Raw genomic sequence first — 56440 nt, forward strand, 5'->3', positions numbered from 1 at the left:
CGAAGCCCGAGGCGTAGGAACCGACGAGGATGCCCTCGTCCTTCTCGAAGTGCGTGCAGGTGTCGACGCACACGCGGTCGCCCAGACCGTTGTGCTCGATCGACCGCACGGTCAGCGTGCTCAGCTCCAGCGGCTTGGTGGAACCGCGCAGCAGGTCGGCGAACGCGAAGACGTCGTTGGCGTCCTTGGGCGCCAGCATGACGCCGTCCGAGCCCTTCTCCAGGACGTCGAGAATGATGCCGGCCTCTTCGAGGTCGTTCGCCTGGCAGATCAGCTGGCCCGGCGTCTTGTCGGCCGCCGCGATCACGATCTCCAGCGGGATCTTGGTGGGGTCGCGGAACTGCACGACGGTGGTCGGCAGCTCGATGGCGGCGGCGCACGCCAGCTTCAGCGTCGGGTCGTCGATCACCTCGACGAACGCGGCGGACGACGAGACGTCGCCGTTCGCGTCCAGGCGCAGCCGGTCGAGGTCGTCGGACTGGGCGAGCCTGGTCAGGACGACGTCCTGCGCACCGCTGTCCACAGTGGAGCCCGCTACGGGCAGCAGGACACGCTTGACCGTGGGCGGCAGCGCGGCCAGGGCGGTGGCGTTGTCATCGACGACGCCCTCGATCTTCGCGTGCAGCGCCGCCTCGACGATGGCGTCCCGCACCTGGGGTGCGACGCCGCGGAGGTCGATCCATCCGAACTTCACCTGGTACCTGCCAATACTTGTGCCGAAAGGGAAATGGAACTCGCCGGAGCGAGCATCTTGTGTCCACTGTGGATGATCGAGGCGAGCTGCCGGACCGTCTGGTAGGGGTCGGGGTCGTTGAAGACGCGCCGGCCGACCGCGAGTCCCGCACAGCCGGCGGCCATGACGTCCTCGGCGTATGCGGTGATGTCACCGCTGCCCGCGGGACCTCCCGCGACGAGGACGGGGACCGGGCTGCTCGCGACCACGTCGGCGAGCGCGTCGACCGGGGTGGACCAGGTCGTCTTGACCAGGTCGGCGCCGAGGTCGGCGGCGATGTTCACGACATGCGCGATCAACGCCGGGTCGTGCGGGTCGCTGATCCGCGGGCCGCGTGGGTAGGCCATGGCCATCAACGGCATGCCCCATCGGTCGCAGGCCCCGGCGACGGCGCCGAGGTCGGCGAGCTGGGCGGCCTCGGTGTCCGAGCCGACGTTGACCTGCACGCTGACCGCGTCCGCGCCGAGACGCAACGCGTCTTCCACCGCGCCGACCATGACCTTGGCGTTCGCATCCCGCGCCAGACCCGTGCTGGCGTTGAGGTGCACGACCAGCGCCGTGTTCCGCAGCACCGACGGGTCGAGGTTGCGGGCCCGGCCCTTGTGCACGACGACCGCGTCCGCGCCGCCCTCGGCGACCTCGCGGACGAGCTCATGGAACCTGTGCTCCGCCGCGATCGGACCGTCCGCGACGGAGTGGTCGAGAGGAACGACCAGGAATCGGCCGTCCGACCGCCTGCTGAGTCTGGTCAAGCGCAGCGCTTTGCCGGAGGACGAACTCGACATCGCTGAACTCCTTTCGTGGAGGTTGCCATCACGATCGGCGTTTCCAGCGCGTTGTCCAAGACCCGTTCCACCTGGTCGAGACGAGTGACCGGAATGGGTTGCGGGGCCTACACCTTCGTCTAGGACCGTCGGGTCTTGGGGACGCACCTGCGGGCTTGCCAGCATCTGGTCATTCCATTTCCGGGTTTGAGGAGCAGATGCATGCCTGAGAACACGACGTGCGTTGTGGGCGCGGGACCTGCAGGTTTACTGCTCGCGCTGCTGCTCGGCAGGCGCGGGCACCGCGTTGTCGTGCTGGAGCGCAACACCCGGCTGGACGGCCCGTCGCCGGGCGCGCAGTCCCCGGTCATCCAGCCCGCGACATTGCAGATGCTGGCGAAGCTGGACCTGCTCGACGCGGTGCGCGCCGAATCGGGCGAAATCCGTTCCGGCGACGTGCACCAGAACGGCAACCGGGTCGGCGGATATGCCTACACCGACATTCCCGGCTCGCCGCTGCCCTATTCACTGACCATTTCCGTGCGGGCTTTGCGGCGTGAGCTCGTGCGCGCCGTCTCGGAACTGCCGTCGGTCGAGATCGTGCTCGGCGCGACCGTCACGGGCCTCACCGACGACGGCGATCGCTACGCGTTGACCTACGACGTTCCCGACGGCGCACGGACGTTGCGGCCGGACTTCATCGTCGGCAGCGACGGCAAGTTCTCCACGTTGCGCGGTCTCGCGGAGATCCCGACCGAGGTCTTCACCTACGACAAGGGTTATCTCGACTTCCTGATCACCGCGCCGTCCGACTGGGGCCCGCGCCTCGGTATGCACTTCGCCGACGGCAACTACGTCCTGGCCTCCCCCGCGCCCGGCGGCGAGCTGCGCATCGCGTGGATCACCACCGAGCAGCGCGTCGACGAGGTGCTCGCCGGCTCGCCGGACGACCTGGCGAAGGTCATCGGCACGATCGCCCCGGCGTTGGCGGACACCCTGGCCGAACAGCTGAACGGCAAACAGTGGGACGAGGTCGGCCACCGCCACGTGCAGCACCACATGGTCCGCCCGGACTGCTGGCTGCGGCGCAACCTCGTGCTGCTGGGCGACTCCGCGCACGGCCTGCACGCGTTCGGCGGCCAGGGCCTCAACACCGGCCTGCAGGACGCGGCGCTGCTGGCCGTCGGCATCTCGCACGCCTTCCGGGACGGCACCGTCGCACGTCTCGAAGAGCTGATCGGGCTGCGCAAGCCGTTCATGGACGCTTTCCAGGACGTGCAACGGGAAACGCTGACCGGTCAGCGCCGCGACTCGCCACCGGACCTGCCCACCCTCGCACTCGGTCAGGCCGAGCTGCGCGACGTGTGGAGCTCGATTCCGGAGGGCATCGCATGAAGCTCGACCACTACCTGGACCGCATCGGCCACACCGGCCCAGTCGAGCCGACGCTGGAGTGCTTACGCGCCTTGGCTTCCGCGCACCTGCGCGCGGTGCCGTACGAGATGCTCGACTCGGTCGAAGCCACCCGGCCGAAGCTGGACCTGCCCGACGTGTACGACCGGCTCGTCGGCGAACGGCGGGGCGGCAACTGCATGGAGGCAGCACCGCTCCTCGCGCACTTCCTGCGCGAGATCGGTTTCTCCGTCGAACTGGTGTCCGCGCAGATCTGGCGGATCAACGGCGAGTGGGCGCCCGCGTGGGACCACTTGCTGCTGATCGTGTCGATCGGCGGCGAGCGCTGGCTGGTGGACGTGAGCTTCCTGGCCGTCACGGTATTCGAGCCGATGCGGATCGGAGCCGGCGTCGCCGAGCACCGCGGCTGGCGGTTCAAGCTGGTCGAGGAGGACGGCTTCACCACGTTGTGGCGGGCAGGCGCGGACGGCAAGTGGAACCGCGTGTACCGCTACGAGGACAGGCCGGTCGAGGACCTGGGCTTCACCTGGATCGTCGACTACCACCTGAGCACCGAGGCGTCCCCGCTGACCGGCAACGTGTTGTGCTCGCGCACCACGCCGACCGGCAAGGTGATCATCATGCGGGACAACGTGTTCCGCGCCACCGAGGGCACCCAGGAGATCGACTTCCTGTCCACGCGCGAAGAAGCGCGAAGTGCCTTCGCCGAGGTCTTCCACGGCCACGAGCACCTGGTCGAGCGCGCCGTGACGACCTGGGAACGCACGCGCCGCAACAACTCCAACCCGCTGCCGAGGATTGGCTGAGATGAAACAAGTCGGCATCCGTGCCGTCGGCACGTACCTGCCCGAACGCGTGGTGACGAACCTGGAGCTCGAAGAGCTGCTGACGACCCGCGACGACTGGATCCGCGACAACATCGGCGTTGAGACCCGCCGCGTCGCGGCCGACGACGAGTGGACGTCGGACCTGGGCGCCAAGGCGCTGCGAGACGCATGTGAACAGGCCGGCGTCCGGACGGACGAGATCGACCTCGTGATCGTCGGCACCTACACGCCGGACAACATGGCGCCGCCCGTCGCGATGCTCGTCATCGAGAAGGCCGGGGTGACCGGCGCCACCGGGTTCGACGTCAACGCGGGTGCCTGCCCCAGCAGCGTGTTCGCGCTCGATGTCGGCGCGAAGTACGTGGCGTCGGGTCACTACAAGCGGGTGGCCGTCGTGCTCGCGGACGTGAACACCAAGACCCTGGACTGGAAGGACGTCGGGCCCGCCGTGATCTTCGGCGACGGCGCGGCGTGCTACCTCCTCGAAGAGGCTACAACGGGAGGCATCGGCCCCGTTCTGCTGCGCAGCGATCCCACGCGGTACCAATCGGTGTGGGTCAAGCGCGAGGAGCGCAGGTTCCGTGACGGCCGGCCGCGGCGCAGCGTTTTCGGTGACAACTTCGCCTCCCTCAAGGGCAACGACGTTCGCGAGTTCGCGGTTGGCGAGGTGCCCGGGTTCATCAAGGAACTGCTGGGAGACAAGGACATCGCCGACGTCGACCTGTTCGCCTTGCACCAGGCCAACCTCTACATCGTCCGCGGGATCATGGACGGACTCGGCGTGGCGCACGACCGCACGGTGACCAACGTCCAGAAGTACGGCAACACTTCGGGCGCGAGCGTGCCGCTGGTGCTCCGGGAAGCCGTGGAGACCGGAAAACTCAAGCGGGGCGACACGGTCGTACTCGCCGCGTTCGGCTCCGGTCTCAGCATGGGCGCCGCGCTCGTCACGTGGTGCGGGCCGGAGGACTTCGCATGAGGGGCGTGCACGCCGCGATCACCGGGCTGGGCTCGTACCTGCCCTCGATCGAGGTCACCAACGCGATGCTGTGCGAGAAGATCGACAGCTCCGACGAGTGGATCCGCAGCCGCACCGGCATCCGCACACGCTACTGGGCGACACCGGAGGAAACGGTGGAGCACATGGCGATCGAGGCGGCGAAGGACGCGATCAAGCACGCCGGGATCACCGCGTCCGAGGTCGGCTGCGTCGTCGTCTCGACGGTGTCGCACCTGCGGCAGTTCCCGTCGCTGGCCAGCGGTGTGGCGCACGGTGTCGGCGCGGACGACGCGGGCGCGTTCGACATCTCCGCCGGCTGCGCCGGATTCTGCTACGGGCTTCAGCTCGCCAGCGGCATGATCGCGGCACAGGACGCACAGCACGTGCTGGTCATCGCCGTCGAACGGCTCTCCGAGCTCGTCGACCAGGAGGATCGCAACACCAGCTTCCTGTTCGGCGACGGCGCGAGCGCGGCGGTCGTCAGCGCGTCCGACGAACCCGGCATCGGGCCGGTGGTCTGGGGTTCTGACGGGTCCCAGAAGGACACCATCCGGCAGAGCGTCTCATGGGCCGATCTTCAAACCGACCGCGACGCGTGGCCCGTGATCACCATGGACGGTCGCGAGGTCTTCCGTTGGGCCGCCTACGAAATGGGCCCGGCGGCCAAGAAAACGCTCGAACGGGCCGGTGTCACCGCGCAGGACCTCGACGCGTTCATCCCGCATCAGGCCAACCTGCGCATCACCGACGAACTGGTGAAGGGCCTCGACCTGCCGGAGCGGGTCGTCGTCGCACGCACGATCACCGAGCACGGCAACACCTCCGCCGTCTCGGTGCCACTGGCGATGCACCAGCTGCTCGCCACCGGCGAGGCCCCGGCGGGCGGTCTCGCGCTGCTGCTGTCGTTCGGCACCGGCCTCGTCTGGGCCGGACAGGTCGTCCGGCTTCCCCCGGCGCCACCGAAGGCGCCCACCAAAGCTGAAGGAGCAATCGCATGACCACGCTGGAAACGTTGCGCGACATCATCGAAGAGGTCGCCGAGGTCCCCGCCGGCGGCATCACGCCGGAGAGCCACTTCGTCGACGACCTGCAGCTCGACTCGCTGGCAGTCGTGTCGCTGTTCGTGCTCGTCAAGCGCCGCATCGGGGTCGACGTGCCGGACGAGATCGCCGATCAGCTGACGACCGTCGGGCAGGCCGTCGCCTACCTGGAGCAGGGCGTCGTCCCGGTCTGAGCCGGAGACCGACACCGGAGGAAACCATGCACCTTCTGCTCGAGCGCGGCCAGCACCCCCTGCGGGGAGAGGTGCTGGTCCCGCCTTCCAAGTACCACGCGCACCGCGCGTTGATCCTCGCCTCGCTCGCCGAGGGTACGAGCCGGATCACCGGGCTGAGCAACGCCCGGCACGTCGGCTACACGCTGCGGATGCTGCGCGACCTCGGCACCGAGATCGACGTGGACGCCGACGGCTACACCGTGCGCGGCGGCACCTACCGTCCCGCGCAGGAGTCCGTCACCGCGGGAAGTTCCGGCACCACGCTGTACTTCATGCTCGGCCTCGCGGCGCTGGCCGACCGCCCGGTGACCGTCACCGGTCAGAAGTACTTCCAGCGCAGGCCGGTCGGCCCGTTGCTGGACGCGCTGCGGGACCTCGGCGTCACGCTGGAGTCCGCGGACGGCTGCCCGCCGGTGCACGTTCAGCCCGGCAGGCCCAAGCGCGGACACGTCCGCATCGCGGGCACGTTGTCCCAGTGGATCTCCGGCCTCGTACTGCTGGCACCGTTCGCCACCGGCCGCACGGTGATCGAGGTCGAGGGCGAGCTCAACGAGCGCCCGTACGTCGAGCTGACCGTGTCGATGATGCGGCAGTTCGGCCTGCGCGTGAACGTCTCCGATGACTGGCGCCGGTTCGAGATCGAGCCGAACCAGCAGGCGGTCGCCACCGACCTCACGCTGCCGCCGGACCTGGGTTCGGCCGCGTTCGGCATCGTCGCGTCGGCGATCCAGCCGGCGGACGTGCTGCTGCGCGGGATCAGCCGGCTCGACGGCGACGCGACCGATCACCCCGAGGTGGCGTTCCTGCGCGTCGTCCGCGAGATGGGCGTACCGATGACGCTGGAGGGCGACGGCGTGCGCATCAAGCACGACGGGATCCGGCTGCGCCCTACCACGATCGACTGCCGCGAGATCCCGGACATGCTGCCAGTACTGTCCACGTTGGCCTGTTTCGCCGACGGCGAGACGATCTTCGAGAACGTCGAGCACGTGCGGCTCAAGGAGTCCGACCGTGTCGCCGCGATGACGCAGCTCAACAAGATGGGCGGCGACCTGCGCATGACGGGCGACCGCCTCGTCGTCCGCGGTGTCCACGGACTCACCGGCGCCACGCTGTCGTCGTTCAACGACCACCGCGTGCTGATGTCCCTGGCACTGGCGGGCTCGGTCGCCGAGGGCGAGACGCGGTTGAGCTACCCGAACGCCTACCGCATCTCCTACCCCGACTTTCTCAAGGACATGACGCGCATCGGCGTCGACATCTCGGTTCAGCCCGGCAGCCACAAGGTTCCGTCGCTGTCCGGTCTCACCCTGCCGGAGATGCTGCGCCGCTGGTCCGGCGAACATCCGGACGAGGTCGCGCTGGTCGAGGGCAGCACCGCGCTGACGTGGCGCGAGCTGGACGAGCGGGTCGACCGCGCGGCGGCTGCGTTGCTGAAGCTGGGGGTCCGGCCCGGTGAGCCGGTTGCCTACCAGCTGCCGAACTGGTCCGAGTTCGTGGAGATCACGCTGGCGACCCTGCGCATCGGCGCGGTGTGCTGCCCGCTGATGCCGATCTTCCGCGAGCGCGAGGTCGCGTTCATGCTCATGCGGTCCGGCGCGCGCGTGCTGTTCGTCGCCGACCGGTACCGCAACCGCAACCACGCGGCCGAGACCGCGGAATGGCTGGCCGAGGACCCGCAGCGGCTCGACGTGGTGGTCGTCGGCGGTGGCACGCTGCCCGCCGAGGACGGGTGGCACCTGTGGAGCGAGCTGCTCGAAAAGTCCGTTGTCGACCGTGCTGCGTTCCCTTCCGCCGACCCGAAGTCGACCGCGCAGCTGCTCTTCACCTCCGGCACCACCGGCGAGCCGAAGGGCGTGCGGCACCGCCACGACACGTTGAACCGTGCCGTGCGGGCGCAGGCGAAGCGGCTGGGGCTCACCGAGAACGACACCGTGTTCATCCCGTCGCCACTGGCCCACCAGACCGGCTTCCTTTACGGGATGTGGCTCGCGATCAACCTCGGCACCACCCAGGTGCTGCAGGCCGTGTGGGATGCCCCGGAGGCGCTGCGGGCCATGCGGGACAACAACGTCACGTTCGTGCAGGCCGCGACCCCGTTCCTGGCCGACCTCGCGCAGGCCGTCGAGGACGGCGAGCAGGCCCCGGAGGCGCTGCGGATCTTCGTCGCCACCGGCGCCGCCGTCCCGAGGACGCTGGCGTTGCGCGCCAAGGATGTCCTGGGCACCGCGGTGTGCGGCGCGTTCGGCACGACCGAGACGTGCCTGGGCTCGTTGTCCGCGCCGGACGACACACCGGGCACCGACGGCCGCGCGATGGACGGCGTTCGTCTGCGCGTCACGGACGACAACGGTGCTGTGCTGCCCGCGGGTGTGGAAGGCAACTTCGAGCTGTGGTCGCCGATGTGCTTCGAGGGCTACCACGATCGCCCCGACCTCACTGCCGAGGCGTACACCGCCGACGGCTGGTACCGCACCGGCGACCTCGCGGTGATCGACGCCGACGGGTTCGTCCGGATCACCGGGCGCGTGCGCGACGTGATCAACCGGGGTGGCGAGAAGGTACCGGTCGCGGAGATCGAGGAGTTGCTCTACCAGCACCCGTCGGTGATCGACGTGGCGCTGGTCGCGATGCCGGACGAGCGGCTCGGTGAGCGAGCGTGCGCGTTCGTCGTGCTCGCGCCGGACACCGACCTGGACCTGGAGGGCGTGCGCAAGCACCTCGACCAGCACGCGGTGTCGAAGTACTACTGGCCGGAACGGCTCGAGATCGTGCCCCGGCTGCCGCGCAACCCCAGCGGCAAGATCCAGAAGTTCATCCTCCGGGACCAGGCGAAGTCCTTGCGCCCGCAGCAGTTCGAGGAGCACAACGCGTGACCGTCACCGACCTTTCCCCCATCGCAGTGTCCACTTCGAAAGCAGGGGGCGTGGACCCGTCCGACTTCGCCCGGCTGCGGGCGGAGATCACCGCGTTCGTCGACGGTCCCGCCGAGCGCTGGGCCGAGCGGATCGAGCAGACCGGTGTCGTCCCCGAGGAGCTGTGGGCCGAGCTGCGTTCGCTCGGCTACCTCTCGCTGGCCGCACCGCGCGAGTACGGCGGCGCCGGCCTGTCGTTCCCGCAGTGGATGGAACTGATGGAGATCTTCTCCCGCTCGCACGGCTCGCTGCGGATGATCGTGCACGTCGTCAACGGCACGTGGCGCGCGATGGACGCGTTCGCCGATGACGAGCAGCGCCGCAGGTTCGTGCTGCCGTCGATCGCGGGCGAGATCAAGACCGCGTTCACGCTGACCGAGCCGGACGCCGGTTCTGGTGCGGACATCCGGTCCACCGTGGTCCGCGAGGGCGACACGTACTACCTGAGCGGCCGCAAGCACCTCATCACGTTCGGCGTGCGGTGCGACTACTGGCTGCTCGCCGCGCGCGTCGAGGGCACCACAGGGCATGAGGGCACGGTCGCGCTAATGGTGCCGCGCAACGCTCCGGGCGTCACGGTCGTCGACACGTCCGACACCATGGGCGTCACCGGCACCGACCACGCGCACCTCACGTTCGACCGCACGCCGGTCCCGGTCGCGAACCGGCTGGGCCGGGAGGGCGACGGCCTCGCCGTGGCACTGGGCGGTTTCCTCACGCCATCCCGGATCTCGGTCGCGATGAGCTGCGTCGGTCTCGCCCGGCGGGCGCAGGAGCTGGCGTTCTCCTATGCGCGGCAACGGGAAACCTTCGGCAAGCCGCTCACCTCGCGGCAGGCCATCCAGTTCATGCTCGCCGAGAACGAGGCGGACATCGAGGCCGTGAAGCAGCTCGTCATGCACGCCGCACGCAGCTGGGAGGGCGGCGACCCCACCGCGTCGAAGCTCTCGTCGATGGCCAAGATGACGGCCGTGGACATGCTCGGCCGGGTCACGGACAAGGCGCTGCAGATCCACGGCGGGCTCGGTTACTGGAAGACCAGCGCGATCGAGCGCGTGTACCGCGACGCGCGGGCGCAGCGATTCGAGGAGGGCACCAACGAGATCCAGAAGGCCGTCGTATTCCGCGAGATGATGGAGGCCAACCGATGAGCAAGGTCGCACTGATCACCGGCGCTTCGCGGGGCATCGGCCGCGAGCTGGCGCTGCGCCTGGCCAGCACCGGCGCGAGCGTCGTGGTCAACTACAAGAAGAACGCCGATCTGGCCGAGAAGACCGTGGCGCAGATCGAGGAGCTCGGTGGCAGCGGCATCGCGGTTCAGGCGGACGTGGAGACCGAATCGGGCATCTCCTCGTTGTTCGACGCCGTGCACTCCACCTACGGGCGCCTGGACTTCTTCGTGTCCAACGCGGCGGCGAGCGCGTTCAAGAACATCATGGACCTCAAGCCGCACCACATCGACCGCTCCTACGCGATGAACCTCAAGCCGTTCATCCTCGGCGCGCAGGAGGCGGTACGACTGATGGACGACGGCGGCCGCATCGTCGCGTTGTCCAGCTACGGCAGCATCCGCGCGTACCCGACGTACGCGACACTCGGCGCGATGAAGGCAGCGATCGAGGCGTGGGTGCGGTACATGGCCGTGGAGTTCGCTCCGTACGGCATCAACGTCAACGCCGTCAACGGCGGCCTGATCGACTCGGACTCGCTGCACTACTTCTACGGCGTGCCCGGGATGCCCGACATGCAGGGCGTGCTGGACCGGATTCCCGCACGACGTCCGGGCACGGTCGAGGAGGTCGCGTCGACGATCGAGTTCCTGCTCTCCCCCGGCGCCGGATACATCACCGGTCAGTCGATCGTCGTGGACGGCGGCCTGAGCGTCGTCGCGCCGCCGTTCTTCGGCGACACCCAGCCCCCGCTCTCCCTCCCGCAGCGCCCGGTCAGGACCTGATCCCGTGCTGCACAACGTGTTCCGTGCCGGTGCGGTCGGGAAGCTGCGCCTGCCCAACCGCATCGTCATGGGCGCGATGCACCTCAACCTGGAGCGGGTCGACGACGGTTCCGCCATGGCCGCGTTCTACGCCGAACGCGCCCGCGGCGGGGCCGGCCTGATCATCACCGGTGGATGTGCGGTCAACACCGAGGGTTCCGGCGGTCCGGGATACATCGACCTCTCGGACTCCGCATCGCATCCGGCGCTGGCCCGCTGGGCCGCGGCCGTGCACGGTGCGGGCGGCCGCATCGCCCTGCAGTTGTTCCACGCCGGGCGGTACACCGACAACGGTGTCGCCCCCTCGGCGGTGCCGAGCAAGCTGTACTCGTTCGGTCGCGAGTTGACCGGCGACGAGGTGCTGGAAACCATCGCCGACTTCGCCCGTGGCGCTGAGCTGGCGCGGGAGCTGGGTTTCGACGCGGTCGAGGTGATGGGGTCCGAGGGGTACCTGATCAACCAGTTCCTGTCGCCGCTGACCAACCTGCGTGAAGACGAGTGGGGGGATCGGAGCCGTGTCCCATTGGAGATCGTGCGCGCGATCCGCGCCGCGGTCGGCGATTTCCCCTTGCTGTTCCGGATGTCCGGCGACGACCTCATGCCCGGCTCGTCCACCCCGGCCGACACCCTGGCGTTCGCGTCGGCGTTGTCGCGGGCCGGTGTGGACGCGCTGAACATCGGCGTCGGCTGGCACGAGTCGCGCGTACCGACCGTGCAGTCCCTTGTGCCACAAGGAATGTGGGTACGGTATGCCGCGGCCGTACGTTCCGTGGTCGACATCCCGGTCATCGCCTCGAACCGCATCAACACGATGGCGCTGGCCGAGTCGGTCCTCGCCTCGGGATCCGCCGACTTCGTGTCGATGTCGCGCCCCTTCCTCGCCGACCCGGCGATCGTCCGCAAGTCGCTCACCGGCGTACCGGTCAACACCTGCATCGGATGCAACGAGGCGTGCATCGACCGGTCGCTCGGCACGTCACCGGTGTCGTGCCTGGTGAACCCGCGCGCCGGCCGGGAGCTGGAGTTCCCGGCACGGACCTCCGCTCGGATCCGCCGGTTCGCCGTGGTGGGCGGTGGTCCGAGCGGCCTGGAGGCGGCCCGTGCGCTGGCCTCGCTGGGCCATGACGTCACGTTGTTCGAGGCCTCGCCGGCTTTGGGCGGTCAGTTCCGGTACGCGGCCATGGTGCCGGGCAAGTCGGACTTCGGCGCCACCATCAGGTACTTCACCGACGAGCTGGCCCGGCTCGGCGTGCGCGTGCATCTCAGCAGCCGCGTCACTACGCTGTCCGGATTCGACGGCGCCGTGATCGCGACCGGAGTGGTGCCACGCGAGTTGTCGCTGCCCGGCGCCGATCTGCCTCATGTCGTGGACTACCAGCAGGCGTTCACGCAGCCGCTCGGTCCGCGCGTCGCGATCATCGGTGGCGGTGGCATCGGGGTCGACGTGGCGCATTTCCTGGTTCACGCGCCGTCCTCGTTGCACCCGCAGGACCGGTTCCTGGCGGAGAACGGGCTGCTGGACGCTCCCCTGCCCGCGCCCGCCAGGCAGGTCACCGTGCTGCGACGGTCCGGCCGCATCGGGGACGGGATGGGCCGCACCACCCGATGGGCCGCCGTCGCGTCGCTGCGCAACGCGGGTGTCGAGCTGCTGACCGGTGTGTCCTACGAAGCGATCACCCCTGCGGGCGTGGTGTTGTCCGACGGCCGCGTGATCGAGGCGGATTCCGTTGTGGTGGCAGCGGGTCAGGAGTCCCGGCCGGCCTTTCCGGTCGACGTCCCGCACCGGGTGATCGGCGGCGCCGCGGACGCGCGTGGCCTGAACGCGGTGCGCGCGATCGAACAGGGCCTGCGCGCGGCCCACGACCTCATCGCCGCAACAGCTGCCACACCACGTCCGCCGTCACATCGACCGACGGCCGCTGCTCCTCAACCAGCCACCGGCTGATCAACCCCACGATCGCCCCCGCGAGATAGTGCGCCCGCAGCTCCCGATGCGGCACGTCGGCGAGCTGCGCGGCGACCTCGTCCGCCAGCACCTCCCGCAACCGGCACACGAACAGTGCGCTGCCGGTCGGCCCGAGCATCCGGCGGTAGAGCCCGTCGTTCTCCGAGACGTGCCGCAACAGGTTCGCCAGCTCCGGCGGCACGGTGTCGCCCGGCTGCGTCAGCGGACATTCCGCGGCCGCGCGCGCGAGCTCGACGACCCGCGTCTCCAACGCGTCCAGCAGCAACTCGTCGCGGCCCTTGTAGTGCTGGTACACGGTCGCGCGGTTGATCGACGCGCGCTCGGCGATGTCCGCGATGGTCACCGTGGTGACGTCGCGTTCGGCGGCGAGCTCCAGTGCGGCGGTGTGCAGGGCCGCCACGGTGCGGCGGACGCGGGGATCCATGAACGCCATACTAAACAACACTTGTCGTTTAGACAACATATGTCGTATAAATGTGTCATGCGTATCGAGGTGTGGGCCGACCTGACCTGTCCGTGGTGCTTCCTGGGCAAGCGGCGGCTCGGCGAGGCCGTCGAAGGCCTGGACGTCGAGGTTCTCTGGCGGCCGTACCTCGTCGACCCAACCGCCCCGGTGGCGGGCGAGCCGCGAGACGAGGAGAAGGCCGCCCGGTTCATGGCGCTGCACAGCGAGGACGACCTCGCCGCCTACCTCGAGGAGATGGGCGGCACCTGGCAGCCGCGCTGGCGCGCGAACACGTTCGACGGTCACCGCCTGGTCGCGGTCGCGCTGGAGCAGGACGGGCCGCGTCTGCAGGCTCGCGTGCACGAGGCGTTGATGGCCGCGCACTTCGTCCGCGGCGAGAACCTCGGTGACCACGAGGTGCTCATCCGTGCCGCGGAGGAGGCGGGGCTCGTCGGCGCCAGGGCGGCGCTCGAGTCGGGCGCGGGTGCGGACGTCGTGCGGGCGGATACCGTCGGGGCGACGTTGCGCGGGGTCAAGGCGGCGCCGACGTTCGTTATCGGCGACCAGGCGCTGGCCGGCGCGCAGGAACCGGAGGTGCTGCGGGAGTTCATCCTCAGCTCGCGGGCGCCGGAGTCGCAGGCCCCGGTGTGCGAGATCGTCGACCACACCGACCCGGTGCAGGCGTTCCGCCGCGCGCAGCGGCTGCTCGATGCGCGCAACCCGTTGGACGCGCTGAAGGCACTCGGGCCGCTGCTGGCCGAGCACGGCGACGACACGTCCGTGTTGCTGCTCGCCGCACGGGCGTACTTTTCCTCGGCGCAGCTGCGCCGCACCGAGGAGACGCTGCGCAAGGTGATCGAGCTGGACCCGTCGGACCACTACGCCGTCTTCATGCTCGGCCGGACCCTGCAGCGCCAGGGCCGCACCGGCGACGCCGCGACCCAGTTCCGCCTCGCCACGGCCATGTCCCCGGACTACGCCCTGACGTAACCGTTGTGGCCACTTTGACGGATCCGCGGTCCGTCAAAGTGGCCACAACGGCACTTCAGACCAGGACTGGGGTGCGGAGCAGGGCCGCAACCTCAAAGGCCAGGTCCAGGGACTGGGCCCGGTTCAGGCGCGGGTCGCACGCCGACTGGTAGCGAAGACTCAGGTCCGTGACGCCCGCGCCGAGGCACTCGGTGACGTCGTCCCCGGTCAGCTCCAGGTGCAGGCCGCCCGCGTGGGTGCCCAGCGCGCGGTGCACCTCGAAGAACCCGCGAACCTCGTCCAGCACCTCGTCGTACGAGCGGGTCTTGTACCCGTCGGGCGAGGTGAAGGTGTTGCCGTGCATGGGATCGCACACCCACACCGCCTCGGGAACCGCCGACACTAGCGCGGGCAGCACGTCTCGTACCTTCCTCGCACCCATGCGGCTGATGAACGTCAACCGCCCCGCCGTCCGCGCCGGGTCCAGCCGGTCGGCCAGCGCCACCACATCCGAAGGCCGCGCCGTGGGCCCGAGCTTCACCGCGATCGGGTTGCGGATCGACGAGAAGTACCCGACGTGCCCGCCGCCGAGGTCACGAGTGCGTTCCCCGATCCACAGCAGGTGCGCGCTGGTCGCGTACCCACCGCGCGTCAGCGCGTCCTCATAGTCCAGTAGCAGCCCCTCGTGGCTGGTGAAGAACCCCGAGCCGCGCATAATGTCCAAAGTGGACGAGGCGGTGTGGTACGCCATCCGCAGCCGGCGCGGGTCGGGCAGGCGGTCCTCAAGGGACACCCCGTTGACCGCGTCACCACGGTAGACCGGGACCTCGACACCGCCGATCCGCTCCACGGACGACGACCGCGGCTTGGCGTATTGCCCGGCCAGCCGCGCCACTCGCACGACCGGCGATGCACCCGCGTACTCGAGCAGCGTTGCCATCTGGTCGAGCGTGCGCAGCGTGCCGCCGACCGCGGAGGCCTCGGCGAACGTCTCGGCGCACGGGCCGCCCTGCAGCAGGAACGCCTCGCCCCGCGCGACGGCACCCATCCGTTCGAACAACGCGTCGCAGTCGGCGGGCGACACCAGGGGATCCGCGCGGGAGAGCCAGGAGAGCACGGACCGCAGCTCGAGCGGGTCCGGCCAGGCGGGCTGTTGCGCCCGCGGCAGGTCGCGCCAGGTGGTCAGGCGCCTGCCGAGGTGGGAACGATCATCCTTCACGTACACGGTTCCGCCGTGTCCCTTCCTGTGTGTCGATCAAGGCCTCACCGCGGGCCACGGTGGTGCCGTCGGGCAACGCCGCGGTGAGCACGACCTTGGTGTCGTCCACGACGCGTCCACGACAGGTCAGCGCGGCGCCGACCGGCACGGGCGCGACGAATGAGACCCGGAACGATCGGATGGCCTCCTGGGAGAACGACTTCGTCAGCAGGCGGCCGAGCTGGGCCATGGAGAACATCCCGTGCACGATCACGTCGTCCATCCCCGCCGCGCGCGCTGCGGCGGGGTCCACGTGGATGGGGTTGGGGTCGCCGGACGCGGAGGCGAACTCCTGCAACGTCTCCCGGCTGATCGGCCCGACGGTGAGCTCAGCCACGGTCGCCTCCCATGAACGCGATGACCTGACGCAGCGACGCCACCGACTCCCCCGTGGAATCGGCAACGCCGGTCTCCTGCACTACGAACGCATTGCCGCGGCGCCGGTAGAAATCGGTGATCTCAGGGGTGAACGTGAGCCGGTCTCCGACCACGACAGGACGCCGATAGGTGAATCCCTGTTCGACGTGCCGAGTCGCCGAGAGCTCCGCGCCACGCGAGGCGAAGAACTCCAGCACGGAACCGTGCTCCAGCTCCAGTCCGAAGAGGAACGTCGGCGTGACCAGCAGGTCCGGGTGCCCGGCGGCCCGCGCGGCGGCTGGATCGAGGTACACGGGATCGTCTTCGCCGATCACGCGCGCGAATTCACGGGCCCGCGCGGGATCGATTTCTACAGTGAACTCGGAAAGGCGCACACCAATGGTCGACTCATCAACCACCAGATCACCCCAGACATTTCTGGTGAATGGACATGACCATTCGAAACTGTGCCGCCCGCACCCTCGCGAGGTCAACGACGCCTGACCTGGCGCTTGGTCCTGCCCACCCGGACCGCCTGGGGTAGCCGTTGGTACCCGTAGGCCAGCTCACAGCGAACGATCTCTCCGCCGCAGGTCAACGGCTTGACAAAACCGCGCGGTCGGTTTTTACTCGTCTCGTTCGGCTGAGCCGGACTGCTGGGGGCAGCATCTGGGGGGTCAGAGCGCGGCTTTCTGGAAAGAACCCTTCGGCTGATCATCCGCCGTCAACGGAAGGACTTTGGGAATGTTGCGCGACGTGAGCTACGCCGGTGTGAGCGTTGCCGTGGTGCTGAAGAGCGCGGTGACGCGGTTCGGCATCGAAGGAATGCTCCGTACGATGCCAAACGTCCACGAGATCGCGTCGTTCACGTCGCTGCACGAGGTGCCGGCCGGCGAACGCTACGACGTGATGGCCGTGCTCGCCAGAGACCTCGCCGACCGAACAGAGCGCGTCGCCGAGCTGCGCGGGCAGGGCACGACGTTATTGGCGCTGGTGGACAGTTCGAACGACGAGGACGTCGCGAAAGCCGCCGGTGTGTGCGCGGACGGCTACATCGACCACCAGGACCTGAACGTGGAGACCCTGACCGAGGTCATCGGCCAGGCGCGCGGCGGCAAGGTGCCGGTCTCCACCGAGATGGCGCGCAGGCTGCTGGCCCGCGCGACCACGACACCGCAGGAGGCGCCGCGCAAGCCGGTCGCCGCGCTGACACCGCGCGAGGGCGAGGTGCTGCAGTTGCTCGTCGAGGGCCTCAGCAACAAGCAGATCGCGCGACGGCTGCGGATCTCCGAGCACGGCGTCAAGCGGCTCGTCGGTAACGTGCTGGCCAAGCTCAACTGCCCGAACCGCACCTCGGCCGTCGTGCTGGCCATCCAGGAGCGCCTGTGCGAGGTGCCTGACTCCGGACTGCCCTATGCCGCAGCCCAGTAAGACCCCGAGCAAGCCCGAGCCCAAGCAGTACCGCTCGATCCAGACGAGGCGCCGCATCCTCGCCGCGGCTGCGGTGATCTTCGACCGGCACGGCTACGAGGCCGCGACCATGGCGCAGATCTTGCAGCAGGCGAAGATGACCAAGGGTGCGCTGTACTTCCACTTCACCTCGAAGGAAGAACTCTCGCGAGCCATCGTCGCCGAGCAGTTCAACTGGATGGCGGAGGGCGACCTGACGAGCGGCTCGCCGATGCAGTCGCTGATCGACCTCACGCACATGTTCGCGACCGCACTGCGCGAGGACACGCTGGTGCGTGCGGGAATCCGGCTCGTGGTCGAGCAGTCGTTCGTCCGCGGTGACGCCAGGCCCTACCTCGGCTGGATCGAGACCGCGCGGGGACTGCTGGAGGCGGCGAACACCGAGGGATGGCTGCGAGCAGGCGTGGACGTGCCCGGCGTCGCGGAGATGCTGGTCGGATCGTTCACCGGTATCCAGCTGACCTCACAGGTGCTCACCGGGCGCAAGGACCTCCACCAGCGACTGGTGGCGTTCTGGAACGCGATGCTGCCCGGACTGGTGATCGAGAATCGCCTTTCCGATCTTTCGCCTGCCGGGTCCCGAACCGCTTGAACGGTGACCTTCCTCGCTTCACCCACGAAGATACTGGCCAGTATGTAAACTACTAACCAGACATGTTCCAAGTCCGCCTGGGGGAACGAAAGTGACCGCACTGCTGCCATTAGCAACTCGTGAGCTGACAACCGATACACCGTGGCAGGACGATTTCCAGCAAACGGTTCCGCGCAGGCTTGTGCACCGGGCCGCGGTGGCCGAAGTACTACCCACCCACTGGCACCGCCTTAGCGAGGATACGTTCGCCGTCGGCGCCATGTGGCCACGCCAGCACAGCTTCTATGAACCCATTGCGGGACACCATGATCCGATGATCCTGGCGGAGACCATACGTCAGGCCGGCCTACTGGTCGCTCACGTCGGCTACGACATCAAACTGGACGCGCCGTTCATCATGTGGGAGCTGGCGCACAATGTCGATCTCACGGGCCTGATCATCGAGGACGCACCGGCAAAAATCACCGTGGAAGTCATCGGACGAGACGTTTCCCGTCGCGGATCCTCGATCGTCGACATCACGTTCGACATGCGAATCTTCCGCGGTTTTGAACAGATCGGAACCGGGCTCGGCAAGCTTTCCAGCGTATCTAAGGGTGTTTATGCCCGACTGCGCAAAGGCCAGGTAAACACCACTCAACATTGCGCCGTGCCAGGCGTCGAACCGATCGAGCCCGCCGTTGTCGGCAGGTATCGCCCGAACGATGTCGTGCTCGGCGCGACCGGCGAACCGGACACCTGGCGACTGCGGGTTCCCAGCGACCATCCGGTGCTGTTCGACCACGCTGTGGACCACGTACCCGGCATGCTCCTGCTCGAGGCGGCACGCCAGGCGGTCCAGCAGCTCAACGGCCCTGGCCGCGTCGTCCCACTCGCGATGTCGTCGGAGTTCCACCGGTTCGCGGAACTCAACGAGCCCACGACCATTCGCGCCGAACGGCTCGGCCAGGCCGTCACCCGCGTCGTCGCCGAGCAGGCGGGCAAGCCTGTCGCCACGACGTTGGTCACCGCCAAGACGATCTGATCGTGGTCAACGTTATCGTCACCGGCGCGTCCGGTTTCGTCGGCAGCGCTGTGGCGCGCCGTCTCGAGGGAGCACGCGTGCTGGCCAACCGCAGGCCGGTCCTCGACAAGGGAGTCGAGGTCTGGCCGGGCGACCTCACCGACCCGGCGTCGCTGCACGGACTGTGCGACGGCCGCGACACCCTGCTGCACCTGGCATCGCAGATCGGTGGCGACTTCGAGACCTGCCACGAGGTCAACACGATCGGCACCGCCAACCTCCTCGCCGAAGCCGACCGCGCGGGCATCGGCCGGGTGATCTACCTGAGCACCGCGGCCGTCTACCGCGACGGCGTACACCGCGGTGCCGACGTCGGCGACCTCGAGCTCGACCCCAGCTCCCCCACGAGCCGCACGCGTCTGGCCGCCGAACGACTCGTTCTCGCCGCGGGCGGTGTAGTGCTGCGCCCGCACCTGATCTACGGACCAGGCGACCGCTGGGTCGTCCCCGGACTTCTCGGCCTGCTCGAACACCTCGGGACTTGGGTGAACGACGGCGCGGCTCAATCGTCCGTCATCCACGTCCACGATTTGGCGCGCGCGATCGCGGCCCTGGCCCGGCTTTCCGACTTGCCTCGCGGCGAGGTGCTACACGCCAACCACCCGTCGCCGGTCACCATCCGGCAACTCGTGGAAGCCTTCGCGAGTGATCTGCCCGAGCGTTCCATGACGCTGGCCGAGGCGCTGGACCTACTTGGACCAGCGTGGGCGCGGCGCCTGTCGTTGATCGGCAACGACCACTGGTACCTCAGCTCACGCCTCTGGCAGATCACCGGCGAGGCGCCGGCCCACGCCTTGGACTAACCCTGCGAGACCTCAACTCAGACGTGCTGGCGCTGGCGCGCACAGCCGTTGTCACAGTCACAAGTGGCACCGGTCAGACCAGCAACGATGCGGCCTGTGGTCGCGGGGTGGTCGCACCCGGCCCATGCTCCGATCCTTCGCTGCTCACCAGGAGCAGACGAGCAAGGAGACCGGCGGAGTCGTCATGAAGAACCCGAACCGCGGTCGCGTCTATCGCAGGTGTGCCTGCCGCGGTGCCGACGGCCGTCAACTCGGAGCCCGCTGCCCGAAGCTGACCAACCGCAAGCATGGCACCTGGACCTACGCAGTCGATCTGCCGTCGCTCGACGGCAAGCGACGGACGCGACGCCGCAGTGGTTTCGCGACCAAGGCAGACGCACAAGCCGCTCTCAGCAAAGTGCTGGAGTACGAACGGACCGGCATCGTCATCGACGACCGGCAAACGGTCGCCGACTACCTCGCGAGTTGGTTGCGTACCAAGGCATTAACGCTCAAGCCGACCACGATGGCCAACTACCACGCGTATGTCCACAAAGATCTGATCCCGCACATCGGGTTGATCAGACTCGAAGATCTGTCCCACCAGCACGTCGTGCTCTACGTCCGCAATCAACTGGAGGCTGGCCGCGGACGCACCACTCTGCGCCGCGCCTCGCAACCCTGTCCAGCGCACTCGGCGACGCTGGCGAGTCGGCTCTGCGAGTCATATACGGAACAGTGACGACAGGCGACGTCGCGGCCCACGTGCTCGACTCAATGATTCTTCGCGCATGGCTTCCGCGATTTTGTCGATTGATTCCAGCGCCTCTGGCCGACCGTTGCTGGCGGCGTATTCGACAGCTTCCAACCGAACCTCAGGCTCGAAGCGGGTGTCAATGCTCAACGCGTGGGCGAGAACCGCCGCACCCTGAAATTCTTCCTTCAGCACACTGAGCAGCTCAAGTGCTTCACCGGGCTCCGCTGCCTCCAGATAGGCGGTGGCTCCGGTGAGACCCGCCTCGTGGACGAGGGCTTCACCGAGTTCATGACGGTCATCCTGCGATAGCTCGTCGCTGTGCAGCAGACGCACGGCGCGCTCGATGGCGCGCGGACGGTGAAGCCGGATCATTCTCAACGTCGCGATCTGCCTTGATTCTGGTTCCACTGCCTTGTCATCTGCAATAAGGTCGTACGCGTGTACGACTTCTGTGTCATCGCGAGAGAGGAGGGCGTCTGCGGCTTTAAGTCGTTCTGCCGCAGGTGCGCTGGGGTCCAGCGCTACCAATTTGAGAACAGCTGCTTCCGGCTCGATATTTCGTTCTTGGTGTGATTCTCCAGGCTCGACGCTTTCGTCCTGCTCAACCAGTTCGCCGATTCTGTAGCCGCTGATTTCACCGGGTTCGTCGAGCTTGACGTCTACCAGTGTTCGCGCTGCGAATGGGTCACCTTTAAGGGAACGTAGGTGGGCAACGCCGTAGGGATCATGAGCCCAGCTGAGCACAGCGGCGACCGACCGGCGCAACACGGCGGGGGCGCCTTCATCGATCACCAGCGCGCGCGAGGCGACCAGCGCCTCCACGCTTTCAAACTCCCAGGCGATGAGGCGGGCTACCTGGCGTTGTTTCGGCGGATCTACGGAGAGGCGATCGAGCACCGAGAGCAAGTCTTCCGCCGACCGGGCGGCACACAGTCGGCGAATGGCGGACGTCAGCGTTGCCGGTGTGAGCGAGGGCGACGTGACGAACTCGAAGATAAAGTTGTCCGCTCTCGCGTGCCCGTCCTTCGCGATCCTCAGTGCGACTTCCATTCGGGAATTGATTTCGATGCCGCCTTCGAACAGTAGGTCGAGCAGTCTTGTCACAGCGACGTCGGGCAGTTCTTCGATCTCTGCCACGAGGGTACTGATCGCCAGCTCACGGTCCGATGCGCCGGAGGGGTCTGCGGCCATGTTCAACAGCTGTTTCCATCCGCTCGACTCGCCGGCCTTGATGAGTTCGCGGCAGGAAAATGTGCGGTATATGGTCGATCTCCGGTCGCCTTGACGGACCAGCTCCATCAGGACCGTGACATATCGCGGATCGCGGCGATGACGCAGTTCTGTTGCGATGTTCATCTTCAACCAGACCGGCATAGCTGGATCGAGGCTGAGCTCGAAGTAGAAGTCTGCCGTGCCGGTCAGGCCTGATATCTGTGCGGCCCTTACGGCGAGATACCGCTGCAACGGGGGCAGTTCTTGATCGCGCACGATGGAGGTGAGCGCCTCTACCGCCAACGTCGAACCAGAGGTCTGCAGAATTTCCGCGCACGCGATGCGATCGTTGATCGACTCGCGTTTACGGAGTGCCACGTGGTGTGCCGACTCCTGCGCCGCGGCGTGGTCTAGCTGGTCCTGCAGCTGGATCATGATCGCTTTTCTGGGCGAAGTCGGCGAGGGTGCCTTATTCCGAGTGTCCACCAGTAGCTTGGCGAGTGCCGAGGCGGCGTGCTCCCGATGTCCAGCGGCGAGCTGGACGATGGATTCGAATCGTGCACTCGGACCGGCCCGGCGATCGTGCGCCAGCACCAACAGCGCTTCGAACCCTCCGGGGCAATGGTTCCGATGCAGGGCTTTGGCCGCGTCCAGGCGGGCTCCGCGGTTGCCGGTCCGAGCGCAGTCGTGGACGAGTGCGAGGCCACTGGTGTCGTCGGCGTCCAGCAGCATGATCGCGATATCGGTGCGGTCCTCGGTAGACAGACGCAGGTCGGCGAGAAGCCTGCGTGCGGCGTCGATACCGGCTTTGTCGTCACTGGCCAGCGGGGCCCGGCCGGCGAATGTCGTCTTCGCCCGTGCCAGGAGTTCGCCGAACAGGTCTCCCTCAGCCACCAGGCGCTGCAACACCCACTTCCGTGTCCACGGATCGCGGATCGACCGACTGACGACGATACGTCTGAGCAGTGCGATCGCCTCCGCTCGAGCATGTGCGAGCAGCGCGTCAGCCAGCAACGCGCGTTGCCACGCGCCCTGGGCGTCATCAGTGCAGAACGCCTGCAGTCGCCTGAGCACGTCCGGGCCGTGCAGCAAGGCGACGAGGATGTCCAGGCAATCGAGCAGATAGTCCTCGTCCTCCGCGTAAACGCGCAGGATCGCCTTTACGACGCGGTGGAAGATGCCGGGCTCGACCGACGCACCGTCGGCGAGGAGCCTGCCGGCCGCGATGACGTCGAGAGTGTCGTCGCTCTCAAGCAGTTGCCCCGCGATCTGGTTCGCAAGCTGTGGCTGATGCCCCACGGAGAACAGCGCGAAGCTTCTCGTCGAGGCGTCGTTCATCAGCTCGCGCCACCGCTCGAAGTCGAACGTGTTCACCTTCGGCGCTGCCGCGATGTATTCGGCGATGCTCTGGTGCAGGAACTCGACGTCAGCTCCGCGCTGCAACAGCAAGCCGCTGGTGGTCAGTGTGCTGCGCAGAACGCCGCGCCAGGAGGACTCGGTCAGCTGGGGATGGTGCGTTCGCACGTAGGCCGATGCGTGTTCGAAAAGGGACACGCCTGATGAGAAAACGGTGTGGTGAGCGAGGACGGCTAAGAGTTCGTCGAGGTGCTCGGTCAGCCAGGGGAAGAGCTGGTCGGCAGTGGCCTCACGGGTTTCGGTCACGCGTCCAGAGCGGAGGAGCACCACGAATTCCTCGTACAGCTTCGTGCGGTTCGCCGGAAGGGTGCGCAGCGGGTCGTCTTCGTAGAGCAACGCGGCCATCGTTGCGATAAGCGGTACTTGGGCGAGTGAGGCGAGTCCGGACCGGCGTAGCTTCTCCAGGAATGCATCAGAACTGCCAAATTGCGAACGCGTACGGGCCCAGTTTCCGGCGAACGTCGCCAGGTCGTCTGGGGTGAACGAACGCAACCGAAAGTAGCGGGCGCTCGAGAGTTCGTTCGTCTCACTGGGACTGAGCGGCCGGGTCGTGATAATCAACCGGTGCGGGCCGGTCCGCACCGCCTCCCCCAGCACGTGCAGGATCCGCGACCGCTCGTGCGTGTCTTGGATCTCGTCGAGTCCGTCGATGAATACGAGCCAGCTGACCCCGCGCCAAGGCGGGCGTTCCAGCAGTTCCTCCGGCACCGGTGCGCCGAGTTCGCGGGCAAAGGCGGCAAGCGCGGAAGTGACGGATTGACCGACGAGCATGGTCGCGGGCAGGTACAGCGCCACGTGCGGACTCTCTGGGGCTTTGACGCGGCTGCGGAACCGGCGGGTTTCGGTCCAGTGTTCGGACGAGCTCGCCACCGCTCGCGTAACGAAGGTCGACTTTCCGCTGCCGGGGCCGCCCTCCAGCAGGCAGCTGTGATCTGCGGAAAGCAGTGTGGTCAGTGGAACGACCTTGGCGACCTGCGCGTCTTCGGTCGAGCTGTGGCCGCGTTGCTCGACGTAGATGGAGTTGATGGTCGGCGCGTGGAGAGTGCCGAAGCGGTACTTGATGCCCATCGCGTGCTGCTTCTGCGCCACGAGCAACCGCCGGATCTTCTGATCGAACGGAACTTCGCTGCGCATGGTCAGCACGAAGTGCACGAGCAACAGGAGCACAGCAAGGCCCGTCAACGCGTAGACCGCAGGGGTGATGTTGTTGAGCTGCGACGGCACCGCCAGGAGCCCGGAGACGGCCGCACACACCACGAGGTAGCGGCGCTTTCGTGGCGGCTTAGCCGTTTGTGCGCGGTACGCCAGCACCGCGACGACGAGTGACAGCAAGCCAGAAGCTCCGCCGACGATCGACGCGATCTTATCGCCTGAGTCGACCCATTCGGGCATGAGCAATCCCTCTGCCTTGTCGCGACGCCACTGCTGTTACGAACGTCATCGTGTCTCCACGCGAGTTCGCTACTCCCGCTGCGCCCGGAGATCGAGCCGTAGTCGGGGGTTGATTCGATGCGGGGAGGAATGACCACGGTCTTCGCCTGGAGGATCGATGTGTCAGCCATTGACGCGGTCAACACCGTGTCGTTTAGCTGCTCCGCTGGCGTGCGCGTGGGTACGGCGGGCGATGGACCCGCCCACGGTTGGCACGTCAGCTGGATCTCGCGACTCCGGTGCCACACATAACAACAGCGCGAAGGTGATGATCGGCGAAAAGTGCGGCAACAAGGGTTCATCGGCCCAGAAGCCGCCCACTGATACTCCAACAGTGTGAACCTCTCGCTCACGGTGACGAATCACCAGTCCCCGGCGATGGACGAAGCATCCGCCGATCGCAGAGGACCCGCCGATGAGCTCCAAGAGCAAGCACGATCGCAATCGCACGGACGTGAGTGGTGACGGCAACTTTGTGGTCAGCTCGCATGTCGGCGGTGATCTGCATGTGAGGGTCGGCCGACACTGGTTCCAGAACAAGAAAGTGCGCGTCTCGGTGGCGATCGGCACGGCTGCCCTGCTGATCGGCGGAGCAATTTTTGCCTACCTGCAGTACCGCAAGGACTCGACGGCAGCGCCGCTCACGGTCGCCGCCGACGCGGTCACACCAACGTGCGGTACAGCGTGGGTCGTGCCAAAGTCACCGGATCAAATAGACATCTCACAGTTCACGGCGAGCGTCGTCATGCAGCGTGGCTGGAGAGACTGGTCCGCTGGCGCGGACGGCGCCGCAGCGGCAAACAATATCTCCGGCGCGCACGTTCAATTCACCATCCAGGGTCGCAGCGCGACCCAGGTGGTACTCACCGACATGAAGGTACGAGTGGTTGAGCGGAATCCGCCGATCACGGGGACGTTTGTGTCCAGGGAGTGCGGCGATCAGTGGGCGTGGCGGTGGATGAACGTCGACTTGGACGCTGAACCACCGAAGTCCGTGCCCACCAACGCTCTCGAACCTGGCGCGACCATTGCCGGAGTGGCCGACTTCGAGAGCAAGCCCATCAGGTTTCCCTACCGGGTCGCAGAGTCAGAGGCCGAGACGTTCATGTTCAACGCCTTGACACTGAAGTGCGATTGCAGGTGGGTGGTCGACGTCTACTGGTCGTCAGCAGGCGAATCCGGTGTGCTGACCGTCGACGATCACGGCAAGCCGTTCCGTACGACGAGCGACGCGAACGCCGTCAAATGCAGGATCCGCAACGAACTGCTGTGCGAGTAAACCCAGACCACATGCTGAATCATGGATGGCGCTCTTGATCTTAGACGTGCTGATCACCGGTTCACTGAGACCGGCCGTTCTGGGGACCCGAAGGAACACATGGTGATTGCGAACACGGTGACGAGCATGACCGCGCCGACCTGCCGACGATAAGTCGTCGACACCTGATCGGTGACGCGATAACCGTATGCGCCGCACGTCGGCGGCAAGGGAAATCCCTACTGAAGCGAGACGGAGGCGACGCCGTCGATCCCGGCCGTGTGCTTGCCCTGGTTGTCCTGCGTCACCCGGCGCACCGCAAGACAGCGAGCGGCCTCCGACTTCATCAACAGGCGTTGCACACTGCGAACTACCGCCACGTCGCCACGACATGAGGCTCGGAAGATGCGCTTTTGCAGGCGGTACACCGCAGTCTCCAGCTTCCGCCAGGGAATCGATGACCAGCCTCCAATCAGACAGTCCACACTGGACTTTCCGTCGTTTCCGTTTCGTCCTGCCACCGGCACCTCAACCATCCACATGACCGTGCCCGCGTCGGCATATCGTGGGCGTTACCCCACGCGTTCGCTTCTCGGGCAATCCCTCCCCATCCGGGCATCCGGCCTGGTCGCCTGCTCGCCGAGCACAAGTCCCGGCGAGAGCACCGCATGGGGTTACTCCGTTCCGATTCATCCGTTTGACGCTGCCCTTAGGTCCGCACTGTCTGCCGGGCCGCCACGTGGATGCACGAACGGGCACCGTTGGACCTACCCGTCCCGGCGAACCATGCCCTCTGCGGGCCAGACCCGTTACCTCGCGTGGGTCCGTTGCTACTAACGACAGTTCGGACGTGCGTTCGTCTCCTGACCATAGGCAGCTTGCTAGAGGCGTCCCGGACGTCGAGGTCGCCGGTTATCCCCGTTACATCCCGCTTCACAGCATTGATGACCAGTCGCAACCATGGGGATGTCGCTGTTCCTCCATGCACCATGAGGGACCGGGATTACACCGGCCATCGGACGAATCAGTTGTCACCAGAACAACTTCTGGCGCCTCCCATCCCCCGCCAGCGGCGGTTTCGGAAGAACGGATCACAGCCAACGGTGCAGCTTGGCCTGGATCTCCAGTACCCGGCGTTCCGCGTCGAAGAACGCGGCCTCCAGCGCATCGGTATTCACCGACGACCTCCTGGCATTCCAGCATCCGTGCCGCTGGTTTGCTGGCCCCCTTCGCCATGTGGACGGCTTTCCCGCCCTCGGACTACTACGGGCCCTCCGCCCCACCACGTGCCTTCGGCGGACGATGCACCTATCCCGCTCCCGGCCTGGCCGGCCGGTTCCGGGAACGACCCGCGATGGTTCCCACGTTCACTGTTCGACCGATCGACGGAGTAGGCACCCAGTTCCTGCCCCTGCGGCATCGCCGCGGGTACGCCGTGGACCTTCCCCGCGGCCTCCTTCCGGTCATTGGTGAACCGGGTCGGGAGTTCGCCCGGACGCCGTCCGGGGTGCGCGCCGCTGTCCAGCCCATATCCGCCAGATTTGAGCTGGTGGTCCGCTTGAGGGACGTTACTCGCTGGTTCCTGCACGTATACCTTTCCGTCTCGCTCGCCGGACCCGGACCGTCTGGCAGTACCGATCCGTCCCGGCTTTGTCAGGGCTGCTTGCCACCCTCACCCGCATCTCCGAACTCAGGCTGCCCTCAGCTCCACGCCGCCCGCCACGACAGGCAGCGGATGGAGTCCTTTCACCTCCACTCGGTCAAACAACGCCTCGTGGCGCACCCCGACGTCAGACCAGCCGATGAGTAGCAGGGGCCCGACCGCGTCGAAGGCCGCCTTGCCGTACTCGCCCGCGATGATCGGATCGGCGACGTTCAAAGCCAGGGTCACCATGCTGCAGAACATCAGTAGTCGGCGCGCGGGCCGTAGTTCGTCATGTGTGGCGCCCGTTGCCGCTAGCTGACGCAGGCCGATCAACAGTCCCAGCACGGATAGATCGACCGCGGGCGCCACGAGAGGCGCCACCCAGCCTGGAACGCCCAGCCGGAGACCAAGGCTCAGCACGTTGCCGAAGCCGAACAGGAAGGTCAGTCCCACAACGACGGCCATGATCACGGCGACGGTGCGGCGGACGATGAAGGCCTCAGACATTCTCACCGATCCCCATCCGCAGCTGCGTCTCCTGCGCACGCTCAGCCGCCGCGCTGGCGCCGTAATGGCGCGGCATGTCCTCGTACGTCCAGACGAGCAACAACATCAGATCGCCGGTATCACCACCGGCGCGCTTCCACTCGTGCGCGAAGTTGTGCCGCCACCGGTGCGCATGCACCCCTGACAAGCCCGCCGATAGACCGCGACGCTTCAGCATGATCTTGATGCCGTTCGGGTTCAGCGGGCGAACGCCGCGGTCGGCCAGCCATAGGTTCGGTAGCTCCGCACCCTTGTGCTTCGCGCGGGCGCGGAGGTACCGGCTGATCGCTCGAGCTGTCTTCGGTCCATACCGGACACGCCGGTCCTTGTTGCCCTTCCCCTGATAGTGCACGGAATCGACGTCCTAGTCGATGTCCTCAAGAATGAGGTTGCCGATCTCGGACAGCCGGCCGCCGGTGTTGTAGAGGAGGCGGATGATCGCCTCGTCCCGCAGTTGGGTGAACGACTTGCCCTTACAGGTGTCCAGAACCTTCTTCGTGTCGTCGTCACGAATGATGGGGATCAGCCTCTTCTGCGGCTTGGGCTGCTTCACCCGCTCCATCGGCGAGCGGTCGATGTCCTCCTCGTCCACCATCAGCCACTTGAAGAACTGCTGCAGGCCCTTGTGCTTGTTCAGCGCCGTGGCACCGGACCGGGTCTCGATCATCCACGCCTGGAAGAACTCGATGTGCGCGCGCGTGACAGAGCACGGGTCGGCAGCGGCATCGTCCGCATCCGGGTCGGGCGAGTACTCCCCCAGGTACCGGGCGAGCTGGGCAGCGGCCAGCAGATAGTTGTAGCGAGTGGTCTCCGGATGACTGGCGGAGCGCAGGGTGCGGTCCCAGTCGCGGAGATAGCCGACCCAGGTCTTCGAGAGGCCGAGAGTGAGCTTGTTCAGGTCCAGCAGAGGCATTCCGGGAACCCTCCGAGTAAAGGGGTCGATGAGCGGCGTGCTCGACCCGGAAGAACTCGGCAAGATCACAAAAAGAGGGTCCTCACAGGCTATGACCTGCGAGAACCCTCTTGGCCGTCGGGACGACAGGATTTGAACCTGCGACCCCTTGACCCCCAGTCAAGTGCGCTACCAAACTGCGCCACGTCCCGGCCACACCCCGTTCCCGGCGTGCCCGCAAAGCTTAGCGCACCCGAGAACGGCCCCGGAAACGGGCCCCCAAACCCGATCTGACCTGGAAATACGGCGGGGACCCGCATGGCGGGTCCCCGCGTCCCTCGGTCCGACCGATCCCCCGATCTCGACCGACGAAGCCACTATGCGGTGGCGGCGCCGCGTTCGCCACCTCCGAAAGTAGAGTCATTTTCGCCAACCTTGGACGTACCGGTCGGTAGGACGGCGGTGACGACGAAGCCGCCGTCGGGGCGGCGGGACGTGCGGAACGTGCCGCCCACGGTGCGGACGCGTTCGGACAGGCCGTGCAGGCCCTGGCCGCCGTCGCCGCCGAGGGGGACCTCGGACGAAGGTCCGTTTGCGACTGTCACGGTTACGGATGGGCCGCGGAAGATGTCCACCGAGACGGATGCGCCGGGGGCGTGTTTGGTCACGTTGGTCAGGGCTTCTTGCACCACACGGAAAACCGCGCGTTCCACTGCCGGGGAGAGGTCGGCCGAGCCGGACTCCGAGAGGGTTACCGCTACGCCCACCGAGCGGGCTCGGTCGATCAGTTCGTCCAGAGAACGGTAGGTGACACCGGAGGACAAGAGGCCGAGGGCGGTTCGCATCTCGGCCAGGGACTCCTTGGCCAGGCCACGTAGGCGCAACGCCGTCTCGCGCACTACTGGATCGGACGTGGTGGCGGCCAAGGCGGCGGACTCGACGGCGATCAGGGTTGCGTGGTGGCCTACCGCGTCGTGGATTTCGCGGGCTATGCGGGCTCGCTCGGACGCTCGGGCGCTCGTTTCCTGGGCTTCCAGTTCGGCGGCGCGGGCTCGGCGGGCCTCCTGCAGGCTGCGCGTCAGCTCTCGGCGCGTGGCGACCAGGACGCCCAGGGCTGTCGGGGCCGCCGCCAGGCCGAACGCGAAGGCCGTGGCCAGCAGCAGCGAGCCTAGTGGAATCACCTCGGTGAGCATCACCGGGACGATCGACGCCGCGGTCAGCGCGGTGACCCACAGGACCATGATCGGGACTGAACGTTCGGTGCGGCCAACCCGGTACTGGGCGACGAAGGCGGGCGCCCAGCCCAGACCACCGGCCACGCCCGGGATGCACAGCAGCGCCGCCAGGCCCGGCCAGCGCAGGCGCAGCGGCAGGGCGAAGCAGCCCAGGTACGAGGTCCAGGAAGACCATTCGAACGGCCGGTCGGGCGCGATCAGGGCCACGCTCGCGCACAGCCCGACGATCAGGATCTCGCGGGCCAGGACCTTCACCAGACACCGCCGACCTGGTGCGCCACCAGCGCGGCCTGCACGCGGTTCTCCACGCCCAGCTTCGTCAGAACCGTTGACACGTAAGACTTCACGGTCGCTTCGGACAACGACAGGGCCTCGGCGATCGCGTTGTTCGACCGTCCACTTGCGACCAACTCCAGCACCTGGCGTTCCCTGGCCGACAGGGAATCCAGGGCTCGGTTGGCGCGGAAACCGCGCAGCCGCGGTAACAGCCGGGCGGCGATTCGGGGATCCAGGACCGCGCCACCGGCCGCCAGGTCGACGACCGCGCGCACCAGGGCGTCGGGTTCGGCGTCCTTCAGCAGAAAACCCTGGGCGCCCAGGTCCAGGGCGGTCGCCACGTAGTCGTCCAGGTCGAACGTCGTCAGCACCGCGATCGCCGGCGGCTGGGCCCACGTTCGCAGGCGGCGGACGGCTTCCAGGCCGTCGACACCGGGCATCTGGACGTCGATCAGCGCCACGTCGGGCATGCACTGCTCGACGACGCTGATCAGCTCGGCGCCGTCGCCGGCCTCCCCCACCACCTTGACGCGGCCGTCGGCCTCGAGAAGGACCTTCAGGCCCCGCCGGAGCAGGGCCTCGTCATCGGCAAGCACCACGCGCACGGCCACGGTTCAAACCAACCGCAAAGCCGTGAACCAGGCAACATCACTTCTTGCCGGAAGCCTTCTTCTTCTCGCGAACACGTACCGAGATCCGCACCGGGCTGCCCTTGAAGCCGAACTCCTCGCGCAGCTTCCGCTCGATGAACCGGCGGTAGCCCGCCTCCAGGAAACCGGTCGTGAACAGCACGAACGTCGGCGGACGCGTGGACGCCTGGGTCGCGAACAGGACCTTGGGCTGCTTGCCGCCGCGCACCGGCGGCGGGGTCGCGGCGATCAGCTCCGTCAGCCACTGGTTGAGACGACCAGTTGGGACGCGCGTGTCCCACGAGTTCAGCGCCGTCCGCAGCGCCGGGGCCAGCTTGTGCACCGCACGGCCCGTCAGCGCGGAGATGTTGACCCGCTCGGCCCACGGCACGCGCACCAGGCCGCGCTCGAGCTCGCGGACCATCTCGTTGCGGCGGTCCTCGTCGACGAGGTCCCACTTGTTGAAGCCCAGCACGCACGCGCGGCCCGACTCGACGACCATCGTCAGGACGCGGAGATCCTGTTCCGACAACGGCTCGTGCGCGTCGAGCAGCACGATGGCGACCTCGGCCGTCTCGATGGCGGACTTGGTGCGCAGCGACGCGTAGTACTCGGCGCCGCTCTCGAACTTCACGCGCTTGCGCAGGCCCGCGGTGTCGACGAACCGCCAGACCTCGCCGTCCAGCTCGACCAGCGAGTCGACCGGGTCGACGGTCGTGCCCGCCACGTCGTGCACCACCGAGCGCAGCTCGCCGGACAGGCGGTTGAGCAGCGACGACTTGCCGACGTTCGGCTTGCCGACCAACGCCACGCGGCGCGGGCCGCCGGCGCCGGTGCCGAACGTGTCGCGCGGCGTCTCGGGCAGCGCGTCGAGGATGACGTCCAGCAGGTCGCCCGAGCCGCGGCCGTGCAGGCCGCTGACCGGGTACGGCTCGCCGAGGCCCAGCGACCACAGCGACGCGACGTCGGCCATCAGGCGTTCGTCGTCGACCTTCGAGGCCGCCAGGATCACCGGCTTCTTGGAGCGACGCAGCACGCGAGCGACGGCCTCCTCCGTCGTGGTCGCGCCGACGGTCGCGTCGACGACCACGAGGATCACGTCGGCGGTCGCCATCGCGAGCTCGGCCTGCTGCGCGACGGAGGCCTGCAGGCCCGTCGCGTCCGGCTCCCAGCCGCCCGTGTCGACGACGGTGAACTTGCGGCCGTTCCACAGCGCGTCGTACGCGACGCGGTCGCGGGTCACGCCCGGCACGTCCTGCACGACCGCCTCACGGCGGCCGATGATGCGGTTGACCAGCGTCGACTTGCCCACGTTCGGGCGTCCGACGACCGCCAGCACAGGCTGCGGCGGGGCGACGTCCTCCTCGTCGAACGACTCGTCGCCGAAGGCGGACCAGTCGGCCTCGTCCTCCCAGGTGCCGTCCAGGTCCTCGGTCATGGTGTCGCTTCCTCTTTCACACGAAGTTCGTCGAGTTCGGCCACCAGGGTGGCAAGGCGGTCGCGCACCTGCTCGGTGGCGGCCTCCAGTGCGGCGCGGCCCTTCGCCTCGGGCAGCGGGAACGGCTCGCCGATCAGCACGTCGACCCGCTCACCGCGCCGGGTGCCGCGGTGCGCCACGGGCACCACAAGAGCACCGGACGAGCGGGCCAGCCACGCGGCACCGCTCTGCGCCGCGGCGACGTCACCGGAACCGCGCGTGCCCTCGGGGAACACACCGACCACCCCACCGCCGCGCAACACCTTCAGCAGGGTCATCAGCGGCGCGCGGTCGACCTCGCCGCGGCGCACCGGGACCTGCCCGATCTTGCGCAGCAGGAAGCCCACGATCCCGCGGAACATCTCCTGCTTGATCAGGAACACCGTCCGCCGGGGTATCGCGCCGAGCAGGATCGGCCCGTCGTGCATCGAGGTGTGGTTCGACACCACGATGACCGGCCCCGAGGCCGGGAAACGCTCGCGCGAATGCACCCGCACGCCGCGGAACTGCCACCGGTACGGCACGCGCGCGATCCACCGGCCGAAGTCCATGAGCCACGGCCAGGTGCCTTCGGGAAGGCTCACCCGGTCACCCGCATCCCACGCTGTCGCACCAGTTCGAGCACCGCGCCGACGGTGCCCGCGAGGTCGAGCGAGGTCGTGTCGACCTCGACCGCGTCGTCGGCCGCGCGCAACGGCGACGCCGCGCGGCTGGAGTCGTAGTTGTCGCGCCGCCGCACATCCGCCAGCACGGCGTCCACAGTGGACGTACGCCCGGCGGCGACGTCCTGCCTGGTGCGACGCTGCGCCCGCGCGTCGGCGGACGCGGTCAGGTACACCTTCAGCGGCGCGTCCGGCGCGACGACCGTGCCGATGTCGCGGCCCTCGACGACGATGCCGCCGACGGAGTCCAGCGCGTCGGCGATGATCGCGCGCTGCTGTCCGACGAGCAGCTCACGGACGGCGGGCACGGCCGAGACCGGCGATACAGCCAGCGTCACCTCGGGTCCGCGGATCTCGCCGGACACGTCGTCCTCGCCGAGGAAGATCCCCGGCCGCAGCGGGTCCGTCGCGACGACGAGCCGGGCGCCGAGCGCGATCTCGGTGACCTTTCCGGCATCGTCCGGGTCCACACCGGCGCGCAGCACGGCCAGCGTCACGGCCCGGTACATCGAGCCGGTGTCCAGGTAGCGGGCGTCGAGAGCGCTCGCGAGCTTGCGCGCGACGGAGGACTTGCCGGTGCCGGACGGCCCGTCGAGAGCCACCACACCGCGCAACTGACCCTGTCCCACCGTTGCTCCCTCCTCGACACCCACGGGCACCATTGTGCCTGGTGCGAAGGGTCACACCTGGTCGGGGTCAGCGGGGGCGCAGCACCGACGGTTCGCCGCGGCCGAGCGCGTCGACATGCTCGGCAAGGTTGAAGCCGTCGCTGAGCGTCTTACCGCCGTCCAGCAACTCGATGATCTTGCTCTCGGCGTTCTTGACGGCCAGGGCGGCATCGAGCAGGGCGTCGGCCCGCGCGGGGTCGACCACGATGAGTCCTTCGTCGTCGGCGAGGACCAGGTCACCGGGGTGGACCGTGACCCCGCCGCACGTCACCGGCACCTGCAGCTCACCGAGTTTCGCCGCGGTGCCGGACATCGGCGTGACGAACCGGCTGTAGACGGGCAGCTCACAACGGGAGACATACGCCATGTCCCGGTAGCCGCCGTCCACGACGATCCCGCCGAGCGACCGCACCAACGCCGCGCGCGCGAACATCTCGCCACCGAGCGCGATCTCGTGCGCTCGCCCGTCGACCACGATCACCGCACCCGGATCGGCGGTCTCGACGGCCCGCGCCACGGCCAGGAAGTCGTCGCGGCAGCGGACCGTGAAGGCGGGACCGAACACTCGGGTTGCCGCCGACCGGGCGCGGATCGCGCTGTGCATCACCCGAGTCGTCTTGTCGGCATCGCAGATGGCGGTCGTGTCGACGGCGAGAAACCGTTCGAAGAGGCTCACGCCGACGAATCTAGGACCACTGCTGCGATCCGGACCACGTTCGCAGGTACGACTCGGCCCCGGAGAGCAGATCGGTCACGAGCTGGTCGCCGCCCAGCTGCCGCACCTGCTCCACCCAGTCGGGCACCAGCCCGACGTGGGCGCCGCCGTCCACATTGAAGTCCCACACGCGTGAACCGGTCTTCTGCCGGTCGACCAACGGCCCGTCCGGGAAGCTGCGGAACGGATAGGTGACGCCGGCGCGCGGCGCGGGGTGCGAACCGACGCCGTTGAAGTCGGTGCCGAACCCGAGGCCCACGTCGTACTTGCGGCGCAGCGGAGCGGTCGCCGCGGTGTCGCGGACGAACGCGTCGCTGTCCATCTCGTAGGACGCCACGAACCCGCCGAGCTGGTACACGCGCTCGGTCCAGTTCGCGTCCATCCAGCTGTGGCTCGACACCACACCGGGGTAGTGGGCCTCGGTGGCGATGTCGAGGGTGCGCCGCGCCGCCTTGACGCTCATGTGGTCGATCTCGACCATCATGTGCCGCTTCATCATGCCGCGGACGGCGTACTCGCCGAGCGCGGTCAGGCCGCGGGTGTTGCACCGCTTCGCCGGGTCATAGGTGGGTGCGACGACGTTGGCGGGGATGAGCGCGTTCGGCGCCGCGGCCCCGATCGGGTTGTCCTGCTGCGGGCCGGTGCACGTCTCGGTGGTCCACCAGGTGCCGCTGCGCAGGAACTGGGCCGCGTTGATGACCGTCCCCTGCGTACCCGAGTCGAACCGGACGCCGCACAGGGCGTTGTCGAACTTGTGGCACGGGAAGGCGCTGCGCACACCGAGGGCGTACATCTCGTCGAGGCCGCGGTCGATGTCGGCCTTCGAGCACAACGGGATGTCCAGCAGCTGACGGCAGCCGAAGAGCTCAGAGGTCTCGATGCCGAGCACGACGGCGAGCTTGCCCTGCGCCACGACCTCGCGGGCCTGCGCGGGCGTCGTGACGATGCGGAACCAGCCCTTGCCGGGGCCGCCGAACATGTTGTCGACGAAGTCCTGCAGCTCGTAGGTGCGGCGGGCCTGCAGGCGCACCGAGGCCATCTCGTCGCAGCCACGGTCCTTGAACGGGTAGATGTTGCACAGGGCCGCGTTGGACGTCAGGTCCGTCACCAGGATGCGCTGGCCGCCGCGCCACGACCGTTCCAGCCAGGCGTAGTAGTCCTGCTGGTGCGACACGGTCTTGTAGGACGGCCAGTCCTTGAACGTCGGCCAGCCGACCGGGTCGTGGCCGTCGAGGTCGTTCGTCACGATGCCCTCGAAGATCGCGCCCAGGCCGTTCGGGTAGTGCTCGGGGCAGTCCTTCAACGCGTCCGCGACGCCCTGGGTGGAGAAGGTCTTGCCGCAGATCAGCCGACCGCCGAAGCCCTCATAGGTCATCAGGTGGTTGTGCGCGTCGACGAACCCGCGCACCCGGCCATGGCCGTCGGTGCCACGGAACGGCTCGCCGGTCACGTTGATCTCCGAGTCCGGCGCGGGCCGAGCCACCGGCTCCCACCAGGGGGTCGCCGCTCCGGAGGCGGCCGGGGTCAGCGCGGCTAGCGCGAGGACGGCGGTGAGGACCAGGCGGATCAACACGGAGGCTCCTCGGCGACGGTGACGGGAACGCGCCCCCATCTTGGCCATGAGCGTCCAGAATTGGAAGGGTATTCACGTTTCAACCCATCACAGAAGACCTCAGTGCGGCAGGTCCGTCCGCAGTCCCGCCGCACCGCGCAGGTACACGTGCTTGATCGACGCACGGGGCAGGTCCGTCTCCACGTGCGCCAGCAGGCGGATCACGCGGGGCATGGCGCCCGGCACCGCGATCTCCGTCGCCGACAGCAGCGGGACGTCCGAGAGCCCCGCCATGCGCGCGGCATAGGCGGGGAACTCGGACACCAGGTCCGGCGTCTGGGTCAGCACCACGCTGATCAGGTCGTCGGACGTCAACCCGTTGCGGTCGAGCACCTCCCGGACCAGCTCGGCCGTCGCCGACAACAGCTGGTCGCGCTCGTCGGCGTCGACCTGCGTGGCTCCTCGAATCGCGCGCATCGCCATGCGATCGACGATAACCGCCTCATCGTGGAGCCACCTGGTAGGCGCGTACCACGGTGTGGCTGACCGAATTGCCCAGACTGTCCGACACTCCCAGGCGCAGCGACACGAACCCGGGACGGTGGCACAGCAACGCGTGCGTGCCGATCACCGGTACGCGCGACCACGTGGCACCGTCGTCGTAGGACACCTCCACGGACACCCGGCCGATACGCCCGTAGGTTGCACCCGCCTGCTTGTCCACCTTCAGGTCCAGCACGAACGGACCGGAAGGAGCGACACCGTCGGTGAAGTCACCGGACGGGCGCACCGCGAGCAACGGCAGGGGCGTCCGGCCGGAAACGGTGCCCGGCGAGCGGAACTTCCATGTCGCGGAGGCCGAAGTCGCGAACACCGACCACGGCGCCTGGCGGTCCGACGTCGTCGTCAGCGTGTACACACCCGGAGAGGAATCCACCGAAGCCGAGACATAGCCCGGATACGGGCTGGTGTCGACCTCCACGCCGTCGCGCGAAAGCGTTGTCGACGCCTTGGAGTAGGAACCCCACGACGTGGTGTACGCCCAGTCCCCCATCGGCGAGAACAGCGGGATCGACGCGCTGATCGTGTCACCGTCACGCGACAGGCCCCAACCATCCACATAGGACCCCAAGGACGGTCCGAACGGACCGCGGTTCCACACGGTCGAGTAGGAACGACGGGAGTAGACCTTGCGCGGCGACACCTGGTACTCGGCCCAGTCGTTCGTCGGACCGCGCAACCCGAGCATGCTGTCCCAGGCCACATCGGGCCCCGGCGTGTAGTACTCCGTCCGTTCGAAGGGCACCGGCATGTCCAGCAGCACGGTCACGTTCGCCGCCACACCGCGGAGGTACGCGTACCCGCCGCGCACACCACGAGTGGGCTTCCCCTGCGACCGGTACGAAGCACGCACCGAAGCAAGGTCGGAGTCCCGCACCACGAAACCGGCGGGATCAGGGATAGCGCCGTCGTTGAAGAACATCAGGTTGTACGCGTGCGCACCCGACGGATCGACCAGCACCGGCTGGTAGACGAACTGGAACTTCCGCCCCGTCACGCGCGGCGACGGCGCGGCGAACGTCTTGGCGCCGTAGGACGAGATGACCCCGACGCCGGTGTCGCGGGTGGCGTTGCCCGACCGCAACGTCAGTAGGTACATCCTCGTCGAGGCCTCCCGGTCCAGCTTGGGCTGCAGCGGCAACGCCTTGCGCGCGTCGAACGACACGGTCACGTCCGCGCCGATCACGGTGTCCGGCTGGGACAACAACGACGTGGCGCCGTCGTTGTCGTACACCAAAGCGTGCACGTCGTACTTGCCCTTCGGCACCCGGATCGAGTTGGCCTTCGGGTCGGCGAAGAAGTAGCCGGCCGAGATGCCCGTCTCGGTGTTGATCACCTGGACCGAGGAGAACCACGGGACCGCGCCCGCGTGCCCGATCGCGTCGATCGACAGCGTGTACTTCTCCTCCTCCAGCGTCACGCCCAGCGGAGTGCGCACCGAGACCGAACCGGCGGAGGCGACCAGCACCCCGCTGAACGACCCGCCCGGACCGGACGCCGAGGCCGTCACGTCGACCGAGGCCGAACCACCGGCCGGAACCACAAGTTCCTTCGCGGCCAACGAGAACACCGAGGCACCGGACAACGACAGGGACAGCCGGACCTCCGAAGCCGAGTCGTTGCGGTACGACACGGTCCGCGTCGCCGAACCGGAACGCGGCCACTTGACGTACGGGAACGACACGCTCGCGGGCGTGCTGCGCACGATCTGGTCCAGGGCCCGCGCGACGTCCAGCCGGCCCGCGCCCTCGGTGTAGACGTCGAGCCCGACGCCGTGGGCCGAGTTCATCAACGCGGTTTTCAGCTCGGCAGCGCCCCACGTGGGATGCGCCTGCTTCAACAAGGCCGCTGCACCGGTCACGTGCGGCGTGGCCATCGAGGTGCCGCTGGCCGAGGTGTAGAAGTCGTTGACGGGCGTACCCATCGAGGTGCCCTTCGACCGCGCCGCCACGATCGACGAACCGGGCGCGGCGATGTCCGGCTTCACCGCGAAGTCGCCGATGCGCGGGCCGCGGCTGGTGAACGACGACACCCCGTCGGTCTTCGTCACGCTGCCGACGGTGAGCGCGGCGTCGGCGGCACCCGGCGTGCCGACAGACCCCGGCAGACCGAAGTTGCCCGCCGCGATCACGAACAGCGTGCCCGTCGAGGCCGTCAATCTGTTGACCGCCAACGACATCGGGTCCGTGCCGTCCGTGGGCGCACCACCGAGGCTCAGGTTCACGGCCGCGGCGCCCTTCGAGGCCGCCCACTCCATGCCGGCGATGATCGCGGACTCGGGGCAGCCACCGCTGTCCTCGCAAACCTTCCCGACGATCACGGACGCGTCCGGCGCGACACCGCGGTACTTGCCCGCCGACGCCGCACCCGTGCCCGCGATGATCGACGCGGTGTGCGTGCCGTGCCCGTAGCCGTCACGGATCCCGGTGCCGGTGAAGTCGACCGCCTCCACGACGTTCTTCAGGTCGGGGTGCTCGGGATCCCAGCCGCCGTCGAGGTCGGCGATCGTCACGCCCTTGCCGGTGAACCCGGCCTGCCACGCCGCGGGCGCCCCGATCTGCACGGTGCTGCGGTCCAGCACCGGGTGCGCGCGCCCGTCGAGCCAGATGCGGGTCGACCCGGACAACGCCGTCTGCCACAACGGAACCGAGGCGGTCACGGCCACCGCGCCGAGGCTCGTCATGGTCCGCGCCACCTGCATCCCGAGCGGCCGCGGGCCGGACACGATCAACGGCAGCGCCGGCGCGCCCGCGAAGCCCTGACGGACGAGCTCGGAGACGTTGAACAGCCGGCGGTCGAGCTGTCCGCGCGCGAGCAGCGGCGCGGCGTCCGCCGGGACGATCCTGATGTCGGCGCCGTCGAGCTCCTGCAGGAAGCCGATGCCCGAACGGCCGGGCCCTGGCTCGACCACGGCCTTGCCGTTGGTCAGCTGGACGCGGTCACCGGTGACCAGGGTGATCACCGATGGTGGCGCCGCGGCGGCCACAGAAGTCCCAGCCGCGGGCACGGTCAGTCCCGCAACCGCCACGAAGAACGCTGTCGACAACGTTGTCAGTCGTCTGAGCATGTACGTCCCATCGGAAAAGGAGACATCCAGCTGCGCGGCGACGCCGAAGCTAGCGGGTGATCGTCTTTTCCGACAGATCTATTCGTCCACGACGATGTTCGGGTACCGCTCTGTGAGACGCAGCAGGTTCACCACGTACGTCCCCCAGCCGCCACCGGTGAACACCAGTCGCCGCTCACCCAGCTTCGTGGCCACGTCGATCAGCACGTGGATGCCACTCGAACCGATGAAGGTGAGCTCGGAGAAGTCCACGACGACATCCCCGCCCGCGGTGACCGCGTGGGCGAGCTCGGTGCGCAGCAACTCGGAGTTGGTCATGTCGACCTCTCCGCGCAGCATCACGACTGATCCGTGTCGGCGCACCTCAAGAAGGGTCGATGGGCTGTCCGATTCTGATTCCATCGCCGGTGATCTCGAACTCCCTCGTCTGCGGCAGGTGCGAACTCGATCTGGTCTTCACGACGGTCAGGGCGTGTCCCAGGGAAGCTCCTTTCCTCGTGTGCTGCAACAGGACCACCTGATCGGCTCCCGATGAGTCGGTGGGGATCCTGGTGCCGAGCAGGTCCGGGGTGCCGGTGGTGACCAGCGAGGTGACGCCCGCGTGGGCGCACATGGCGAGCAGCTGGTGCGGGTAGCCGGGCAGGCCCTCCACGACCAGCCTGCGCGCCCCCGTCCGCTCCACCAGTACGAACACGTCGTGGCTCCACTCGTCGAGATCGGTGTCGCCCGGTCTGTCGCAGTAGAACTCGATTCCGTTGCAGTCCCAGCCGAACCCACCCGCTATCCGGGTAAGGGCCGCCGAGCTCTCCGCGGCCGAGGCGAACACCGTGGGCGCGCCGGAGGCGAACTGGAGCCCGAGCACGGTCTTGCCGGTGCCCGCGGGACCGACCACCACGGTGATCGAGCCCGCGGCGCAGTCTGCCAGCACGCCCTCGACCACGGTCACCGTGCCCTCCGGCTCGGCGGGTGGTCCCACCAGGTCGACCCGGCGGGGGAACACCTCGAGGCCCCCGGACCCGATCCGGTAGCGGTGCGGCCCGCGCTGGTAGTCGCTGCCCCGCAGCTTGTGCACGCGCAGCGCGCCGGAAGACAGGTGCAGCACGGCGTCGGCGACCGCGGCCTCCGGTGCCCGGCCGAGGTCGAGCGCGTCGTGCTCGGCGAGCCACAGCGAGGTCGTGGCGAACGCGCTGAGCCGGCCCGCGAGCTCGTGCACGAACTGGTGGAACTCCGAGTCGGACTTCGCGGTCACCCGCAACGCGGGCAGGCTGTCGATCACCACCAGGGAGCACTCGGTGCGCCCGACGAACTCGGTGACCTTGCTCAGCGCGCCCTGCAGGCCGCTGCCGTTGAGGACGCTGCCGAGGTCCTCGAACAACAGGGCGGAGCCGATCTTCTCCGGGTCGAAGAAGTCCAGGCCGCGCGCGAACTGCAGCAACTTGCCCATGGGTTCGGCGAGCGAGCTGAAGTACGCCGCGGGCCTCCCGGCGCTCCCGTTGGCGAACGCGCACTGGTGCGCGAGCACGGTCTTGCCGCTGCCGGGCAGCCCGGCGAGCAGCACGATGGACGGTTCGACGAACCCCCCGTGCAGCAGCGCGTCCAGCCGGGCATGTCCCGTCGTGAGCCGGCCGATCACGGTTGTCCCTCCGCCGGTTCCAGCAGGCTGCGCACCGCCGTCAGCACCTGCAGCGGGTGCGCCGGCTTGAGCAGGAACGCGTCCGAGCTGTGTCTCGCGGGCACGAGCACGGAGAGGGCGACCACCGGGATGACCGTGTCCCGCTTGATGTCCTCGCACAACTTGCCGCCGCGACCGTGCGAGGTCATCAGGTCGACGATCGCGAGCTGCGGCAGCCCGGACAGCGCCGCCTCGGCCGCGGCCACGGACGACACCTGCGTGACGTCGTAGCCCTCGGCGTGCAGGAACGAGGCGAGCGCGTGACCGGAGAAGCGGTCGCCGTCGACCAGCAGGATGCGCGGCCGTCCCGCGGACACCGAGATCTCCGGCGCCTCGGTCCGCGACCACGTACGGACCAGCATCCGCACCACGGTGCCCGGCCACGTCGGCCGGCCCGGCCGGAACTCGACCTCGTCCGCGACGCCGAACAACAGGCGCATGCCGAGCGGTTTCGGATCCGCACCCGGCTCGAACACGCCGTCGTCCTCGATCGTCACCACGACGCCCTGGTCGTGCGGCTCCCAGGTGACGCCGACGATCGAGGCGCAGTCGTTGGACACGGAGTTGTCGACCGCCTCGGCGACGGCGACGAGCACATCCCGTTTGTCGTCGCCGTGCAGCCCGGCGCCGTCCGCGAGTGCCCGGACGAACGAACGCACCTCCTGCAGGGAATTCGGAACCGCCGGGAACCAGCGCGTGTGTCCGGTCATGCCGCGGCGCTGGGGCACGCCGGAGTGAGCAGCGGGGTGATGAGCTCGGCCAGGTCGGGGACGCGCCGGCGCTGGGCCTCCGCGCGCAGCGGCGCCAGCTTCCGCCGGATCCGCGCCGAGGCCAGCCCGGCCGTCTGGTCCACGACCGTCGCGGCCACCGCGGCCGCCTGGTCGCCGTCACCCTGCCAGAGGTGGTTGAGGGCGAGGGCGATCAGGGCGAACGACCGGCTGCGCGCCATGTCGTCGCGGTAGCCGGCGACGGCTTTCGTGAGCGCGGCGATCGCGGGCCGCGCGAAGCTCAGGTCGACCGTGCGGGCGAGCGAGGTGTAGATGACGCCCGTGATGCCCGCGAGGTCGGTCTCGTCGAAGAACGCCGCCCACGACGGCGGGTCGTTCAGGTCCGCGAGGGCGAACTCGTCGTGCGCCCGGCCCAGCAACGCCAGCGCCGGTCCGCGCTCGCCGAGCTCGGCGAAGCACCACGCCTGGTTCGCGGACAGGATCGCCTTGGTGTGCTGGGACCGCGCGACCCCGCTGCCGAGGTGGAAGTTGTGCAGCGCCTCCCGCGGCCCGTCGTGGTGCAGGTGTACGCGACCCATCCGGTAGTGGATGTTGGCCACCAGCTCGGGATCCTCGGCCAGCTCCAGCGCGCGGCTGAACGCGCGGTACGCCGAGCCGCCCAGTCCGGCGTCGAAGGCGGTCCACCCGGCCAGGTTGTAGAGGTCGGCGGTCGCGGCCTTCAGCGCGGTGCGGACCTCGTCACCGTCCGCGGCGTGCAGGGCGAGGGTGCACCAGGAGATCAGCGAGTCGACGGCGTCGCGGCACGAGCCGCCGCCGTACCGGTAGTCCATGGCGCGCAAGGCGAGCGTCATCGCCCGCACATGCCTGACGTGGTCCAGCCCGATCCGTGAGCTCAACGGCGGCAACGCGTGCACAGCCGGGTCTTCGTGTCGCATCGGGAACACTCCCTTGCGGCCATAGAGGGGCGATGTACCAGAGTCTTCCGGCCCCTGGGTCGTCCAGACAGGGCCAGACGACTCCCTGGGCTAGGGACCTATGAGCGTTCAACGTTCCAGTGCGGCGAGGAGCAGCCCGCTGCGCGGTTTGGGCGTGAAGTACGTGCTCTTCCTGGGCATCACCGCACCCGAGCGCACGACGTTCATCGGCACCGGCGCGATGAGCAGCACGGCGTCCGCCTCGACCGCGGGATCGACCACCGGACGCACCAGCGGGCTCTCCGGATCGAGCCCCAACGCCTTGTCCAGCAACACACTCTCGACCACGGCGTGGTCGATTCCCTTGTCCTTGGGCAGTTCTACCCTGAGCACCTCGTCAGGACAGCGGACGACAACCACACCCGGTTCGGGATCCCGCACGAACGGCAGCGTGTCCACGGTGAGCCCGATCCCGCGCCACGCGGTCACAAGGTCCTGCGCGGTCAGGCCCGTGCCGGCCAGGGCGCGGTGAATCGGCCCCACGCGCAACCCAGGACCGGCGGTGATCAACGCCAGCAGGCCGCTCAACCCGGCCGCGCGAGCGGCGGCGACGCGGTGGTTGCCGTCCGCGACGAGCAGCGGATGCGCGCCTGCCGCGGCGAGCAGTTCGTCCTGCGCCGCACCGGGTCCCACGAGCCAGACCCAGTGCCTGCGTCCACCTGAGTCCACAAGGGACACAGCGGGATCGTCCGGCAGAGCAAGGACCAGCGGCGTCAGCGCGTCGTGCTCCGCCATCGGCAGCAGCATCGCCGCGCTCGTCGCACAACCGAGACCGGACAGCACCTCGGCCCGTTCGGCGACCACGTCCGGGTAGACGTCCTCGGTGTGCCCGATGGCCTCGGGGTTCACCATGCACAGCAGGCCGCACGCCGTGCCGTCCGGCCCGTCGACACGATAGGGCGCCACGACGTCGTGCACCTCGCGGTACGCCCGGCGGCGCAGCACGGCCAGCTCCACCCGCGCCCTCGGCAGCGCGTCGAGCAGCCCGATGCCCTGTGCCAGCGCCTCCGGCGTGCGGTGCGGGTGCTGCACGGCGAGCAGCGTCCCGTGCGGCGCGCGGGCCAGCGCGCCGATGATCCGGCCGGGGTCGGCGAACTCGTCGACGTCGGGTCCCGGCACCCGGTCGACGACGACCCAGCCGCGCTGGACCGGACGCACCCCCGCACTCACCCGATCACAGTCGCCGGACGAGGGCCGCATCGCAACCCTTGATCGGTTGCTATGGGGGGAGCTTTACAAGCGCTGAGCGCTTGCAAAGCTCCCCCCATAGCACCCGGACGAGGCGCTTGCCCGCTTTGTCCGTCTAGGATCGATCTCGTGAACGTCGAGATCACGCCACTTCCGGGCATCGGTACGCGCCAGGACTTCATGATCCGCTCGGGACGGCGGGTCGGGGTCATCACATACCGGGACGGCAAGTTCGAGCTGATCGTCTCGAAACAGGACGATCCGGACTCGTGCACGGCGTCGATCCCGCTCACGCCCGAGGAGGCGAGCACGCTCGCCGGGCTGCTCGGCGCGCCGCAGCTGGTCGCCCACCTCAGCGAGCAGCACCGTGACATCACCGGCATCACCACCCGTCAGCTGCCCGTCACCGCGTTCGCGAACCGTACCCTCGGTGACACCGCGCTGCGCACCAGGACGGGCGCGTCGATCGTCGCCGTCGTGCGGTCCGGCAACGCCCACCCGTCGCCCGGCCCCGAGTTCCTGTTCGAGAACGGCGACCTCGCGGTCGTCGTCGGCACCGCGGAGGGTCTCGACGCGGCGTCCCACATCCTCACCGGCGGCTGACGCATGGAGCACACCGCAATCGCGCTCATCCAACTGGGTGCGGTCTTCTTCGGGCTGGGCTTACTCGGTCGCGTCGCGTGGCGGTTCGGCATCTCGCCGATCCCGCTGTACCTCATCGGCGGCCTCGCGTTCGGCTCCGGCGGGTTCGTGCCGCTGGAGGGCATCGAGCAGTTCGCGCACCTCGCCAGCGAGATGGGCGTGGTGCTGTTGTTGTTGTTGCTGGGACTGGAGTATTCGGCCTCCGAGCTCACCACGGGACTGCGCAAGTCGTGGATGGCCGGAATCGTCGACATCGTGCTGAACGCCGCGCCCGGCGCGATCGCGGCCGTGCTGCTCGGGTGGGGCACGGTCGGCGCGCTCGCGATGGCTGGCGTCACCTACATCTCGTCGTCCGGCATCGTCGCGAAGGTGCTCGGCGACCTCGGCCGTCTCGGTAACCGCGAGACCCCGGTCATCCTCAGCGTGCTGGTGTTCGAGGACCTCGCGATGGCGGTGTACCTGCCGGTTCTGACCGCGGTTCTGGCCGGCGTCAGCTTCGTCGGTGGGCTGACGTCGGTCGGCATCTCGTTGCTCGCGATCACCGTCGTGCTCGTGGTCGCCCTGCGGTACGGGCGGTTCATCTCGGCCATTGTGGACAGTCCCGACGCCGAGGTGTTCCTGTTGAAGGTGCTCGGCTCCGCGTTGCTCGTCGCGGGCGTCGCGTCGCAGCTGCAGGTGTCGGCGGCGGTGGGCGCGTTCCTGCTCGGCATCGCGATCTCCGGTTCGACGGCGGAGAACGCCACGCGCCTGCTGGAACCGTTGCGTGATTTGTTCGCGGCCATGTTCTTCGTGGTGTTCGGACTGAACACCGACCCTCGCACGATCCCGCCCGTGCTCGGGATCGCGGTCGCGCTGGCGGTCGTGACGACGGCGACCAAGGTGGCCACCGGGTGGTGGGCCGCACGGCGGCAGGGCATCGGCAGGATGGGTCGCGCCCGAGCGGGTGCCGCCCTGGTGGCGCGAGGCGAGTTCTCGATCGTCATCGCCGGCCTGGCGGTTGCGTCCGGTCAGGTGAATTCCGACCTGGCGGCGCTGGCGACCGCATACGTGTTGCTGATGGCTGTTCTCGGCCCCACAGCGGCAAAATACGTCGAACCCGTGGGCGAATTCGTCCTGCGCAGGCGCCAAGCGGCCTGAAACGTATCCACGGTTCTGCCGACACCTCTGTATAGGGCAGATCGCCTACTGCCGCATTACCCCGGAAGGGGGCTTCGAGGTCATGTCAGAACCAACCGGCGTCGAGACGACAGGCCGTTTCCTGGTACTGCTCGAGGAGGGCCGGGTCGACGAGGCCCTGCTCGCGCTCGGCGACATCGCGACCGGAGCCGCGGGAGGCGAACCGGCCGAGGTGTACCCCACGCTCGGCGTCGCCGTGGTCTCCGCCGATCCCAGCCAGCTCGCCGACCTGAACAACGCGGTCGAGAGTCCCGGTCCCGTGCTCGTCGTCGAGCCGGAACGCGTCGTGCACGCGATCGATCCGGTCGCCTCGGAGGCGACCGCCGAACCCACCGCGGTCGACGAGTCCGTGCTCACGTGGGGCCTGCAGGCCGTCGCCGCGGACGTGAGCGGCGCGACCGGCAAGGGCATCAAGGTCGCCGTGCTGGACACCGGGTTCACCACCCAGCACCCGGATTTCGCCGGCCGCACGATCACCACGAACTCCTTCATCACCGGCGAGTCCGTCGAGGACGGCCACGGCCACGGCACGCACTGCATCGGCACGTCGTGCGGCCCGCGCAAGCCCGCGACCGGCCCCGGCTACGGCGTCGCGTACAACGCGGAGATCTTCGCGGGCAAGGTGCTGTCCAACGCGGGCTCCGGCTCCGACGGCGGCATCCTCGCGGGCATCGAGTGGGCCGTGAACAACGGCTGCGCGGTCATCTCGATGTCGCTCGGCGCGGACGTCCCGGCGGGCACGCCGTACTCGCAGATCTACGAGACCGTCGCGCAGCGCGCGATGGCCAGGGGCACGCTGATCGTCGCCGCCGCGGGCAACGGATCCCGCCGCCCGGCGTCGATCGCACCGGTCGGCCACCCGGCCCGCTGCCCGTCGATCATCGCGGTCGCCGCGATCGACGTGAACCGCGCGATCGCGTTCTTCTCGGCGGGCTCGGTCGACCAGATCGGCCAGGTCGACGTATGCGCGCCCGGCGTCGACGTGTACTCCAGCTGGAAGCTGCCGGACCAGTACAAGCGCATCCAGGGCACGTCCATGGCGACGCCACACGTGTCCGGGGTCGCGGCGCTGATCGCCGAGAAGTACAACGCCCGCGGCTTCGAACTGTGGGCGCGCCTGGTGCTCTCGTGCCGCCGGCTCCCCCTGCCGTCCACCGACGTCGGCACCGGGCTGGTGCAGGCGCCCTGATCGGGATCTTCCAGCATGGACAAGGTGATGGTCTCCGTCGCCGACGGCAGCCTCCCGCGGATCCTCGACGATCTGCGGGAGGCCGGTCTGGTCGTGGACACCGTGCTGGAAGCGTTGGGGGTCGTGACCGGCACGGTCGACGTGCGCGCGATCCCCGCTCTGCGTGCTCTACCTGGAGTACTGGACGTGGAACGGCAGTGGCGCGTTCAGCTGCCGCCCTACTGACTACGCTCTGCGGGGACTCCTGTGCGCGCGATCGAACACGTGTTCTAGGATCGTGTGCGGGGTCACGTCGTTGCGCAGAGAGGAACACTGAACGTGTCGGACACGCTCGTTGAGGACGTCGTCGAGGACGCCACCGCCGTCGAGGCGCCCGAGGAGCCGGTCGCCGAGGCTACTCCGGAGCCCGAGGCTCCCAAGCCGGCCAAGGCGCAGCGCGCCAAGAGCACGGCGAAGAAGACCCGCACGGTCGAGCTGACGCTCACGGTCACCGGCACCGCCGAGGGCGAGTGGCAGGCGGACCTGGTGCACGGCACCAAGCGGGTCGTCACCGGCCTGATCATCCCCGCCATCGCCGTGTCGAAGGCGGCCAAGGAACTCCACGAGGACATCGCCGAGGGCATCGAGACCGTGCTCGAGGCGGCCCGCGCCCAGCACCGGACCCGCATGGAGGAGCTCGAGGCCGAGCTCGCCAGGGTGAAGGCGCAGCTGGCCGAGCTCAGCGACTGAGCTTCCCCGTAAGACTCGAGGGGCCGGAGGGTAGGACTCTTACCCTCCGGCCCCTTGTGGTCCTACGGTCGGCGCATCTCGATCTGAGGGGAGCTCATCGAGCATGCGCAGAATTCTGTTAACGGTGCTCGCCGTGGTGGCATCGATGTTGCCGGCGACGACCGCACACGCCGACGACCCGCCGCGGTACCGGACGTACTACTCGATCTTCACGCGTGGACAGCAGCAGATCCCGTACCTCGACACGACGCCGTACGTGCCACAGGGCCTGACGCACTGGCCCGAGCTGGACGCGATGGTCGTCTCGTACTACCACGACGGCGGCGGCAACGCCCGGCTCACGGTGCTCGACCGCACGACCAGCAGGCGGATCAAGACCCTGACCCTCGACGACACCGGGCACGCCGGGGCACTAGCGACGAGCCGGAACTTCATCTGGGTCGCGACCGGCGGCAAGGTCGTCCGCTACGCCAAGTCGGCGCTGGCCGGCGCCGCCGACGGGGCCACGGTCACCCGGAACCGGGCCTACTCGGTGCTGGCGGCGTCCTTCATGGAGATCTCCGGGGACAAGATGTACGTCGGCGCGTTCGACCCCGACAACAGCGCCACCGCGTACCGCTACTCGCTCGACGCCGCCGAGGAAGCGCACTACGACAACCACTCGTTCGGCGTGCCGTCCAAGGTCCAGGGCATGGCGATCACTTCGGCGCACTTCATCTGGAGCCGGTCGTGGGGGCGGGACAACGACAGCCAGATCGTCGTCGACCCGCGCAACGGGGCCATCAGCCGCACGGTCACCGCGCCCAACATGTCCGAGGACCTGGCCACGGTCGGCGGGCAGCTCTACGTCGTCTACGAGTCCGGCGCGAAGAAGTACGCCGACGCGGACTACAAGGTCCGCACCATCCACCACGGGCCGCTGTCCGAACTGATCCCGTAAGCCGGAGGTCGTGAGTGGTTTCCGTCGTCCTGGCAACGGAAACCACTCACGAGATCTCCGTCGCGGACCTCGCACCCCGCTCGCGCAGCCAGGCGACGATCTCGGCCTCACTGCGCTGCGCCGCGTCGAGCGGCGTCATCTCCTCCCACGGCGGGATCCAGTCCAGCTCGGCTCCCCGGTCGAGCAGGAACTCGGCGCACGCGCGCTGATCACCGTGGCACGCGCCCCAGAACGCGGCGTTCACCTCGTCGCTCGTGGCGCCGGACACCTGGTTCTCGACCCGGCCGACGAGGCCCAGGGTCGCCGAATCGACGATCGTGGTTGCGGCGCCGCGCTCGACGAGCCGGTGCGCGGCGTGCCATTGAGCGAAGACCCGCGCGTCGGCCAGCGCGGTACCGCCGCCGATGACACCGCCGCCGGCGTCGATGTCCGCTCCGGCGTCCAGCAGCGCGTCGAGCGCCTCCACGTCGTCGCTGCTGGCCGCCCAGTGCAGCGGGGTCTCGCGGTGCACGCCGCCTTCGAACCGGGCGTTCACGTCCGCTCCCGCGGCGATGAGGACGGCGATGGTGGCGGCACTGTTGGGGAAGTGTCCCGGCCAGTCGGTCGCGATGTGCAACGGCGTCCGGCCGCCGATCCGCGCGGTGGCGAGACCGGGGTCGTCGTCCAGCAACCGGCGCAGGCCGTCGAGGTCACCGGTGCGAATCGCCACCTTGAGCGGGTTCACCGCGCCTCCCGCAGCTAGCGAACGTGACGTTTGAGGACATCTAAGTCCCCGAGCGTCACGTTCGCTAGCAGGTCCCTACCGCGCGGGGTCGAGCACGAGCTTGCCCTGGGTCTTGCGCGACCGCAGGTCCTCGTGCGCCTGGCGGATATCGCCCATGCCGTACTCGCCGCCCGGAATGGCCTTGATCTTGCCGTCCACGACGAGCTGGAAGAGCTCGGCCATGGCGCGGTGCGCGAGCGTGCCGTGCTCGGCGTCGCGGACCTTTAGGGCGTGCGGCAGCCACATGCCCGCGATGGTCGTCGAGTGCGTCAGCAGGGTGCCGAGCTCGACCGGCTGCGGCCGCTGCCGTGAGGCCATGCCGTAGAAGGCGAGGCGGCCGAACGGGGCCAGCGCGCGCAGCGACTGGTCCGTGGTGGTGCCACCGGTCATGTCGAGCACGATGTCGACGCGACGGCCGTTGTTGGCCTCGATCAGCGCGTCCTTCATCTCCGGCTCGCGCGAGTCGATCGCGATGTCGGCGCCCAGGTCGAGCGCGAGCTTGCGCTTGTCGTCGGACGACGCGGTGGCGATGACGCGCCCGGCGCCCCACAGCTTCGCCAGCTGCACGGCGATCGTGCCGACACCGCCGGCGGCGGCGTGCACGACGACGGACTCGCCCGGCTCGAGGTGCGCGGACTTGCGCAGCAGCAGCCACGCGGTGGCGCCCTGGACGATCAGCGACAGCGCCGTCAGGTCGTCGACGCCGTCGGGCACGTCGAACGTCGTCAGCGTGGGGGCGACGGCCTTCTCGGCGTAACCGCCGGTGCCGGGCGTCAGAGCGACGACGCGGCGGCCTTCGCCGACAACGCGGCCGACGACCTCGCCACCGGGCACGAGCGGCAGCTGGTAGCTGGCCAGGTAGGAGTTCTCCGCCTGGTGCGTGTCCGCGTAGTTGAGGCCCGCACGGCTGACCTCGATCAGCACCTCGCCGGGGCCCGGCTGGGGGTCGGGCAGCTCCACCTGCTGGAGGACCTCGGGTCCGCCGAACTCGGTGATCTGGATGGCCTTCACGACTGGTTCTCCTTGGCGAGGGAAATGGGGTCCACGCGAGCGGCGGCGATCTGGCCGCCGTCCGCGGCACGCGGACCGGGGGGCTGGCGGAAGCCGAACGGCTCCGACGCGCGGCCGGCCTGGACGAACCAGGCCTCACCGGTGCCGCCGGAGGCCAAGATGGACTCGAACGCGTCGGCCACCGCCGAGACGGGCAGGATCGGCATGCCCACCTCCTGCAGCGTGGTCCGGATCGGCCCGATGATGTTGGTGTCGGCGAACGCCGGGCACAGGGCGTTGACGTTGATACCGAAGTCGGAGAACGCACCGCCGAGCGCCCGGACGAGTCCGACGACGGCGGCCTTGTTGGCACCGTAAACGGGGTCGCCCGGTGTCGCCATCAGACCGGCCATCGACGCGGTCGCGACGATGTGGCCGCCACCGCGGTTCTTCAACGCCTCCAACGCCGCCTGGGCGCCGTACACGACGCCGTCGAGGTTGATGGCCATCGCGCGGCGGTACCGCTCGGCGTCGAAGTCCGGGCCGAAGTCCGTCCCGGTGGCGATGCCGGCGTTGAGGAACGCGATGTCCAGGCCGCCGTACACCGACACGGCGGTCTCGACCGCGGCGACATTGTCCTCGAGCCGGGTGACGTCGCAGCGGACGAACGTGCCGTCGATCTCGGCCGCGACGAGTTTGCCCTGCTCCTCGTCGACGTCGGCGACGACGACCCGAGCGCCTGCGGCGGCGAGCCGGCGGGCGACCGCGGCGCCGATGCCGTTCGAACCTCCGGTGATCAGCGCGACCTTGCCGGTGAAGTCCACGGGCACATGCCTCCTCTGGCGTGACATTCCGACCAGTCGGTATGGTGCTGCGCACATCGCTCGACGTCAAGCGCAGCGCGAGGTACGTTACTAAGCGCTTGCTTAGCTCCCTACAGTACCGAGGAGGGTCCCCGTGGCCGACAGGGTTGCCATCGTCACCGGCGCCGCGCGTGGCATCGGCGCCGCCGTTGCCCAGCGCCTCGCCAGCGACGGTTTCGCCGTCGCGCTGCTCGATCTGGACGAGCAGGCCGTGCGCGACGGTGCCGAGAAGATCGTCGCCGGCGGTGGCCGGGCCTTCGCCGCGAAGCTCGATGTCAGCGACGAGGAGCAGGTCAACGCCGTCGTGGCGCAGGTCGCCGAGCAGCTCGGCGCGCCGACCGTCCTCATCAACAACGCCGGCATCCTGCGGGACAACCTTCTGTTCAAGATGACCTCGAGCGACTGGGACGCGGTCATGAACGTGCACCTGCGCGGCGCGTTCCTGATGAGCAAGGCGGTGCAGGCGTACCAGACCAAGGAGGGCTGGGGCCGCATCGTGAACCTTTCCTCCACGTCCGCGCTGGGCAACCGTGGCCAGGCGAACTACTCGGCCGCGAAGGCCGGTCTGCAGGGCTTCACGAAGACGCTCGCGATCGAGCTGGGCAAGTTCGGCGTCACGGTCAACGCGATCGCCCCCGGCTTCATCGCCACCGAGATGACCGCCGCGACCGCCGAGCGCATGGGCATCTCCTTCGAGGACCTCAAGAAGGGCGCCGCGCAGGCCATCCCGGTGGCGCGCGTCGGCACGCCGGAGGACATCGCGCACACCGCGTCGTTCCTCGTCTCCGAGGGCGCCGGATTCGTGTCCGGCCAGGTCATCTACGTCGCCGGCGGACCGAAGGACTGAGGCGGATGCGCGTCTTCGAGAACATCGACGAGCTCGTCGCCGCGAAGGGCGAGCACCTCGGCTTCGGCGAGTGGCACGAGATCACCCAGGAGCAGGTCAACCTGTTCGCCGACGCGACGCTGGACCACCAGTGGATCCACATCGACGTCGAGAAGGCTCGCAAGGGCCCCTTCGGCGGTCCCGTCGCGCACGGCTACCTGACGCTGTCGCTGGTGCCCTTCCTCGTGAAGGACATCTACACCGTCAAGAACATCAAGATGGGCGTCAACTACGGGAGCAACAAGGTCCGCTTCCCGCAGCCCGTCCTGGTCGGCTCCCGCGTGCGCGCGGGCGTCGAGCTGACCGAGATCACGGACATCGCGCTGGGCAAGCAGCTCGTGACGAAGGTCGTGATCGAGATCGAGGGCAGCGAGAAGCCCGCGCTGGTCGCGGAGATCGTCTCAGTGCTGGTGCCGTAGCGAGGCGAGCAGCAGGTCCGCGTAGTGGCGGGCCAGCTGCTCGGGCTTCAGCGGCCCGTCCAGCCGGTACCACGTGCCCAGGTGGTGCACGGTGCCGAAGAAGTAGTGGGTCGCCAGGTCGGCGGGCACGTCCGCCCGGAACTCGCCCCCGGCCTGGCCCTCCTCGATCAGCGCGCGGAACCTCTCGTGGTACTTGCGCCGCTCGGCGCGCACGTCCTTGCGGATCTCCGCGGGCAGGCTGTCGACCGAACGGAAGAAAACCTTTGCCGCGTCGTAGTTCTCGACCGACGTGATGATCACGTCCGCGGCCGCGGCGTGCAGCCGCTCGGCGACCGGGTCGGTGTCGGCCGCGAACTTCTCCAGACGCTCCTGCTGCATGCGCAGCACACGGCCGTAGATCTCGCGCAGGAGGTCGTCCTTCGACCCGAAGTAGTGGTACATCGCGCCTTTGGTCACGCCGGCGCGTTCCACGATCTCCTGCACGGCGACGCGGTCGAAGCCCTTCTCGGCGAAGAGGCTCGTCGCGGCGTCGATGAGTCTTTCCGGAACGGTCACGCCCGGAGCGTACAGACCAGTTCCGCGAAGAGGCCCGCGATGTTGAACGCGTCGTCGTGTCCGCGGTGATGCGTGCCCTCCAGTGGCCGCCCGGCGATCCGCAGCGCCTCGTCCATGCCCACCTCGCGCGGCAACCCACGAACCAGTGCGAAGAGCGTCTTCACGTTGATGTGCCGGGGGCCGAACGGGTACCGCACGCCCTCTGCCGCGCACTGACGCTCGAACTGCTTGCGGTCGTAGTCGCCGTACGACGCCCACACGCGCCGGTCCGACCGGAACTCGGTGCGCAGCAACGCACACGCCTCGGCGAACGTGACACCGGAAGCCACCTGCTCAGGTGTCAGCGTGGTCAGCTTCGTACAAAAGGGACTGACCGTGGAGTGCTGCGGGCGCACCAGGATGCTGCGCCGCTCACCCCGCTCCCCCGTCGCCACGTCGACCGGGCACAAGCCGATCTCGATGATCTCGTTGCGCTGCCCGGGAGGCGGCGCCGTTTCCCAGCAGGTCGCCTCGACGTCGACGACCAGCACCGTGTCCAACTGAATCACGGTGCTGATCGTCCCCGAGTCGTCTACCGAATATCAGACGATGACAGCGCCACCGTCGACGACGAGCGTCTCGCCGGTCACGTAGCCACCGGCGGGCGAGGCCAGGAACACCACGGCCGCGGCGAGCTCCTCCGGGTCACCGACGCGGCCGGCGGGCACCATCGAGGTGAACTGGTCCATGTAGCCGGGCGGGTACTGGTCGGTCATCTCCGAGGCGAAGAAGCCCGGCGCGATCGCGTTGACCCGGATGCCCTTGCGCTTCGTCCACTGCTGCGCGAGGTCGCGCGTGAGGCCCAGCAGACCCGCCTTGGATGCGGAGTACGCGGCCTGCGGGATGCCGCCGGTGACCAGACCGAGCACGCTGGAGATGTTGATGATCGAGCCGCCCTCGGTCATCACCGCGGCCGCGGCCTGCGCCATCCAGTACGCGCCGTTGAGGTTCACGTCCATGACGCCGAGGAACTGCTCCGGCGTCTCCCGCGACGCGGGCACGGCCGAGGCGACGCCCGCGTTGTTGACGAGCACGCCGACGGTGCCGAATTCGGCCGCCGCGGCGGCCACCTCACGGCAGTCGTCGGGCTGCGAGACGTCGGCCTGCACGACCAGCGCGCGGCGGCCGGCCGACTCGACGAGGAGCGCGGTCTCCTTGAGCTTGTCCGCACGGCGCGCGGCGAGCACGACGTCCGCGCCCGCCTCCGCCAGGGCCTTCGCGAAGGCCACGCCGAGACCGGAGGACGCCCCGGTGACGATCGCGACCTTCCCGTCCAGCCGGAACTTGTCCAGGATTCCCATTACGACAGCCTTTCCAGAATGATCGCCATGCCCTGACCGCCGCCGACGCACATGGTCTCCAGGCCGAACTGGGCGTCGCGCGCCTGCATGCCGTTGATCAGTGTGGTCATGATGCGGGCGCCGGTCGAGCCGAACGGGTGGCCGAGCGCGATCGCGCCGCCGTGCACGTTCAGCTTGTCGATGTCGATGCCGAGCTCGCGCTGGCTGCCGATGACCTGCACCGCGAACGCCTCGTTGATCTCGACGAGGTCGATGTCCGAAATGGACAGACCGGCGTGCCCCAGGGCCTGCTTGGTCGCGTCGACCGGGCCGAGGCCCATGATCTCCGGCGACAGGCCCGAGACGCCCGTGGACACGATGCGCGCCAACGGGGTCAGGCCCAGCTCGCGGGCACGGACGTCGCTCATGATCACCACGGCGGCGGCACCGTCGTTGAGCGGGCAGCAGTTGCCGGCGTTGATCGTGCCGTCCGGGCGGAACGACGGCTTCAAAGAAGCCACAGCTTCGTAGGTGACTCCGGCGCGCGGGCCGTCGTCGGTGGAGACGACGCGACCGTCGGGCAGCGTCACGGGCGTGATCTCACGCTCGAAGAAGCCGTCCGCGATCGCCTTCTCCGCGAGGTTCTGCGACCGGACACCGAACTCGTCCTGGTCGTGCCGCGAGATGCCCATCGAGGTGGCGACGTTCTCGGCCGTCTGCCCCATCGCGATGTAGTAGTCGGGCAGCTTGCCGTCGAGCCGCGGGTCGGTCCACGGCGCGTTCGTCTCGGCCGTCTTCTGGGTACGCGCGCGGGCCTCGTCGAACAACGGGTTCTCGTTCGGCGTGCCGCTGTGCATGTACCGGGAGACGCACTCGACGCCCGCGCTGATGAACGCGTGCCCCTCGCCCGCCTTGATGGCGTGGAAGGCCATCCGCGCGGTCTGCACGGACGACGCGCAGAACCGGTTGACCGTGGTGCCGGGCAGCGTGTCGAACCCGAGCTGCACGGCGACGCGGCGCGCGATGTTCTGGCCGTGCTCGTCCTGCGGCTCGGCACAACCCAGGTGCAGGTCGGTGATCTCGGTCAACGAGGGCACCTTGTCCAGCGCCGCCTTGACGATCTGCGCGGCGAGGTCGTCCGGCCGCAGGTCGACGAGCGATCCCTTGCGGGCCCGGCCGATCGGTGACCTCGCGGTGGAAACGATGACTGCTTCAGGCATTGAGGTCTCCCGTCACAGGCCGAGGTCGCGGCCGATGAGTTCCTTCATGATCTCGTTGGAGCCGGCCCAGATCTTCGTGACACGGGCGTCCATCCACGCGCGGGCGACGCGGTACTCGGTCATGTAGCCGTAGCCGCCGTGCAGCTGCACGCAGGCGTCGATGACCTCGTTCTCGACGTCGGCGCTCCAGTACTTCGCCTGCGCCGCCTCGACCGCGGTCAGCTCACCCTTGGTGTGCTGCATCGTCAGGTTGTCGATGAACGCCTGCGTGACGTCGATCTTGGTCCGCAGCTCGGCGAGCAGGAACTTGTTGTGCTGGAACTTGCCGATCGCCTGCCCGAACGCCTTGCGCTCCTTCACGTACT

At 68.5% G+C, this 56440-nt stretch carries 57 protein-coding genes and 1 tRNA gene (2 of these 58 cut by a window edge); 24 read left to right on the top strand and 34 right to left on the bottom strand.

Annotated elements, in window-relative coordinates:
* Positions 1-694, bottom strand: the 5' portion of a protein-coding gene (locus QSK35_RS21875; RefSeq protein ID WP_285749082.1) for a 3-dehydroquinate synthase II family protein. It extends 416 nt beyond the left edge of the window; 694 of the gene's 1110 nt are visible here — the first part of the coding sequence; its start codon is at positions 692-694; its stop codon lies off the left edge, out of view.
* Complete coding sequence (locus QSK35_RS21880) at positions 691-1518, bottom strand: 2-amino-3,7-dideoxy-D-threo-hept-6-ulosonate synthase (RefSeq protein WP_285749084.1); 828 nt, start codon at positions 1516-1518, stop codon at positions 691-693. Before QSK35_RS21880 ends, QSK35_RS21875 begins: the two co-directional genes overlap by 4 nt.
* Before the next feature lie 201 nt (positions 1519-1719).
* Between QSK35_RS21880 and QSK35_RS21885 the strand changes: the two genes are divergently transcribed.
* Genes QSK35_RS21885 through QSK35_RS21925 form a run of 9 tightly spaced genes read left to right on the top strand, consistent with a single transcriptional unit; the run spans position 1720 to position 12866 of the window.
* The gene (locus QSK35_RS21885; RefSeq protein WP_285749087.1) at positions 1720-2892 is read left to right on the top strand and encodes an FAD-dependent oxidoreductase; all 1173 of its coding nucleotides are present in this window, start codon (positions 1720-1722) and stop codon (positions 2890-2892) included.
* Positions 2889-3716, top strand: a complete 828-nt coding sequence (locus QSK35_RS21890; RefSeq protein WP_285749089.1) for an arylamine N-acetyltransferase family protein — start codon at positions 2889-2891, stop codon at positions 3714-3716. The genes QSK35_RS21885 and QSK35_RS21890 overlap by 4 nt, the downstream gene beginning before the upstream one ends.
* A gap of 1 nt (position 3717) precedes the next feature.
* Entirely contained in the window at positions 3718-4716 is a 999-nt protein-coding gene (locus QSK35_RS21895; protein WP_285749091.1) for a 3-oxoacyl-ACP synthase III family protein, read from the top strand.
* Positions 4713-5735, top strand: coding sequence for a beta-ketoacyl-ACP synthase III (locus tag QSK35_RS21900; RefSeq protein ID WP_285749093.1), 1023 nt, complete (start codon positions 4713-4715; stop codon positions 5733-5735). The genes QSK35_RS21895 and QSK35_RS21900 overlap by 4 nt, the downstream gene beginning before the upstream one ends.
* A complete protein-coding gene (locus QSK35_RS21905) occupies positions 5732-5971 on the top strand; it encodes an acyl carrier protein (protein ID WP_285749095.1) in 240 nt (79 codons plus the stop codon). The genes QSK35_RS21900 and QSK35_RS21905 overlap by 4 nt, the downstream gene beginning before the upstream one ends.
* Positions 5972-5997: 26 nt before the next feature.
* Positions 5998-8889 carry a 3-phosphoshikimate 1-carboxyvinyltransferase gene (gene aroA, locus QSK35_RS21910; protein WP_285749097.1) on the top strand — a complete coding sequence of 964 codons (2892 nt, stop codon included), beginning with the start codon at positions 5998-6000 and terminating at the stop codon, positions 8887-8889.
* The gene (locus QSK35_RS21915) at positions 8886-10079 is read left to right on the top strand and encodes an acyl-CoA dehydrogenase family protein (protein ID WP_285749100.1); all 1194 of its coding nucleotides are present in this window, start codon (positions 8886-8888) and stop codon (positions 10077-10079) included. Before aroA ends, QSK35_RS21915 begins: the two co-directional genes overlap by 4 nt.
* Entirely contained in the window at positions 10076-10882 is an 807-nt protein-coding gene (chcA, locus tag QSK35_RS21920; protein ID WP_285749102.1) for a 1-cyclohexenylcarbonyl-CoA reductase, read from the top strand. Before QSK35_RS21915 ends, chcA begins: the two co-directional genes overlap by 4 nt.
* Positions 10883-10886: 4 nt before the next feature.
* Positions 10887-12866: an oxidoreductase gene (locus tag QSK35_RS21925; RefSeq protein WP_285749104.1), complete on the top strand. Its 1980-nt coding sequence runs from the start codon at positions 10887-10889 to the stop codon at positions 12864-12866.
* Here the strand turns inward: QSK35_RS21925 and QSK35_RS21930 are convergent.
* Positions 12787-13311 (bottom strand): TetR/AcrR family transcriptional regulator, encoded by a 525-nt coding sequence (locus QSK35_RS21930; RefSeq protein ID WP_285749107.1) that lies wholly within the window; start codon positions 13309-13311, stop codon positions 12787-12789. The two genes, QSK35_RS21925 and QSK35_RS21930, sit on opposite strands and share 80 nt — an antisense overlap.
* A 57-nt stretch (positions 13312-13368) precedes the next feature.
* Here QSK35_RS21930 and QSK35_RS42885 point away from each other — a divergent pair, with 57 nt between their 5' ends.
* On the top strand, positions 13369-14322 hold the full coding sequence (locus QSK35_RS42885) for a DsbA family protein (protein ID WP_502881695.1): 954 nt from the start codon (positions 13369-13371) through the stop codon (positions 14320-14322).
* A 55-nt stretch (positions 14323-14377) separates the two neighbouring features.
* On the opposite strand, the gene QSK35_RS21945 is transcribed toward QSK35_RS42885, so the two are convergent.
* From QSK35_RS21945 to QSK35_RS21955, 3 genes are read right to left on the bottom strand one after another with little or no spacing between them, the layout of a single operon-like run.
* The gene (locus QSK35_RS21945; protein ID WP_285749109.1) at positions 14378-15520 is read right to left on the bottom strand and encodes a 3-deoxy-7-phosphoheptulonate synthase; all 1143 of its coding nucleotides are present in this window, start codon (positions 15518-15520) and stop codon (positions 14378-14380) included.
* Positions 15510-15896, bottom strand: a complete 387-nt coding sequence (locus QSK35_RS21950) for a MaoC/PaaZ C-terminal domain-containing protein (protein WP_285749111.1) — start codon at positions 15894-15896, stop codon at positions 15510-15512. The genes QSK35_RS21945 and QSK35_RS21950 overlap by 11 nt, the downstream gene beginning before the upstream one ends.
* Positions 15889-16335 carry an FAS1-like dehydratase domain-containing protein gene (locus tag QSK35_RS21955; RefSeq protein WP_352244136.1) on the bottom strand — a complete coding sequence of 149 codons (447 nt, stop codon included), beginning with the start codon at positions 16333-16335 and terminating at the stop codon, positions 15889-15891. Before QSK35_RS21955 ends, QSK35_RS21950 begins: the two co-directional genes overlap by 8 nt.
* Positions 16336-16660: 325 nt before the next feature.
* On the opposite strand from QSK35_RS21955, the gene QSK35_RS21960 reads away from it, so the two are divergent.
* From QSK35_RS21960 to QSK35_RS21980, 5 genes are all read left to right on the top strand, one after another.
* Complete coding sequence (locus QSK35_RS21960; protein ID WP_285749113.1) at positions 16661-17347, top strand: LuxR C-terminal-related transcriptional regulator; 687 nt, start codon at positions 16661-16663, stop codon at positions 17345-17347.
* Positions 17331-17978: a ScbR family autoregulator-binding transcription factor gene (locus QSK35_RS21965; RefSeq protein ID WP_285749115.1), complete on the top strand. Its 648-nt coding sequence runs from the start codon at positions 17331-17333 to the stop codon at positions 17976-17978. The genes QSK35_RS21960 and QSK35_RS21965 overlap by 17 nt, the downstream gene beginning before the upstream one ends.
* A 91-nt stretch (positions 17979-18069) precedes the next feature.
* On the top strand, positions 18070-19002 hold the full coding sequence (locus QSK35_RS21970) for a ScbA/BarX family gamma-butyrolactone biosynthesis protein (RefSeq protein WP_285749117.1): 933 nt from the start codon (positions 18070-18072) through the stop codon (positions 19000-19002).
* Between the two features lie 2 nt (positions 19003-19004).
* Complete coding sequence (locus QSK35_RS21975; RefSeq protein ID WP_285749119.1) at positions 19005-19844, top strand: NAD-dependent epimerase/dehydratase family protein; 840 nt, start codon at positions 19005-19007, stop codon at positions 19842-19844.
* Positions 19845-20028: 184 nt separating this feature from the next.
* Complete coding sequence (locus QSK35_RS21980; RefSeq protein ID WP_285749121.1) at positions 20029-20565, top strand: Arm DNA-binding domain-containing protein; 537 nt, start codon at positions 20029-20031, stop codon at positions 20563-20565.
* Here QSK35_RS21980 and QSK35_RS21985 read toward each other — a convergent pair.
* Positions 20548-24600 (bottom strand): NACHT domain-containing protein, encoded by a 4053-nt coding sequence (locus QSK35_RS21985; protein ID WP_285749123.1) that lies wholly within the window; start codon positions 24598-24600, stop codon positions 20548-20550. The genes QSK35_RS21980 and QSK35_RS21985 overlap by 18 nt on opposite strands.
* A gap of 454 nt (positions 24601-25054) precedes the next feature.
* Between QSK35_RS21985 and QSK35_RS21990 the strand changes: the two genes are divergently transcribed.
* Positions 25055-25918, top strand: a complete 864-nt coding sequence (locus QSK35_RS21990; protein WP_285749125.1) for a hypothetical protein — start codon at positions 25055-25057, stop codon at positions 25916-25918.
* A 218-nt stretch (positions 25919-26136) separates the two neighbouring features.
* Here QSK35_RS21990 and QSK35_RS21995 read toward each other — a convergent pair whose 3' ends face one another.
* From QSK35_RS21995 to QSK35_RS22085, 19 genes are all read right to left on the bottom strand, one after another.
* On the bottom strand, positions 26137-26433 hold the full coding sequence (locus tag QSK35_RS21995; RefSeq protein WP_285749127.1) for a reverse transcriptase N-terminal domain-containing protein: 297 nt from the start codon (positions 26431-26433) through the stop codon (positions 26137-26139).
* Positions 26434-27587: 1154 nt separating this feature from the next.
* Positions 27588-28049, bottom strand: coding sequence for a hypothetical protein (locus QSK35_RS22000; protein ID WP_502881696.1), 462 nt, complete (start codon positions 28047-28049; stop codon positions 27588-27590).
* Positions 28042-28440, bottom strand: a complete 399-nt coding sequence (locus tag QSK35_RS22005) for a tyrosine-type recombinase/integrase (RefSeq protein WP_285749129.1) — start codon at positions 28438-28440, stop codon at positions 28042-28044. The genes QSK35_RS22000 and QSK35_RS22005 overlap by 8 nt, the downstream gene beginning before the upstream one ends.
* 12 nt (positions 28441-28452) lie before the next feature.
* On the bottom strand, positions 28453-29001 hold the full coding sequence (locus tag QSK35_RS22010; protein ID WP_285749131.1) for a tyrosine-type recombinase/integrase: 549 nt from the start codon (positions 28999-29001) through the stop codon (positions 28453-28455).
* A 117-nt stretch (positions 29002-29118) separates the two neighbouring features.
* Positions 29119-29192 (bottom strand) — tRNA-Pro (locus QSK35_RS22015).
* Positions 29193-29357: 165 nt separating this feature from the next.
* Complete coding sequence (locus QSK35_RS22020; RefSeq protein WP_285749133.1) at positions 29358-30470, bottom strand: sensor histidine kinase; 1113 nt, start codon at positions 30468-30470, stop codon at positions 29358-29360.
* Positions 30467-31102: a response regulator gene (locus tag QSK35_RS22025; protein ID WP_285749135.1), complete on the bottom strand. Its 636-nt coding sequence runs from the start codon at positions 31100-31102 to the stop codon at positions 30467-30469. The genes QSK35_RS22020 and QSK35_RS22025 overlap by 4 nt, the downstream gene beginning before the upstream one ends.
* A gap of 37 nt (positions 31103-31139) precedes the next feature.
* On the bottom strand, positions 31140-32558 hold the full coding sequence (gene der / locus QSK35_RS22030; RefSeq protein ID WP_285749137.1) for a ribosome biogenesis GTPase Der: 1419 nt from the start codon (positions 32556-32558) through the stop codon (positions 31140-31142).
* Positions 32555-33148, bottom strand: coding sequence for a lysophospholipid acyltransferase family protein (locus tag QSK35_RS22035; RefSeq protein WP_285749449.1), 594 nt, complete (start codon positions 33146-33148; stop codon positions 32555-32557). Before QSK35_RS22035 ends, der begins: the two co-directional genes overlap by 4 nt.
* A gap of 29 nt (positions 33149-33177) precedes the next feature.
* On the bottom strand, positions 33178-33864 hold the full coding sequence (gene cmk, locus QSK35_RS22040; RefSeq protein WP_285749451.1) for a (d)CMP kinase: 687 nt from the start codon (positions 33862-33864) through the stop codon (positions 33178-33180).
* A gap of 91 nt (positions 33865-33955) precedes the next feature.
* Positions 33956-34603, bottom strand: a complete 648-nt coding sequence (locus QSK35_RS22045; protein WP_285749139.1) for an RraA family protein — start codon at positions 34601-34603, stop codon at positions 33956-33958.
* 10 nt (positions 34604-34613) lie between these two features.
* Entirely contained in the window at positions 34614-36215 is a 1602-nt protein-coding gene (locus tag QSK35_RS22050; RefSeq protein WP_285749141.1) for an amidohydrolase family protein, read from the bottom strand.
* Positions 36216-36314: 99 nt separating this feature from the next.
* Entirely contained in the window at positions 36315-36677 is a 363-nt protein-coding gene (gene aroH, locus QSK35_RS22055; protein WP_285749143.1) for a chorismate mutase, read from the bottom strand.
* Positions 36678-36696: 19 nt separating this feature from the next.
* Positions 36697-39822, bottom strand: a complete 3126-nt coding sequence (locus QSK35_RS22060; RefSeq protein ID WP_285749145.1) for a S8 family serine peptidase — start codon at positions 39820-39822, stop codon at positions 36697-36699.
* Positions 39823-39900: 78 nt separating this feature from the next.
* Positions 39901-40224: an STAS domain-containing protein gene (locus QSK35_RS22065; RefSeq protein WP_352244137.1), complete on the bottom strand. Its 324-nt coding sequence runs from the start codon at positions 40222-40224 to the stop codon at positions 39901-39903.
* Positions 40187-41455, bottom strand: a complete 1269-nt coding sequence (locus QSK35_RS22070) for an RAD55 family ATPase (RefSeq protein WP_285749147.1) — start codon at positions 41453-41455, stop codon at positions 40187-40189. The genes QSK35_RS22065 and QSK35_RS22070 overlap by 38 nt, the downstream gene beginning before the upstream one ends.
* The gene (locus tag QSK35_RS22075) at positions 41452-42204 is read right to left on the bottom strand and encodes an ATP-binding protein (RefSeq protein ID WP_285749149.1); all 753 of its coding nucleotides are present in this window, start codon (positions 42202-42204) and stop codon (positions 41452-41454) included. The genes QSK35_RS22070 and QSK35_RS22075 overlap by 4 nt, the downstream gene beginning before the upstream one ends.
* Positions 42201-43157, bottom strand: a complete 957-nt coding sequence (locus tag QSK35_RS22080; protein WP_285749151.1) for an NsdA family TPR-like regulatory protein — start codon at positions 43155-43157, stop codon at positions 42201-42203. Before QSK35_RS22080 ends, QSK35_RS22075 begins: the two co-directional genes overlap by 4 nt.
* Positions 43158-43265: 108 nt before the next feature.
* On the bottom strand, positions 43266-44366 hold the full coding sequence (locus QSK35_RS22085) for a DUF1015 family protein (RefSeq protein ID WP_285749153.1): 1101 nt from the start codon (positions 44364-44366) through the stop codon (positions 43266-43268).
* A gap of 147 nt (positions 44367-44513) precedes the next feature.
* Between QSK35_RS22085 and QSK35_RS22090 the strand changes: the two genes are divergently transcribed.
* The 6 genes from QSK35_RS22090 (at position 44514) to QSK35_RS22115 (ending at position 49060) form a co-directional block, all read left to right on the top strand.
* Complete coding sequence (locus QSK35_RS22090; protein WP_285749154.1) at positions 44514-44987, top strand: cation:proton antiporter regulatory subunit; 474 nt, start codon at positions 44514-44516, stop codon at positions 44985-44987.
* 3 nt (positions 44988-44990) lie between these two features.
* A complete protein-coding gene (locus tag QSK35_RS22095; protein WP_285749155.1) occupies positions 44991-46163 on the top strand; it encodes a cation:proton antiporter in 1173 nt (390 codons plus the stop codon).
* An 82-nt stretch (positions 46164-46245) separates the two neighbouring features.
* On the top strand, positions 46246-47391 hold the full coding sequence (locus QSK35_RS22100; protein ID WP_285749157.1) for a S8 family serine peptidase: 1146 nt from the start codon (positions 46246-46248) through the stop codon (positions 47389-47391).
* 15 nt (positions 47392-47406) lie between these two features.
* Complete coding sequence (locus QSK35_RS22105) at positions 47407-47616, top strand: hypothetical protein (RefSeq protein ID WP_285749159.1); 210 nt, start codon at positions 47407-47409, stop codon at positions 47614-47616.
* 93 nt (positions 47617-47709) lie between these two features.
* Positions 47710-48120, top strand: a complete 411-nt coding sequence (locus QSK35_RS22110; RefSeq protein ID WP_285749161.1) for a DUF6319 family protein — start codon at positions 47710-47712, stop codon at positions 48118-48120.
* Positions 48121-48223: 103 nt separating this feature from the next.
* The gene (locus QSK35_RS22115; protein WP_285749163.1) at positions 48224-49060 is read left to right on the top strand and encodes a hypothetical protein; all 837 of its coding nucleotides are present in this window, start codon (positions 48224-48226) and stop codon (positions 49058-49060) included.
* 46 nt (positions 49061-49106) lie between these two features.
* Here QSK35_RS22115 and QSK35_RS22120 read toward each other — a convergent pair whose 3' ends face one another.
* The 3 genes from QSK35_RS22120 to QSK35_RS22130 all read right to left on the bottom strand — a co-directional run bounded on the left by QSK35_RS22120 (position 49107) and on the right by QSK35_RS22130 (position 51637).
* A complete protein-coding gene (locus QSK35_RS22120) occupies positions 49107-49784 on the bottom strand; it encodes an ankyrin repeat domain-containing protein (protein WP_285749165.1) in 678 nt (225 codons plus the stop codon).
* A 75-nt stretch (positions 49785-49859) separates the two neighbouring features.
* Entirely contained in the window at positions 49860-50834 is a 975-nt protein-coding gene (locus tag QSK35_RS22125; RefSeq protein ID WP_285749167.1) for a quinone oxidoreductase family protein, read from the bottom strand.
* Positions 50831-51637: an SDR family NAD(P)-dependent oxidoreductase gene (locus tag QSK35_RS22130; RefSeq protein ID WP_285749169.1), complete on the bottom strand. Its 807-nt coding sequence runs from the start codon at positions 51635-51637 to the stop codon at positions 50831-50833. The genes QSK35_RS22125 and QSK35_RS22130 overlap by 4 nt, the downstream gene beginning before the upstream one ends.
* 133 nt (positions 51638-51770) lie before the next feature.
* Here QSK35_RS22130 and fabG point away from each other — a divergent pair, with 133 nt between their 5' ends.
* Together fabG and QSK35_RS22140 are read left to right on the top strand one after the other, a co-directional pair.
* Positions 51771-52523 (top strand): 3-oxoacyl-ACP reductase FabG, encoded by a 753-nt coding sequence (fabG, locus tag QSK35_RS22135; protein WP_285749171.1) that lies wholly within the window; start codon positions 51771-51773, stop codon positions 52521-52523.
* Positions 52520-52981, top strand: a complete 462-nt coding sequence (locus tag QSK35_RS22140; RefSeq protein ID WP_285749455.1) for a MaoC family dehydratase — start codon at positions 52520-52522, stop codon at positions 52979-52981. The genes fabG and QSK35_RS22140 overlap by 4 nt, the downstream gene beginning before the upstream one ends.
* Here QSK35_RS22140 and QSK35_RS22145 read toward each other — a convergent pair.
* The 5 genes in view from QSK35_RS22145 to QSK35_RS22165 are tightly spaced (at most 33 nt apart) and all read right to left on the bottom strand, a layout consistent with a single transcriptional unit that may run on beyond the window.
* On the bottom strand, positions 52964-53536 hold the full coding sequence (locus tag QSK35_RS22145; protein WP_285749173.1) for a TetR/AcrR family transcriptional regulator: 573 nt from the start codon (positions 53534-53536) through the stop codon (positions 52964-52966). The two genes, QSK35_RS22140 and QSK35_RS22145, sit on opposite strands and share 18 nt — an antisense overlap.
* Positions 53533-54084, bottom strand: coding sequence for a 3'-5' exonuclease (locus tag QSK35_RS22150; RefSeq protein ID WP_285749175.1), 552 nt, complete (start codon positions 54082-54084; stop codon positions 53533-53535). The genes QSK35_RS22145 and QSK35_RS22150 overlap by 4 nt, the downstream gene beginning before the upstream one ends.
* Positions 54085-54117: 33 nt before the next feature.
* Complete coding sequence (locus QSK35_RS22155; protein ID WP_285749176.1) at positions 54118-54876, bottom strand: SDR family NAD(P)-dependent oxidoreductase; 759 nt, start codon at positions 54874-54876, stop codon at positions 54118-54120.
* Entirely contained in the window at positions 54876-56075 is a 1200-nt protein-coding gene (locus QSK35_RS22160; RefSeq protein ID WP_285749178.1) for an acetyl-CoA C-acetyltransferase, read from the bottom strand. Before QSK35_RS22160 ends, QSK35_RS22155 begins: the two co-directional genes overlap by 1 nt.
* A gap of 12 nt (positions 56076-56087) precedes the next feature.
* Positions 56088-56440, bottom strand: the final stretch of a protein-coding gene (locus QSK35_RS22165; protein ID WP_285749180.1) for an acyl-CoA dehydrogenase family protein. The gene runs 793 nt beyond the window's last position; 353 of the gene's 1146 nt are visible here — the last part of the coding sequence; its start codon lies beyond the right edge, outside the window — the gene reads right to left on this strand; the stop codon is at positions 56088-56090.

The sequence above is a fragment of the Lentzea sp. NBRC 105346 genome (genome assembly GCF_030269605.1).
In the GTDB taxonomy this organism is placed as follows: Bacteria; Actinomycetota; Actinomycetes; order Mycobacteriales; family Pseudonocardiaceae; genus Lentzea.

What these genes read in the sequence shown, in the direction of transcription:
- QSK35_RS21880 (WP_285749084.1), bottom strand. Translation starts at nt 1,518, where the DNA reads ATGTCGAGTTCGTCCTCCGGCAAAGCGCTGCGCTTGACCAGACTCAGC.
- QSK35_RS22100 (WP_285749157.1), top strand. Translation starts at nt 46,246, where the DNA reads ATGTCAGAACCAACCGGCGTCGAGACGACAGGCCGTTTCCTGGTACTG.
- QSK35_RS21930 (WP_285749107.1), bottom strand. Translation starts at nt 13,311, where the DNA reads ATGGATCCCCGCGTCCGCCGCACCGTGGCGGCCCTGCACACCGCCGCA.
- QSK35_RS22000 (WP_502881696.1), bottom strand. Translation starts at nt 28,049, where the DNA reads ATGTCTGAGGCCTTCATCGTCCGCCGCACCGTCGCCGTGATCATGGCC.
- QSK35_RS21995 (WP_285749127.1), bottom strand. Translation starts at nt 26,433, where the DNA reads ATGGTTGAGGTGCCGGTGGCAGGACGAAACGGAAACGACGGAAAGTCC.
- QSK35_RS22035 (WP_285749449.1), bottom strand. Translation starts at nt 33,148, where the DNA reads ATGGACTTCGGCCGGTGGATCGCGCGCGTGCCGTACCGGTGGCAGTTC.
- QSK35_RS22105 (WP_285749159.1), top strand. Translation starts at nt 47,407, where the DNA reads ATGGACAAGGTGATGGTCTCCGTCGCCGACGGCAGCCTCCCGCGGATC.
- QSK35_RS21990 (WP_285749125.1), top strand. Translation starts at nt 25,055, where the DNA reads ATGAGCTCCAAGAGCAAGCACGATCGCAATCGCACGGACGTGAGTGGT.
- QSK35_RS21905 (WP_285749095.1), top strand. Translation starts at nt 5,732, where the DNA reads ATGACCACGCTGGAAACGTTGCGCGACATCATCGAAGAGGTCGCCGAG.
- QSK35_RS21960 (WP_285749113.1), top strand. Translation starts at nt 16,661, where the DNA reads ATGTTGCGCGACGTGAGCTACGCCGGTGTGAGCGTTGCCGTGGTGCTG.
- QSK35_RS21885 (WP_285749087.1), top strand. Translation starts at nt 1,720, where the DNA reads ATGCCTGAGAACACGACGTGCGTTGTGGGCGCGGGACCTGCAGGTTTA.
- QSK35_RS22095 (WP_285749155.1), top strand. Translation starts at nt 44,991, where the DNA reads ATGGAGCACACCGCAATCGCGCTCATCCAACTGGGTGCGGTCTTCTTC.
- QSK35_RS22010 (WP_285749131.1), bottom strand. Translation starts at nt 29,001, where the DNA reads ATGCCTCTGCTGGACCTGAACAAGCTCACTCTCGGCCTCTCGAAGACC.
- chcA (WP_285749102.1), top strand. Translation starts at nt 10,076, where the DNA reads ATGAGCAAGGTCGCACTGATCACCGGCGCTTCGCGGGGCATCGGCCGC.
- QSK35_RS22075 (WP_285749149.1), bottom strand. Translation starts at nt 42,204, where the DNA reads ATGACCGGACACACGCGCTGGTTCCCGGCGGTTCCGAATTCCCTGCAG.
- QSK35_RS21985 (WP_285749123.1), bottom strand. Translation starts at nt 24,600, where the DNA reads ATGCCCGAATGGGTCGACTCAGGCGATAAGATCGCGTCGATCGTCGGC.
- QSK35_RS21890 (WP_285749089.1), top strand. Translation starts at nt 2,889, where the DNA reads ATGAAGCTCGACCACTACCTGGACCGCATCGGCCACACCGGCCCAGTC.
- QSK35_RS21900 (WP_285749093.1), top strand. Translation starts at nt 4,713, where the DNA reads ATGAGGGGCGTGCACGCCGCGATCACCGGGCTGGGCTCGTACCTGCCC.
- QSK35_RS22160 (WP_285749178.1), bottom strand. Translation starts at nt 56,075, where the DNA reads ATGCCTGAAGCAGTCATCGTTTCCACCGCGAGGTCACCGATCGGCCGG.
- aroA (WP_285749097.1), top strand. Translation starts at nt 5,998, where the DNA reads ATGCACCTTCTGCTCGAGCGCGGCCAGCACCCCCTGCGGGGAGAGGTG.
- QSK35_RS22060 (WP_285749145.1), bottom strand. Translation starts at nt 39,822, where the DNA reads ATGCTCAGACGACTGACAACGTTGTCGACAGCGTTCTTCGTGGCGGTT.
- der (WP_285749137.1), bottom strand. Translation starts at nt 32,558, where the DNA reads ATGACCGAGGACCTGGACGGCACCTGGGAGGACGAGGCCGACTGGTCC.
- QSK35_RS22080 (WP_285749151.1), bottom strand. Translation starts at nt 43,157, where the DNA reads ATGCGACACGAAGACCCGGCTGTGCACGCGTTGCCGCCGTTGAGCTCA.
- QSK35_RS21980 (WP_285749121.1), top strand. Translation starts at nt 20,029, where the DNA reads ATGAAGAACCCGAACCGCGGTCGCGTCTATCGCAGGTGTGCCTGCCGC.
- aroH (WP_285749143.1), bottom strand. Translation starts at nt 36,677, where the DNA reads ATGGCGATGCGCGCGATTCGAGGAGCCACGCAGGTCGACGCCGACGAG.
- QSK35_RS22065 (WP_352244137.1), bottom strand. Translation starts at nt 40,224, where the DNA reads ATGGAATCAGAATCGGACAGCCCATCGACCCTTCTTGAGGTGCGCCGA.
- QSK35_RS22155 (WP_285749176.1), bottom strand. Translation starts at nt 54,876, where the DNA reads ATGGGAATCCTGGACAAGTTCCGGCTGGACGGGAAGGTCGCGATCGTC.
- QSK35_RS42885 (WP_502881695.1), top strand. Translation starts at nt 13,369, where the DNA reads ATGCGTATCGAGGTGTGGGCCGACCTGACCTGTCCGTGGTGCTTCCTG.
- QSK35_RS21965 (WP_285749115.1), top strand. Translation starts at nt 17,331, where the DNA reads ATGCCGCAGCCCAGTAAGACCCCGAGCAAGCCCGAGCCCAAGCAGTAC.
- QSK35_RS21895 (WP_285749091.1), top strand. Translation starts at nt 3,718, where the DNA reads ATGAAACAAGTCGGCATCCGTGCCGTCGGCACGTACCTGCCCGAACGC.
- QSK35_RS22115 (WP_285749163.1), top strand. Translation starts at nt 48,224, where the DNA reads ATGCGCAGAATTCTGTTAACGGTGCTCGCCGTGGTGGCATCGATGTTG.